Origin of the sequence: Ruminococcus sp. 5_1_39BFAA (assembly GCF_964240875.1) — a bacterium.
Classification (GTDB): Bacteria; Bacillota; Clostridia; order Lachnospirales; family Lachnospiraceae; genus Blautia_A.
This window is the reverse complement of the sequence record NZ_CAXSVO010000019.1, coordinates 1-57,671: the sequence shown is the minus strand read 5'-3', so window position 1 is coordinate 57,671 and position 57,671 is coordinate 1. Positions and strand designations below refer to the sequence as shown.

Genomic DNA, 57,671 nt, shown 5'->3' with positions numbered 1-57,671 from the left:
GATCAGATAAGCGGTTATTGGGATGATTCTGTGGGAAAACCCATGATCATGAAGCTGAATCCCGACATGATGCCCATTATGATCGCTGCGGTAGAGATTGACGGCATGGAAGCTACGGAGGTGACGGATTACGTAGGAAGCCACATTGAAGCGGAGATCGAGAGCGTGGCAGGTGTGGCAAGCGTGTCCACTACAGGAACGGTCACTGAGAGCATGGAAGTGCTGATCAGCGAAGAGAAAGTAAAGGAAACGAATAAAAAGGTTGCGGCGGCGCTTGATAAGCAGTTTGAGGAAAAAGAACAGGAGCTTGCCGATGCGGAGGAAGAACTTGCCGAGGGAAAGGAAAAGCTTGAGGACGGAAAGGAAGAACTGAAAAAGGGTAAAGAACAGCTTGAGCAGGGGAAAAGCCAGCTTGTCTCCGGTCTGGCCCAGGGGCAGGAGCAGATGAACGCCGCTGAGGAACAGATTCTGGCAGGTGAGGATGAGATAGACGAAAAGCTTGCCATGCTGGATGAAAAGCAGGAGGAGCTGAATGAAGGAAAACAGAAGCTCCAGGAAGGCAGAGAGCAGGCGGAGCAGGGGTTTGAACAGCTAAATACGGCACAGAGCGGCATTGAGCAGCTTCAGCAGGCAATGACCGGGCTGGACGATAAGGAAACTGAGCTCAACCAGCAGCTTTCCCAGGCATAGGAGCAGCTTTCTCAGGCCCAGGGAGCAGTAGCAGCCCTGGAGCAGCAGATAGCAGCCCTGGCAGCGCAGGAGGAAGGAGCGGACGGAGAGACAATCGCCCTGCTGGAAGAGCAGATAGCAGCCCTTATGGGACAAAAGACGGAGCTACAGGCGGGAGTTGACCAGTTGGACCAGGCGATTCCGGCTATCCAGAGCGGAATTTCCGAGATTACCAATGGAAAAGCTTCACTCCAGGAGCAGTTAAACCAGATCGTATCCGGTCTGGGAAAAGAAACACCGGAGGAAGCCATCAGTTACATAAATGAGCAGGCTACAACGATTTGGAATACTCTGGATGAGCTGGCGGACAGCGAAAAGCAGCTTGAGGAAGGGCAGAAACAGCTTGATGCGGGCCGTGAGCAGTTAAATGCCGCCAAAGAGCAGGTGGCATCCGGCAAGGCGCAGCTTTCCAGCGGAAAAATAGAACTGAATTCCAAACAGCTCCTGGCATCTATTGATATGAGCGTTGCACAGGCTAAATTAGACTCCAGCAGCACCCAGGTGGAACAGAATGAAGCAAAGCTTGATGAGGCGCAGGAACAGATCGATTCCGGCAAGGAACAACTGGCAGATGCAAAAACACAGGCAAAGGAAAGCGTTGATTTAAACAATCTGATCACGGTCGACCTGATCAAGGGTATTCTGGCAGGCGAGAACTTTTCCATGCCAGCCGGTTACATCCAGGAGGGCAGCGATGATTACCTGGTACGTGTAGGCGATAAGCTGTCTGACGGCAAAAACCTGGAGGATCTGGTACTTCTGGATCTGGGACTGGACGATCTTGAGCCTATCCGGGTTTCCGATGTGGCAGATGTGACGAGACAGGATGACAGCGATACTGTATATGCCCGTCTGAACGGTCAGCCGGGAGTAATGCTGACGGTGGAAAAGCAGACGGGCTACTCCACAGGAGATGTGACAGATCGTCTTTTGGAAAGGATTGCCGAAATTGAGGAGAACCAGGAGGGTGTACATTTTTCCGTTCTGATGGATCAGGGGGTATATATTGACCTGGTGGTGGATTCTGTTGTGCAGAATATGCTTTCCGGAGCGGTTCTGGCAGTTCTGATCCTGCTTTTATTCCTGAAAAATATCCGCTCGACGGTGATCATCGCATGCTCGATCCCTATCAGTGTGGTAACTGCTTTTGTACTGATGTATTTCAGCGGCATTACCCTGAATGTTATTTCGCTTTCAGGTCTGGCACTGGGAATCGGTATGCTGGTGGACAACTCCATTGTTGTGATTGAGAATATTGACCGCCTGCGTCAGCAGGGAATGAGCGCAAGGAGAGCAGCCGTTGAGGGAGCCAATCAGGTGGCGGGCGCCATTGCTGCATCGACCCTGACTACCGTGTGTGTCTTTGCACCTATTGTGTTTACAGAGGGTATCACCAGGCAGTTGTTTGTGGATATGGGACTGACGATTGCGTTTTCACTGCTTGCAAGTCTTGTGGTGGCACTGACACTGGTACCTATGATGTCCGCAGGGCTTCTGAAAAACAGCAAGCCGAAGGAAAGCAGGATTTTCGATAGGATCCGCGATGCTTATGCAAAACTTCTTGCAGGAGTGCTGCGTTTTAAGATACCGGTACTTCTTCTGGCTGTTGTGCTTCTGGTTGGAAGTGCTGTGATGGCTGTGCGGAAGGGAACTGCTTTCATGCCTGGAATGGAAAGTACACAGGCAACCATGACCATTACTGTGGAAAAGGGAACTCCTTTCGGAGATCTGACCCAGTGCGCGGATGAGGTGATCGCCAGCATTGAGGATATTGACGACATCGAAAGCATCGGAGCTATGGCTGGCGGCAGTTCTATTTCAAGTATGATGGGCGGTGGCAGCTCTGAGACAAATTCTGTAAGTGTTTACCTTCTGTTAAAGGAGGATAAGAAGCTGACCGGAGAGCAGCTTGAGAATGAGATCCTGAACAGGACGAAAGATTTTCCATGTGAGGTGGAAATAAGCACCCAATCCATGGATATGAGCGCTCTGGGCGGAAGCGGTATCCAGATACGGGTTAAGGGAAAAGAGCTGGACGACCTGGCAGCCATTGCCTCAGATGTGGCAGAGATCGTGGAAGAAACCGAAGGTACACAGAATGTATCGGACGGACTGGAGGATGCGGACAAGGAATTCCGTATTTCCGTCAATAAAGAGAAGGCAATGGAATACAAACTTACAGTGGCGCAGGTTTTCCAGGCTATACAGAAGAGACTTGCCGAGGCTTCTTCAGCCACGACGTTATCCACTGCAGACAAGGATCTGAGTGTGTATGTCCGTGACCAGCGCGATGAGGAGATGACGAGGGAGGACTTAAAGAAGCTTACCATTGAATATACCAATAACGAAGGGGAAACTGAGGAGGTAAGGCTTTCCAAAATTGCAGATTTTACGGAGGCAACAGGTCCCCAGTCTATCTCCAGGGATTCTCAGACCAGATATATGACCGTCAGTGCAGAAATCGCACCGGGATATAACATCGGACTGGTAAGCAATGAACTGGAAAAGAAGCTGGCAGACTATGAGCTGCCAAAGGGCTACAGCGTGGAAATGACAGGAGAGGATGAAACGATCAATGAAGCTATGGAGCAGCTTTATCTGATGCTGGTTCTGGCGCTTGCCTTTATGTACCTGATCATGGTGGCGCAGTTCCAGTCGCTTTTGTCGCCGTTTATCGTTATGTTTACCATTCCGCTGGCATTTACAGGAGGCTTTATGGGGCTGGTGATCGCGGATCAGGAAGTCAGCGTTATTGCAATGATCGGATTTATCATGCTGTCTGGTATTATTGTAAACAACGGCATTGTGCTGGTGGATTACACCAACCAGCTCAGAGCGGAGGGCATAGAAAAAAGAGCAGCGCTGGTTCAGGCGGGAAGAGACCGTCTGCGCCCCGTCATCATGACGGCCCTGACAACGATCCTGGGTCTGTCGACCATGGCCGCAGGAATGGGAATGGGCGGAGACATGGTACAGCCAATGGCGATCGTGGTGATCGGCGGACTGATCTATGGTACGATCCTTACATTATTTATCGTGCCGTGCATATATGACCTGTTAAACCGGAAAAAATACAAAAAGCTGGAGCTGGAACTGGAGGAAATTACAGATGGAAGCGGAGATCAATGAGAAGGTCCTGGCCATGTATCATGCCGTATGGAATCTGATGGATGAGGGGCATGATATCAATAAGCTGAAGGTATCGGATATTACCGAGCGGGCTGGAATCGGTAAAGGAACAGCATACGAATATTTCCGAAGCAAGGAGGAGATCCTGGAACAGGCAGTTCGCTATGATGCGACCCTTCAGTATAATGAGCTTGCCGAAAAGCTGGAGAAGCAGCAGACACTGAAGGGCTCTATGGAATGCGTTTTTTCCTGGCTGGAGGATAATATCGGACGGCGCCGTTTTATCCTGCAGTTTCTGGAGATGTCTGCAGAGATGCGGAAAAAAGACGGCGGGCGGAGGTTCTGCTGTGTGGAGGAACACATGAATCACGGATTTGAAGCATTTCGCCGTCTTATTGGGATCATGGTGGAAAAAGGGCGGCAGGAGGGAAGCATCTCTATGGAGACTTCAGAAAAGCACGCCCAGTTGACTCTGTTAAGCCAGTTTATGGCATTTTATGTGTACCTGTCTGCGGAAAAACCGACGGAAGAAGCCACAACCAGAATGACAAAAGACCTTTTATATGGTAATATTATAAAAAGTCTGTCCGGAGTGTAAAACCAGGACAGAGTGAAAGGAAGCCGAACATATGAGTAGAAAATATGAAGGATTTTTTGAATCAGAGGCAGATGGATTGAATATTTCCGTTATGGCTGTGATGCCTGACGAGAAGCCATACAGGGGAATTCTCCAGTTGGTCCATGGGATGAGCGAGCATAAGGAGCGATACCTGCCTTTTATGGAATATATGGCAGAGCAGGGATTTTTGTGTGTGATCCATGACCACCGGGGACATGGAAAAAGTGTGAGGAGCAAGGCTGATTTTGGCTATATGTATGGCGGCGGTGCTGAAGCTATGCTGAAGGATATTGAAACTGTAAACCGTGATGTGCGCAAAGAATTTCCTGAGCTTCCCCTGATCCTTTTCGGACACAGCATGGGCTCTCTGGCAGTGCGGGCTTTTACAAGAGATCACGATGACTGTATGGATATGCTGGTCGTGTGCGGATCTCCCAGCAATAACAAGGCCAGAGCTCTTGGAAATGCCATTGCCCATGTGGAGGGAGCTGTCTTTGGACCTGCTCACAAGAGCCGCCTGTTGGAAATCCTGTCTTTTGCGGGCAATGAGATGAAATTCAGAAAGGACGAAAAGTGTACCTCCTGGGTATGCTCAGATAAGGAGGCGGCAGATGCCTACAATGCTTCTGAGCTCTGCGGCTTTACCTTTACGGATGACGGATATCTGGCGTTGTTCGAGCTGATGAAGAGAGCTTATGACGTAAAGCACTGGAACTGCACCAAGCCGAAAATGCCTGTGCTGTTTGTCAGCGGAGCCGATGATCCCTGTCTGATCGATGTGCGGCATTTTGCAAAGACTGTCCAGGCTATGAGGCGGGCGGGCTATCTGGATGTAAAGGGAAAGCTTTATCCCGGAATGCGTCATGAAATTTTAAACGAAACGGATAAGAAAAAGGTTTACCGGGACATTGCATGGTACATCAAAAAGAAGGGATTTTAAACACGTTTGACGAAAAACGTATAGAAATGCCTGTTTCTGCACATACTGGAAGCAGTTTCCCTCTATACACTGAGGGCTGAAAAGGAGCAGGCTTATGAGGAAAAACGGATGGATGCTGCTGCTGGTTTTGCTCTGCGTGGCCTTTCTGGTAAGCTGCGGCAAAGGAAACCAGGAGCAGACAGACAAAGGAGAACTGGTAAGGACGGAGACGGAGGGAAATTTCCTTCCGTCTCTGTCTGTGTCACGGGATAGAGAATAGGGAAACTCGTATCAATAAATGTTGACCTGGATAAACAGGATTGGTATAATTTAACTATTGTCTTAATAGCAAATTCAGGAGGAACGAATGATGAGAGCCAGCGGTGTGTTATTACCGATTTCCAGCATCCCATCCAATTACGGAATCGGATGCTTTTCAAAAGAAGCTTATGTGTTTGTAGACCAGTTGGTAGAAGGAGGCCAGAAATACTGGCAGATTTTGCCCCTTGGACCGACAGGGTACGGAGATTCCCCGTATCAGTCTTTTTCCACCTTTGCGGGGAATCCTTATTTTATAGATTTGGAGGAGTTCATCCAGAAGGGGCTGCTCACCAGTGAGGAATGCGGACGCTGCGATTGGGGCGGAAGCGAGAGCTATGTGGATTACGAAAAAGTATATCAATCCAGATTTCCACTTCTGCGCAAAGCGTTTGAGCGTTTTGACAGTAAAAACGAGGAAGATTATGAGGAGTTTGTAAAGGAGCAGGGCTTCTGGCTGGAGGATTACTGCCTGTATATGGCAATCAAAAATGAACTGAAAAACATTGGATGGAATGAGTGGCCTGCAGAGCTGAAAGGACGTGATCCGGAGGCTATGGAGGATGCGCGGGAACGGCTGGATGAGGAAATACGTTTCTATCGTTTCCAGCAATACTGGTTTTACCGCCAGTGGGACCGTCTGAAAAAATATGCCAATGACAGAGGTGTGGAGATCATTGGTGATCTGCCTATTTATGTGGCGTTTGACGGTGCTGACGCCTGGGCGAATCCGGATCTGTTCCAGTTTGATGAGGAGAATACGCCTGTTGCAGTGGCTGGATGCCCGCCGGATGCTTTTTCCGCAACAGGGCAGCTTTGGGGAAATCCTCTTTATAATTGGGAATATCACAAAAAGACAGGCTATGTGTGGTGGATCCAGAGAATGACCCACTGTATGAAAATATATGATAAGGTGCGCATCGACCATTTCCGCGGCTTTGATGAGTACTGGGCAATTCCATATGGGGATGAAACAGCGGAAAACGGTGCATGGGAAAAGGGACCCGGACTGGAGCTGTTCCAGATCCTGGAAAGCAGGATTCCCAACCTGGATGTGATCGCGGAGGATCTGGGCTTTTTGACAGAAAGCGTGTTAAAGCTTTTGAAGGATTCCGGCTTTCCGGGAATGAAGGTACTGCAGTTCGCCTTTGACTGGAGCGAGAACAGCACCTATCTTACCCATAAATATGATAAAAACTGCGTGGTATACACAGGAACCCATGACAATGAAACATCAAGAGGCTGGTATGAAGGTCTGAATGGTCACGATGCCTGGTTTGTGAGACAGTATACAAACTGCGAAGGAAAAAACATATGTGACTGTGTATGGGATTTCATCCGTGCAGCCATGTCCAGTGTAGCAGATCTTGCAGTGATTCCGCTGCAGGACTACCTTTGCCTTGGAAACGAGGCCAGGATGAATACGCCTTCCACTCTGGGAGATAACTGGAAATGGAGGCTGGTAAAGAACCAGCTTAACAGCGAGACCCTGAGACGTATGAGGGATATGACGAAGCTTTACGGACGGATTCAGGAGCAATAAAATGAAAAGATTAATCAGATTTCTTCGAGGTTACGAAAAAGAATCCGTGCTGGCACCGCTTTTTAAGATGCTGGAGGCCACATTTGAGCTGATCGTTCCCCTTGTGGTGGCAAATATTGTGGATATCGGAATCAAAAACCAGGATGTACCATACATCTGGAGACAGTGTGTGATCATGGTATTGCTTGGAGTGATCGGACTTGTCTGTTCGCTCACAGCACAGTATTTTTCGGCAAAAGCAGCTATGGGATTCAGCACGGCTCTGAGAACGGCGATGTTTGCGCATATCAGCAAGCTGTCCTATCGGGAGCTGGACCGTCTTGGGACACCCACGCTGGTGACAAGGATTACAAGTGACATTAATCAGGCGCAGACAGGAGTCAATATGGTCCTCAGACTGTTTCTGCGTTCCCCGTTTATTGTAGCGGGAGCTGTGATCATGTCCTTTACCATCAATGTGAAAATCGGATTTATCTTTCTCATTGCGGTTCCGCTTATATCGGTTGTGATATACATGATCATGAAAAGCACCGTGCCGATTTACAAAAAAGCACAGGCTTCCCTGGACAGGATTTCCCTTATCACAAGGGAAAATCATGTGGGCGCCAGAGTGGTGCGGGCTTTCGGCAGGCAGCAGGAGGAAAACAGGGAGTTTGCAGCATCAAATGATGAGTATACCAGGATCCAGATTCAGGCGGGCAAGATTTCAGCCCTTTTGAATCCTGCCACCACGGTGATCATGAACTTTGCCATCATCGGGATCTTGTGGTATGGCGGTAAAGCTGTTTACAGCGGTGTGCTGACACAGGGCGAGGTGGTAGCCCTGGTAAATTACATGTCCCAGATCCTCATTGCGCTGATCGCTTTGGCAAACCTTATTGTGGCAGTCACCAAGGCCATGGCTTCGGCAGTGCGTCTAAACGAGGTGTTTGACACCCAGCCAAGCCTGACGGATGAGGGGACTCATGTACAGGAGGAAAAGGAGAACCGTCCAAGGGTAGAGTTTCAGGATGTGTCCTTTACCTATGCGGGAAGCCAGGAGCCTGCACTTTCACACATTTCCTTCCGGGCTGAGCCGGGAGAGACGATTGGCATTATCGGAGGTACGGGCTGCGGAAAATCCACATTGGTAAATCTGATACCAAGGTTCTACGATGTGAGCCAGGGAGAGGTGAGCATCAATGGAAATTCTGTAAAGGATTATCCGTTTGCACAGCTTCGAAAGAAGGTGGGAATGGTTCCGCAACATGCAGTTCTTTTTAAGGGGACCATTCGTGATAATATGAGATGGGGCAAGGAGGATGCCACGGATGAGGAAATCGACCGGGCGCTATCCATTGCACAGGCAAAGGAGTTTGTGGACAGCAGACCGGGAGGGCTTGCTGCCACGATCAGCCAGGGAGGGGCAAATCTTTCCGGAGGCCAGAGACAGAGGCTGACCATCGCCAGGGCTCTGGTAGGAATGCCGGAAATCCTGATCATGGATGACAGCGCATCGGCACTTGACTTTGCTACAGACGCGGCTTTGCGTCATGCCATCAGAGAACAGACAGAAGGAATGACTGTGTTTATTGTTTCACAGAGAGCGACCTCCATTAAACATGCAGACAGGATACTGGTGCTTGACGACGGAGAGCTGGCAGGAGTGGGAACCCATCAGGAGCTGATGGAATCCTGTCAGGTTTACCGGGAAATCTGCCTGTCTCAGTTATCAGAACAGGAGGTGAACCGCTGATGGGAAAAAATAAGGACACATTGAAACGGGTGCTGAAATATATCAGCCCCTATAAAGCAAAAATCGTACTGATGCTGCTCATGGCTGTGATTACGGTTGCCTTTACCCTTTACACCCCAATCCTCATCGGTAACGGTGTGGATAATATTGTGGGGCCGGGCAATGTAAATACAAAGGGGCTTTTGAAGGTGCTGGGGACTCTGGCAGTGGTAGTGCTGGGCACGGCGGTTTCCCAGTGGGTGATGAACCTGCTGACCAATCAGGTGACCTACCGTGTGGTACAGGATATCCGTGGACAGGCATTTGCACATTTGCAGGAAGTTCCGGTATCTTATATTGATTCCAACCAGCCGGGAGATATTCTCAGCCGGATCGTATCGGATGTGAGCCAGTTTTCTGACGGACTTTTGATGGGCTTTACCCAGTTGTTTACCGGAGTGCTTACCATTTTGGGAACCATTGGGTTTATGATGTCCATCAGTATAAAAATTTCGCTGATCGTAATTTGTCTGACTCCGGTTTCTCTGTTTGTGGCAAGCTTTATTGCCAGCAGGACCTTCCGGATGTTCCAGGAGCAGTCGGAAAAGAGAGCGGAAATGACTTCCCTTGTGGAAGAGCTTGTGGGAAACCAGAAGATTGTGCAGGCTTTTTCTTATGAGGAGAAGGCCATGGAGCGGTTCGGAGCTGTGAATGAGGAGCTTCGGACCTGCGGGATCAAAGCAATCTTTTTCTCATCCATTACAAATCCGTCTACCCGGTTTGTAAACGGGCTTGTATACACCAGTGTTGGAATTTTCGGTGCGTTCACCGTTATCCGGGGTGGAATGTCCGTAGGACAGCTTACCAGCTTTTTGAACTATGCAAACCAGTATACAAAGCCTTTTAACGAAATCTCCGGTGTAGTGACAGAGCTGGAAAATGCTCTTGCCTGCGCAAAGCGGTTGTTTGATTTTATTGATACGCCTGCTCAGGAGCCGGATGTGCCGGGAGCGTATGAGTTGGAAAAGGCGGACGGCAGCGTGCTGGTAGAGGATGTTTCATTCTCTTACCGGAAGGAAGTGCCGCTGCTTCAGAATATTACCATTGATGTAAAGCCGGGGCAGAGAATCGCTATCGTGGGACCGACAGGATGTGGAAAAACCACGATGATCAACCTGTTGATGCGCTTTTACGATGTGGATAAGGGACAGATCGCAGTGAGCGGTCATCCGATCCGGGAAATGACCAGAGACAGTCTCCGGAAAAATTTTGGTATGGTGCTGCAGGAAACATGGCTGAAGGCCGGAACGATCCGGGAGAATATTGCTTACGGTAAGCCGGATGCTTCTCTGGAGGAAATTGTGGAGGCTGCAAAGCACGCCCATGCACACAGCTTTATCAAGCGTATGCCCCAGGGATATGACACGGTGATCACGGAGGACGGGGGAAATATTTCCCAGGGACAGAAGCAGCTTCTCTGTATTGCCAGGGTGATGCTGATGAAGCCTGCAATGCTGATCCTGGACGAGGCTACCTCATCCATCGATACCCGTACAGAGGTGCGGGTCCAGAAGGCGTTTGCAGAGTTGATGGAGGGGCGCACAAGCTTTATCGTGGCACATCGTCTTTCCACCATCCAGGAGGCGGATCTGATTCTGGTCATGAAGGACGGCAATATCATTGAACAGGGAAAACACCAGGAGCTTTTGGCAAAGGGCGGCTTCTATGCGAAGCTGTATGAAAGCCAGTTTGCGGTGTCCTGAATCTGCAGCCCGGTGGAATTACAATTTAATTGTCCGCTGCTTGCGGCGGGATTTTGGACTTGCGTCAGGAGGAAAAAATGGAAGAACCAAGAAAAGAGGATATCACGGAAGAAGTGAAAGAGGAGCAAAAGGATCAGGAAACGCAGCCGGGAACCCTTCCGGTGAAGAGCTGTATACTGATGTGCTTTGCGGGAATTTATCTGGTTTACACCGGATACAGGCTTTGCAGCAATGTGCTGAACGGAGTGGACGGAGCCTCCTGGGGCTTTATGATCGCCGGGATCGCCTTTCTGATTGCCGGTATAGGAATGCTGATCGTAGGAGGCAAGGGCGTTATACGTGATGATAAAGAAAAAAAGGCCCTGGCAGCAGCACAGAAGGCAGAGCAGGAGGCTAATAAGAATAAGGCTCCTGCTGGCGGGGAAACTGCGGAAAAACAGGGGGCAGCCGGGAAAATGTCCATTGCGGACAGGGCGAACCTTGTGAAAAAGATTAATGAAGAAGAGGATGCAGAGTAAAAGCGTGTGAGAAACAAAAGGACCAGGCTTTTTATGGAGCGCGGTAAACGTCCATAAGAAGCCTGGCTCTTTATAAACTGTTACGTATGTCTTTTTCTGCGGCGTTTGCCGCTGGGATTATGTAGGGTGGACCAACAGAATGCCTGTACCAGCAGAATGCCCACCAAAGCTCCGATGCTGTCAATGCCCACATCCTTTATGGACGGTCCGCGGCCCGCTACAAAAGACTGGTGATATTCGTCAAAGCCCGCGAAGCCTACGCAGATGATACCGGCAAGAAGCATCAGCCAGATACCGCGCACACGGTACACGTAAAGGGGAAAAGAAATGGCAATGGCAAGAAGAAAATATTCTGTCATGTGTGCCGCTTTTCTCACGTAATATTCGATGGAGCTGGCAGCATAATCCAATTCGCTGTAGCTTTTGTTCTCATTTAACAGCTCATTCTTAGTCTCCACGATCTGATAACTGACTTTGTAGCTTAAGTCCCCGGACACCTCCCCTGTCTGGGCTGAAAATGAATAAATGACATACATCATCAGAATAGCAGGGAGAAAAGAAAGAGGTTTTAATAAAAAAATCACTAATTTCTTCATGGGTCTTAATATAGCACGTAGGTTTGGAATTGTAAAGAAAATCTTGCGATTGCGGGAAGGGGAGTGACCATGGTACAATGTACAGAACATAGACATAGAAAAAGGAGGTACACATGAGTTTAGCTGACAATATTTTTATAGATATGTGCAAAGATGTAATTGCAAACGGTACAAGTACGGAGGGGGAAAAGGTGCGTCCCGTCTGGGAGGACGGAACTCCGGCATACACCATTAAAAAATTCGGCGTGGTGAACCGCTACGACCTTCGTAAGGAATTTCCGGCGCTGACCTTAAGAAAAACAGCGCTGAAAAGTGCCATGGATGAGATTTTATGGATCTGGCAGAAAAAATCCAATAACATTCATGACCTTCACAGCCATATCTGGGACAGTTGGGCAGATGAGAACGGTTCTATCGGAAAAGCCTACGGCTACCAGATGAGCGTGAAGCACCAGTATAAAGAAGGCATGATGGACCAGATAGACCGGGTGCTGTATGATCTGAAAAATAATCCGTATAGCCGCCGCATCATGACAAACATTTATGTGCATCAGGATCTTCACGAGATGAATCTTTATCCCTGTGCGTACTCCATGACCTTTAATGTGACAAAGGAGCCGGGAAAAGAAAAGCTGACTTTGAATGCTGTGCTGAACCAGCGTTCCCAGGATATTCTTGCAGCAAATAACTGGAATGTATGTCAGTATTCTATTCTGCTCATGATGATCGCACAGGTGTGTGACATGGAGGCAGGAGAATTGCTTCATGTGATTTCTGACTGCCATATTTATGACCGTCATATTCCTGTGATCCAGGAGCTGATCGCCCGCACTCCATATCCGGCGCCTACAGTGAAGCTGAATCCGGAGATTAAGGATTTTTATGAGTTTACGACGGATGATCTGATCGTGGAAAATTATCAGACGTGGCCTCAGATCAAAAACATTCCCATTGCCGTATAAAAGGAGGAAGAGCAGATGAAAATTATCGTAGCAGCAGACAAAAACTGGGCCATTGGCAAGGATAATCAGCTTTTGGTAAGCATCCCGGCTGACATGAAGATGTTTCGTCAGGAAACAACCGGTAAGGTTGTAGTAATGGGGAGAAAGACACTGGAAAGCTTTCCGAACGGCCTGCCTTTAAAAAACAGGACAAACATCGTGCTGACCGCAAACAAGAGCTATGACGGCAAGGGTGCTGTGGTGGTGCACTCTATGGACGAGCTTCTGGAGGAAATCAAAAAATACCCCTCCGATGAGGTATACTGCATTGGCGGAGACAGCATTTATAAACAGCTCCTGCCCTACTGTGATGTGGCACAGGTGACAAAAATCGATTTCGCATATGCAGCAGACAGTTATTTCCCCAACCTGGACGAGCTTCCGGATTGGAAGATAGCCGCAGAAAGCGAGGAGCAGACATACTTCGATTTGGAATATAAGTTTGTGAGATATGAGAGAGTAAAATAGAGCTGGATGAGCAATGGAAAAATACGCGACAAGTCGTATCCTTGCAGCATTGGCAGCCTAAAAAAGCCTCCGGGAAAAGAAAGCATCCCGGAGGCTGATTTTTTCAGAATTTTTGGAATTATTCGATAACCTGAATCCATCCCTTCGGCGCTTCAATGCGTCCCATCTGGATTCCTGTGAGGGTGTCGTACAGCTTCTTGGTGATCGGTCCCATTTCGGTCATGCCGCTTGGAAGGCAGATCTCGTTTCCGTGGTCTACGATCTTTCCAACAGGAGAGATAACGGCAGCAGTACCGCAAAGGCCGCACTCTGCGAAATCCTTTACTTCATCCATGTAAATCTCTCGCTCCTCAGCTTCCAGTCCCAGGTATTCCTTTGCAACATAGATCAGGGAACGGCGGGTGATGGATGGGAGAATGCTGTCAGACTTCGGTGTTACAACCTTGCCGTCCTTTGTGACAAACAGGAAGTTAGCACCGCCGGTTTCCTCAACCTTGGTACGTGTTTTGGGGTCAAGGTACATATTCTCGTCAAAACCTTTTTCATGTGCATCCACAATAGCGTGCAGGCTCATCGCATAGTTCAGTCCGGCCTTGATGTGGCCTGTTCCGCATGGTGCGGCACGGTCAAAATCGCTGACACGGATGGTCAAAGGCTTTACGCCGCCCTTGAAGTATGGGCCGACCGGAGTGGTAAATACACGGAACTGATATTCATCAGCAGGTTTTACGCCGATAACCGGATTGGAGCCGAACATATAGGGACGTACATAAAGGGTTGCACCGGAGCCGTATGGAGGAACATAGGCCGCATTTGCTTTTACAGTTTCCACAACTGCTTCGATGAAACGCTCTTTTGGAAATACCGGCATTTCCAGTCTCTTTGCTGAATTTTCCATACGCTCTGCATTTAAGTCGGGACGGAAGGTTACAATATGTCCGTCCTCTGTGGTGTAAGCTTTCATTCCTTCAAAAACGGTCTGGGCATACTGAAGTACGCCGGCACACTCGCTGATGGTAACGGTATCGTCTGTGATCAGTCCGCCTTCATCCCATGCGCCGTCCTTGAAATTGGATACGTAGCGATAGTCTGTTTTTACATAACCGAAGCCCAGGTTGCCCCAGTCGATGTTCTTTTTTTCCATAATAATCCTCCATTCCCGTAAATTCTCAACGAAAATTTATATTCTTTTTATTTTTTCCATTGTAAAACTTTTATTTGTGAAGTTCAATGGGAAAATATATTTTTTTTCGGAATCGCACCTTCTCTTGTTTTTTGCTATGGATTTGTTATAATGAAAAAGTATAAAAAATTAACTGACAAAACCAGGGACTTGGAGGAAAAATGGGATATCAGGAATGGGATGACCTGGGAGATAAGATACAGGACATTATTGACAGCGCCATAAATGAAGGAAACTATCGAAAGCTGAGCCAGAATATCAACCAGACAGTAAACAAGGCGATCAACACAGGCAGCGATGCGCTGCGGGATGCACTTGACAGTGCGTTTAACACAAAGAGCGGCGCTGAGAACCCGGAGCACAATGCACGGGCATACGAAACACATAAAAATCACGGATACCAGCAGCCGCCTTTTGGAAAAAGACAGAAAATTGTTCCGGAACCGAAAAAGGAGACTGCACTCAGCCTCTACGGAAAGACAGGCGGAGAGCGTGTAAAAGGTATTCTTATGACAACCTTTGGCGGCATTTTGACCGGAGGAATGGGAATCGGATTTCTCATTATGGCAATTGCCTCCACGGTTGCCGGACTGACAGGGACAGGGCCGATCCTTGCAGCAGGACTTTGCGTTACAGGAGCAGCTACTGCAGCGGGAGCAGTTCTGTTAGGAAAGGGCTGCGGCAGCCTTGTACGTCTGGGACGTTTTCAGCGGTATATCAAGACATTGGGCCAGCACACCTACTGTAATTTTGAACAGCTATCCAGAGCAGTTGGAAAACCCGTAAAATATGTAAAAAAAGACATCAAGGCCATGATTTCCAGGGGATGGTTCCTGGAGGGGCATGTGGACAAGCAGGAAACCTGCCTGATCACCAGCAACGAAACATATCGCCAGTATGTGGCAACTCAGGAGCAGCTTGAGCAGAAAGCGGAGGCTGAGGCAAAGGCGCAGCAGCAGGAAAAGCTGCCGAAGGATGTGCAGGAGGTATTGGATAAGGGAAATGAATATCTGGTTAAGATCCGCCGGAGTAACGATGCCATTCCGGGTGAGGAGATTTCCAGAAAGATTTCTCATATGGAGCTGATCGTCCAGAAGATTTTTGAACGGGCAAAGGAACATCCGGAGATCATACCGGATCTGAACCATTTCATGGACTATTATCTGCCTATGACGGTGAAGCTTCTGGACGCTTACGAGGACATGGACAGCCAACCGGTAGCAGGAGAAAATATTCGGAATTCGAAAAAAGAAATCGAAGGAACGATCGACACCCTGAATATTGCCTTTGAAAAGATCCTGGATTCTATCTTTCAGGATACTGCATGGGACGTATCCAGCGACATTTCCGTGTTGCATACGGTTCTTGCCCAGGAGGGACTGGCAGAGGATGATTTTGCAAAGATGAAGCGTGAGGCTGCTGAAAAAGCGGTACAATGATCACAGAAAAACATACAAAAAGGAGAACAGGCATGGGAGAAGAATTTAAGGATTTCGGGGGAGCACCTACATTGACACTGGAGCCGGATTTCGGGGCAACCAAGGAGGAACTTGCGGTCCCGGAGCCGGAGGCTGAGGCTGTGAAAAAGGAGATGGAGCAGACGGTATTGTCTCCTGAGGAACAGCAGATGGTAAACGATTTTGCGGAGAAAATTGATATTGAAAATATCAATCAGATTTTGCAGTATGGCGCGGGAACACAGAAAAAGATGGCTGATTTTTCTGATGCTGCCCTGGAAAATGTAAAGACACAGGATCTTGGAGAGGTGGGCGAGCTGATCACCCAGGTGGTGGGCGAGCTTCGCGATTTTGATGCCACAGAGGAAGAAAAAGGTCTGTTCGGATTTTTCAAAAAGCAGGGAAATAAAATCGAAACTCTTAAGAACCGCTACGCAAAGGCTGAGGTAAATGTACAGAAGATCACAGGCTCTCTTCAGGAGCACCAGCGCCGTCTTTTAAAGGATTCAGCCATTTTGGAAAAAATGTATAGCCAGAATCTGACTTATTACAAAGAGCTGACCATGTACATCCTGGCTGGCAAAAAGAAGCTGACCCAGGTTCGGGAGGGAAAGCTTAAGGAGCTGGAAAACAAGGCTGCCCTGAGCGGACTTCCGGAGGATGCGCAGGAGGCAAAGGATCTGGACAGCAAGTGCAACCGTTTTGAGAAAAAGCTGCATGACCTGGAGCTTACCAGGATGATCTCCCTGCAGACAGCGCCTCAGATCCGTCTGGTGCAGAATAACGATACCTCTATGGTGGAAAAGATCCAGACCACCATCGTAAATACCATTCCCCTGTGGAAGAGCCAGATGGTGCTTGCGCTGGGAATCGCCCATTCCACAGAGGCAGCCAATGCCCAGAGACAGGTGACAGACCTTACAAACGAGCTTCTGAAAAAGAATGCAGAGGCGCTTCATATGGCATCTGTGGAAACGGCAAAGGAATCAGAGCGCGGCATTGTGGACATTGAAACCTTAAAGAAAACAAATGCAGACCTGATCCAGACTCTGGATGATGTGATGAAGATCCAGAAGGAAGGCAGGGTAAAACGCCAGCAGGCAGAGCAGGAAATGCGCCGCATGGAAGCGGATCTGAAAAATAAATTACTGGAAATTCAGCATTAAAAACCTCAAAGAACGTCCGGTGAGGGCGTTCTTTCTCTCTTTATGTTAGAGGAATATGGTTGCTGGCGCAACCGCGCTTCGGCGCGAGTGTGTGAGTTTGGAGGAAAAAGCATGTACAGAGAACATACAAAAGTCGTTCAGATAGGAAACCGTAAAATAGGGGGAGGAAACCCTGTTTTGATCCAGTCTATGACCAATACAAAGACAGAGGACGTGGAGGCTACTGTGGAGCAGATTCTGGCTCTGGAGGCAGCGGGCTGCGAGATCATCCGCTGTGCTGTTCCAACCATGGAGGCAGCAAAAGCCCTGGGGGAAATCAAAAAACAGATTCATATTCCACTTGTTGCAGACATTCATTTTGATTACCGTCTTGCCATTGCCGCAATGGAAAACGGCGCTGACAAGATCCGTATCAACCCGGGCAATATCGGCAGCACAGAGCGGATAAAGGCAGTCGTAGATGTTGCGAAGGAGCGGAATATACCCATCCGTGTGGGCGTAAACAGCGGCTCTCTGGAAAAAGAGCTGGTGGAGAAATATCACGGAGTAACAGCAGAAGGTCTTGTGGAGAGCGCATTGGATAAGGTGCGCATCATTGAGGAGCTTGGCTATGACAATCTTGTGATCAGCATTAAATCTTCAGATGTATTGATGTGCGCAAAGGCTCATGAGCTGATTGCGGAGAAGACAGATTATCCCCTTCATGTGGGAATTACGGAAGCAGGAACACTTTATTCCGGAAATATCAAATCTGCCATTGGACTGGGAATCATTCTCTATCAGGGTATCGGGGACACCATCCGGGTATCTCTGACAGGAGCACCCCTGGAGGAAGTGAAATCCGCCAAACGGATCCTGAAGACTTTGGGCCTGAGAAAAGGCGGGGTTGAGGTGGTATCCTGCCCTACCTGCGGGCGTACCCAGATCGATCTGATCGGTCTTGCAAACAAGGTGGAAACTATGGTGCAGGATATTCCGCTGGATATTAAAGTGGCAGTGATGGGCTGTGTGGTAAACGGTCCCGGAGAGGCAAAGGAGGCGGATATCGGGATCGCCGGAGGAGTAGGCGTGGGTCTTCTGATCAAGGGCGGCGAGATCATAAAGAAGGTACCGGAGGATCAGCTTCTGGATACTCTGCGGGAAGAACTTGTAAACTGGAAAAAGTAACGGAAAAGAAGAATGGAAAAAGAATTTTTTGATGTATTTCCGAACTTAAAACTGAAGCAGGAGCTGAAGGAGCTTCTGGAGGATGTGATCGTCACTAAGGTTTCCTGCAATGCGGCAAAGACCCGCATCCGGGTTTATATCAGAAGTGACCGCTGGATCCATAAAAAGCATATTTTTGATCTGGAGGATCAGATCGAGCGCCAGTGCTTTCCGGGGCTGACGCTGAATGTGACGGTGATCGAGCGTTTTTTCCTGTCCAAACAGTATACACCTGCCAATTTTCTGGATACCTACCGTTCCAGTATGGAGCTTGAGCTTAAGAATTATAATATGCTTGAGCACAATCTTTTTAAGCGTGCTGAGATTGTATTTCCACAGGATAACACTCTTCACATGACACTGCCGGATTCTGTTATTGCAAGAGAAAAAAGCGAGATCCTGGTGGAATATCTTCAAAAGATTTTTTGTGAGCGGTGCGGCATGAACCTGAAGGTTGAACTGGAATATGTGGAGACAGAGGAGAGCAAATACCGCAAAAATGCAGCAATCCAGATCCGTCAGGAAGTGGAAAATGTTTTAAAACATGCAAAGATTTCCGGAAAAGAAGAGGGCGCGCAGGAAAGCTCCGCGGGCGGAGCAGCGGAAGAGAAAAAGACGAAAAAAGCAGGTGCATCTCCGGAAAAATCCGAGAAAAAACAGGAATTATCCAGGGAGAAAAAGACCTTCGAAAAAAAAGGAAAATGGGGCGACCGCGGCGGCTTCCGAAAGGATCCGAATCCGGATGTGGTATATGGGCGCGATTTCGACGGAGAGGTTACCGCACTGGAAGCCATTACCGGAGAAGTGGGAGAAGTCATTGTGCGGGGCCAGGTTATGGAGGTGGAAGCAAGGGAGATCCGAAACGAAAAGACCATTCTGATCTTTCCCATCACGGATTTTACAGATTCCATAACCATTAAGCTGTTTCTGCGTAATGAACAGGTTCCGGAGATTACGGAGGCTGTAAAAAAAGGAGCCTTCTTAAAGCTTAAGGGTGTCACCACCATAGACCGTTTTGACAGTGAGCTGACCATTGGTTCAATCAACGGGATCAAAAAGATCGGCGATTTCCGGAACCCGAGAACAGATACCAGCCCCCAGAAGAGGGTGGAGCTTCACTGCCATACAAAGATGAGCGATATGGACGGTGTCACCGATGCAAAGGCTCTGGTAAAACGGGCCTATGAGTGGGGGCATAAGGCGATTGCCATTACAGACCACGGTGTGGTGCAGTCCTTCCCGGAAGCAAATCACTGCTTTGACGCATGGGGCGGCTGCGTGCCGAAGGATTCGGATTTTAAGGTGCTTTATGGCATGGAAGCCTATATTGTGGACGACCTGAAGGGGATGGTCACAAACGCAAAGGGGCAGCGGCTGGACGGCAGATTTGTGGTTTTTGACATTGAAACCACAGGCTTCTCTCCGCTGACGTGCAAAATTATCGAAATTGGAGCTGTTCTTGTGGAAAACGGGCAGATTACGGACCGTTTTTCTACCTTTGTAAACCCGGAGGTACCCATTCCTTTCCGAATTGAGCAGCTTACCAGCATCAATGATTCCATGGTCATGGATGCGCCTACCATTGAAAAGGTACTGCCCGAATTTTTGGAATTCTGTCAGGGAGCTACCATGGTGGCACACAATGCGGATTTTGATATGAGCTTTATTATTGAAAACTGCAACCGCCTGGGAATTCCCAATGATTTTACATATGCGGATACGGTGGGTATGGCGAGATTCCTTCTCCCTGCCCTGAACCGCTTCAAGCTGGATACAGTGGCAAAGGCTGTGGGGGTATCCCTGGATCATCACCACAGAGCTGTGGACGATGCGGAATGCACGGCGCGGATTTTTGAAAAATTCGTAGAAATGCTGGCAGAGAGAGAAATCTTTGATGTAAATGAACTGAACGAAAAAGGGGCGGTGTCAGCAGACACCATCCGAAAGCTCCCCACGTACCATGCGGTGATCTTTATGCGCAATGAGACCGGCAGAATCAATCTTTACAAGCTGGTAAGCCAGTCCCATTTAAAATATTACAACAGACGTCCCCGTGTACCAAAAAGCGTTTTTGAAGCCCATCGGGAGGGCCTGATCATCGGAAGCGCATGTGAGGCAGGAGAGCTTTACCAGGCGCTTTTGCGCAATGCGCCGGATACAGAGATTGCAAGGCTTGTAAAATTTTATGACTATCTTGAGATCCAGCCTCTAGGAAATAACCGGTTCATGATCGCTGATGAAAAAAATGATATGGTGAATTCTGATGAGGATCTCATAGACCTGAACAAAAAGATCGTGAAGCTTGGGGAGCAGTTTAAAAAGCCTGTAGTGGCTACCTGTGACGTTCATTTTATGGACCCGCAGGATGAGGTTTACCGCCGTATCATCATGGCAGGAAACGGATTTTCCGATGCAGATAACCAGGCACCCCTGTTTCTGCGTACCACAGAGGAAATGCTGGAGGAGTTTTCTTATCTGGGAAGCGAAAAGGCAGAGGAAGTGGTGATCACAAACACCAATAAAATTGCTGATATGATCGAAAAGCTTTCCCCTATACACCCGGATAAATTCCCGCCGATCATTGAAAATTCGGACCAGAATTTAAAGGATATCTGTTTTAACAAGGCACATGAAATGTATGGCGACCCGCTGCCCGGAATCGTTGAGGAACGTCTGAATAAGGAACTGAATTCCATTATTTCCAACGGTTATGCGGTGATGTATATTATTGCCCAGAAACTGGTGTGGAAGTCAAATGATGACGGGTATCTGGTAGGCTCTCGTGGTTCCGTAGGCTCCTCGCTGGCGGCTACTATGGCGGGAATTACGGAGGTAAATCCCCTTCCGCCCCATTATCTCTGCCCTAATCCGGAGTGTAAATACAGCGATTTTGATTCCCCGGAGATTAAGGAATTTGCGGGAATGGCAGGCTGTGATATGCCGGACAAGATCTGCCCGAAATGCGGGACCAGAATGAATAAAGAGGGCTTTGATATCCCATTTGAAACCTTCCTGGGCTTTAAGGGAGACAAGGAGCCGGATATTGACCTGAATTTTTCTGGTGAATACCAGGCAAATGCCCACAAATATACGGAGGTCATCTTTGGAAAGGGACAGACCTTCAAGGCGGGAACCATTGGTACCCTGGCAGAAAAGACAGCTTTTGGTTATGTTAAGAAGTATTTTGAAGAGAGAGACCAGCACAAACGGTACTGCGAGATCAACCGGATCGTGCAGGGATGCACAGGAGTAAGGCGTACAACAGGCCAGCATCCGGGAGGTATCATTGTGCTTCCAAAAGGGGAGGAGATCGAGAAATTCACGCCTGTCCAGCACCCTGCAAATGATGTAAACAGTGATATTGTTACCACACATTTTGACTATCACTCTATTGACGGAAACCTGTTAAAGCTTGATATTCTGGGACACGATGATCCGACCATGATCCGTATGCTGGAGGATCTGACCGATATCAGCGCCAGAACCGTTCCGCTGGATGATAAATCGGTTATGTCGCTGTTTGCCAGTACAGAGGCGCTGAAGATCAAGCCGGAGGATATCGGCGGATGTAAGCTGGGCTGTCTGGGAATTCCGGAGTTCGGTACGGATTTTGCTATGCAGATGCTTATTGATACAAAGCCAAAATACTTTTCGGACCTGGTCCGTATCGCAGGTCTTTCCCATGGTACAGACGTGTGGCTTGGCAATGCCCAGACGCTGATCGAGGAGGGAAAAGCCACCATTTCCACTGCGATCTGTACCCGTGATGATATTATGATCTACTTGATCGGAAAGGGAGTGGAGAGCGGTCTTTCTTTTACGATCATGGAGAGTGTGCGTAAAGGAAAAGGTCTGAGAGACGAGTGGATCACGGTCATGAAGGAGCATGGAGTACCGGATTGGTATATCTGGTCCTGCAAAAAGATCAAGTACATGTTCCCTAAAGCACACGCGGCAGCTTATGTTATGATGGCGTACAGGATTGCGTGGTATAAGGTATTTCAGCCCCTGGCTTATTACGCCGCTTATTTCAGTATCCGCGCAACTGCATTTTCCTATGAGCTGATGTGTATGGGACGTGACCGCCTGGAATATTATATGGCAGAAATACGCAAAAAAGGGGACCAGGCATCCAAAAAAGAGCAGGATACTTTAAAGGATATGCGTGTTGTGCAGGAGATGTATGCCAGGGGATTTGATTTTCTTCCCATCGATTTGTATACAGCTAAAGCGCATCGGTTCCAGATTATAGGAGAGAAGTTGATGCCTGCCCTGGACACGATAGAGGGTCTGGGCGATAAGGCGGCTGATGCCGTTGTGGAGGCTGCAAAAGATGGAAAATTCCTGTCCAAGGATGATTTCCGTGACAGGACAAAGGTAAGTAAAACCGTTATTGATCTGATGGATGATCTGGGAATGTTTGGAGACATTCCGCAGTCAAATCAGATGTCGCTTTTTGATTTTACAAAGAATGCAATGTAGCGGATCAGAAGCGAGTTTTGAAAAAAAGAGGGATGTAGCAAGGAGGTATTTATGAGAAAAGAGGAACTGCGGTATCTGCAGCGGCTGGCAGAGCTGTACCCGACCATTGGGAAGGCGTCTACGGAGATCATCAATCTCCAGTCTATTTTGAATCTGCCGAAAGGAACCGAACATTTTCTGTCCGATGTACATGGGGAATACGAGGCTTTTTCCCATGTGCTGCGAAACGGCTCCGGCGCGGTGCGCAAAAAGATAGACGACGTATTTGGGCACACTCTGAGCAATAATGACAAGCGCTCTCTTGCCACGCTGATCTACTATCCGAAGGAAAAAATCGAATACGTAAAGCGGCAGGAGGACGATATGGAAAACTGGTACAAGATCACTTTGTACCGTCTGATCGAAGTCTGCAAAACAACGGCCTCCAAATATACCCGTTCCAAGGTTCGGAAAGCCCTTCCTGCGGACTATGCTTATGTGATCGAGGAACTGATCACGGAGAAAGCAGAGGTTCTGGACAAGGAAGCTTACTATGACGCAATTGTAAATACCATTATTGAGATCGGAAGGGCGGAGAATTTTATCATAGCGCTGGCGGAGCTGATCCAGCGTCTTGTAGTGGACCATCTGCATATTCTGGGGGATATTTTTGACAGAGGTCCGGGTCCTCATTTTATCATGGACAGGTTGATGGAGTATCACTCTCTGGACATTCAGTGGGGAAATCACGATGTAGTCTGGATGGGAGCAGCAGCAGGCCAGCTTGCCTGTATTGCCACGGTTATCCGCAACAGCATCCGGTATGATAATCTGGATATTCTGGAGGACGGCTACGGTATCAATATGATGCCGCTGGCAGCCTTTGCACTGGAAACCTACCGGGATGACCCGTGCAATGTATTTGAGATCAAAGGAAATTCTTCTAATTATAATGCGCTGGAAAAGGAACTGAGCCGGAAGATGCACAAGGCCATTTCCATTATCCAGTTCAAGCTGGAAGAGCAGCTTGTAAAGAAAAACAAAGATTTCCTCATGGAGGACAGGATTCTCCTGGAGCGGATCGACCCGGAAAAGGGAACCATTACCATGCCGGACGGAAACACGTATCCGCTGCTTGACACGAGCTTCCCTACCGTGGACTGGAATGCGCCATCTGAGCTGACAGAGGGAGAAAAGGATGTGATGGAACGCCTTTCACTGGCATTTAGGAACTGCGAAAAGCTGCAGAACCATGTGCGTTTGCTTTTGGACAAGGGCGGTCTTTATAAAGTATATAATGGAAACCTTCTGTTCCACGGAAGCATTCCGTTAAATGAAGACGGAACCTTTAAGGAGGTGACCGTGCACGGGGAAACCTACAAGGGCAAGGCATTGTATGATGTGCTGGAGGCCCATGTACGCCGTGCGTTTTTTGCCCTGGATGAAGAAGAAATGCAAAAAAGCAGGGATATTTTATGGTATATCTGGGCCGGACCAAATTCACCTTTGTTCGGCAAGGACAAGATGAGTACCTTTGAGCGGTATTTCATTGCGGACAAAGCCACACATAAAGAGAAAAAGAACGCATACTATCGTCTTCTTGAGAATGAAGAGGTGGTAAACCGTATGCTGGAGGAATTCGGTCTTGATCCGGAGGAGGGGCATATCATAAACGGTCATGTTCCGGTGCATCAGAGCGAGGGAGAAAATCCGGTCAAATGTGATGGCAAGGTCATTGTCATTGACGGCGGTTTTTCCAAAGCATACAGAAAGGTAACAGGAATTGCAGGCTATACGCTGATTTACAATTCCTATGGCCTGGTGCTTACGGCACACGAACCCTTCACCTCCACAGAGGTGGCAGTCTCTGAGGAGCGGGACATTGTATCCAACCGTGTGGCAGTGCGTTATACGTCCAAGAGATGTCTTGTGGGCGATACAGATAACGGAAAAGCACTGAAAGAAAGGATCGGAGAGCTGACACAGCTTTTGGATGCTTACCGCCAGGGCGTTATTAAGGAGAAAAAATAGCTTTACTTCTTTTGGCAGTTTTTATATAATGAAGCGTGTGATGTATAAATAACCTTACTAATAATATAAGAGGAGACGAAAAAAATGGGTGGAATTTTTGGAGTAGCTTCAAAATCCAGTTGTGTGATGGACCTTTTTTTTGGAATTGATTACCATTCCCATCTGGGAACACGCAGAGGCGGCATGGCCTTATATGATGAGAAAAAAGGCTTTGACCGTTCGATTCATAATATTGAAAACTCACCTTTCAGAACGAAGTTTGACAGAGATGTAGTGGAGCTGGAAGGCAATTTAGGTATCGGCTGTATTTCAGACAGTGAGCCGCAGCCATTGCTGGTGCGTTCCCATCTGGGAAATTTTGCCATCACAACGGTTGGAAAGATCAATAATATGGATGCGCTGATCGAGAACTGTTTCAAAAACGGCAGGACACATTTTCTGGAAATGAGCGGAGGAAACGTGAATCCCACAGAGATGGTGGCATCCCTGATCAATCAGAAGGAAACAATGGTTGAGGGAATCCGTTACGCCCAGGAATTGATAGATGGCTCCATGACCATGCTGATCCTTACACCAAAAGGAATTTATGCTGCCAGGGATCGTCTTGGACGTACTCCGCTGGTGATCGGTAAAAAAGACGGAGCCTGCTGTGCTTCCTTCGAGAGCCATGCCTATATTAATCTGGGCTATGAGGATCTGAAGGAGCTGGGACCTGGTGAGATTGACTTTATTACACCGGAAGGCGTCGAGGTTCTGCAGAAACCGGGAGATAAGATGCGTATTTGTTCCTTCCTGTGGGTATACTATGGATATCCTACCTCAACCTATGAGGGTGTGAATGTGGAGGAAATGCGGTACAAATGCGGAGATATCCTTGCCCAGAGAGATATGGGAGAGGTACGTCCGGATATTGTGGCTGGTGTGCCGGATTCCGGTATTGCCCACGCCATCGGATACGCAAATTGTTCCGGTGTGCCGTTTGCCCGTCCGTTTATTAAATATACCCCAACATGGCCGCGTTCCTTTATGCCGACACAGCAGAGCCAGAGAAACCTGATCGCCAGAATGAAGCTGATCCCGGTTCATAAACTGATCAAGGGAAACAGCCTCCTGATGATAGACGACTCTATTGTAAGGGGAACCCAGCTTCGGGAAACTACAGAATTCCTTTACAACAACGGGGCAAAAGAGGTGCACATACGTCCGGCGTGTCCGCCGCTGCTTTACGGATGCAAGTACCTGAACTTCTCCCGCTCCAAATCCGAGATGGATCTGATCACCAGAAGGATTATTGCAAAGCGGGAAGGGGAGAACGTAAACGATAAGATCCTTCAGGATTATGCAAATCCGGATTCCACCAATTATAAGGAGATGCTGGAGGAAATCCGCAAGGAATTGAATTTTACAACCTTAAAATACCACCGCCTTGATGACTTGAAAAAATCCATTGATATTGAGCCATGCAAGCTATGCACCTATTGCTGGAACGGACAGGAATGAAGAATAGCTGCGAGCGCCGTGTGGCGAGCAGCGGTTCCCGTAGTTTTTATGAAGCGAGGGACGAACGGAAAAAATGAGAAAAAATAAAGATATACTGAAAGTAATACTGATCACGCTGATTGCCATTTTCCTGATGATGGGAGTGGCTGCATTGCTTCTTGCAAACCATAAAAGAAGTATCCGGAAGGAACAGCAGAAAGCGGCGGCGCTAGAGGCTTTGGAAAGCATTCCAAAGGCAACCCCGACTCCGGCTGCGACTCCAACCCCTACCCCGGAGCCAACGGCAACTCCGACTCCCACACCAGTCATTACCCGTGCCCCGGCTTTTAATCCGGATGATTACTGGAATGTCTGGTACAGCACGGACGGTCTTGCCGCTGTAAACATTTATAATATCAGCACAAAATCCGTTTCCTTCAGCTTCAGCCAGGCAAGCGATGCCCAGGGAACCCATGTTTCGGAGGCGGATGTTACCGCCGAGGTTGCGGGAAATGCGGCAAAGTTTTCTTTTACGGATTCCTGGGGAAACCGCGTCAGTGGCAGTATGACCTTTGACCAGGGCAGACTCTATCTGAAGCTGTCCACTACCGAGAATGCAGGTGGCGGGGTGACACCTTCCGTGAACTGTATCATGACCAGAACAAAGGCTGTGACAGCGACGGCTACGCCTGTGCCCACAGTGACGCCTGCCGGAAATACCGCAGGGGCGGCCCAGAATGGGGATTATTATTTTGCAGACAGCGACAGCCGTTATCTGACAGACGAGGAGCTGTCTCAGTATTCCTCCTCTGACCTGGAGCTGGCAAAAAATGAGATTTACGCTCGCCATGGACGGAAGTTTGTCACACAGCGGATCGCAGATTATTTTAACAGCAAATCCTGGTATAACGGCACCGTGGATGCGGAAACTTTTGACTCCCAGCAGGATTCGGTTTTTAACGAGTACGAGGTAGCCAATATCCAGAAAATTGCTGCGATGGAACAAAAAAAGAGAAACGAAGGAAATTAAAAAATAAAGGGACCTGACCATTATCCGGTCAGGTCCTTTTACAGCTTTTATCAGATTCATTCTATTTTAAAAGCTTCTTATTATCTGTTCTTCCTACAAGATAGTCAATACTGGTGTCATAGTAGTTCGCCAGGCGGATAAGCATTTCAATGGGGATATTGCGGGAGCCTGTCTCATAGTGAGAATAAGACCTCTGGCTGATGTGCAGAATTTCACTGATCTGTTTCTGAGACATATCTGCATCATTTCTTAAGTCCTGAAGACGCTGGAATTTCATGGGTACTCACCTCTTTTTTCTATTTTTTATGCAAGAAGTATAAAACAGAACGAATTGCACTATTGCAAAATGGAGCATAATGGGCTATAATAAACTCTAACTATCATAAAATGTCTTATCTCAAGTGTGTAATCTGTCTTTTGATTTCCCAATGAACTGTAAATAGAATATAAGACGGACGTTTCCTGCTGCGGGAGCGGGAAAAGGTCTGCAGAAAGGAACAATATTGTTTGCAAGTGTACTATCTGCAACGATCCTGGGAATGGAAGTATGCCCAATCCATGTAGAGGCAGACGTAAGCGATGGTCTGCCTTCTTTTACTATGGTAGGGTTTCCGTCAGCCCAGGTGAAGGAAGCACAGGACAGGGTGAGGACTGCCCTGCGGAATAATGGTATCATGCTGCCGCCGAAGCGCGTCACAGTAAATTTTACTCCTGCTGATATCAGAAAAGAAGGAGCCGGTTTTGATATGCCGGTAGCAGCCGCTGTGCTGTCTGCCGCAGGTGTGATCCGTTCCGGGCTTTTGGACGGTGTGATGATCGTTGGAGAAATCGGGCTGAACGGGGAAATCCATGCTGTGCCCGGTATCCTTCCAAGGGTCATTTGTGCCAGAGAGCTGGGGTGCCGTTTTTGCATCATTCCCTATGAAAATCTGGAAGAGGGAAGGCTTGTATCCGATATGAAGGTGATCGGCGTGCGCACCTTACCCGAAATGATCGACTGTCTGGAGAAACCGGAAAAATATCTGAAAAGGACCTGGCAGGCCGAAGCGTCCCGAAGCATGAAAAGGCAGGGGGAAAATGTGGATTTTATAGATATCCGGGGACAGGAGAGCGCCCGCCGGGCTGCGGAGATCGCAGTGAGCGGCTTTCATAATATTTTGTTTATCGGCCCTCCGGGAACCGGAAAAACCATGCTTGCCAGGAGAATCCCCACGATCATGCCAAGGCTGACATTTGAGGAAAGTCTGGAACTGACGAAGATCTACAGCATTGCCGGACTTTTGAGCCCGGAAAATCCGCTTATTGAAACAAGACCCTTCCGATGCCCGCATCATACCAGCTCACCTCAGTCGCTGGCAGGAGGAGGGCGCATCCCAGGGCCAGGTGAGGTGACGCTTGCCCACCGTGGTGTGCTGTTCCTGGATGAAATGCCGGAGTTTTCCCGGCGAAGTCTGGAAATCCTGCGGCAGCCTCTGGAGGATAGAAGACTGCAGTTATCCCGAACAGGCGGAACCTTTTGCTTTCCGGCAGGCTTTATGCTGGTGGCTGCTATGAATCCTTGTCCCTGCGGCTATTATCCGGATATGGACAGGTGCCGCTGTACGTCAGGGGAGGTGGCGCATTATCTTGGAAAAATCAGCCAGCCTCTTCTGGACAGAATTGATCTGTGTGCCGAGGTATCTGCAGTCACCTTTTCTCAGATAAACAGCTCAAAAAAGGGGGAAAGCTCTGCCGTGATCCGGGAACGGGTAGAAAAGACGAGAGAATTCCAGCGTCTGCGCTATGAGGGCGAAAAAGTGACATTTAACAGTGAGCTGTCGGGAGAGCAGATTGAAAAATACTGTGTGATGACAGGGGATGCCAGCCGCCTGTTCCGCCGTGCTTTTGAAAAAATGAATTTCAGCGCCAGGGCTTATCACCGGATCCTGAAGGTAGCACGAACCATAGCGGATATGGAAGGAGAGGAGAAAATCCAAACAGCACACATGGGGGAAGCATTAAGCTACCGTGCTTTTGACAAAAAATATTGGAATTAGAAATTCAAATGACATAAAAAACAGGATCAGGAGGTATTTTATATTGGAAGGAACACTGAAAGACAGAATCTGCTGCATCGGAAAGGCTGACCCGGATTATCCTGAAAAAATGAAAAATCTGCCAAACATGCCGGATAAGCTTTATTATCTGGGACAGTTACCGGATTTTACAAAACCGTCCATTGCTGTGGTGGGTGCCAGAATGTGCAGCGCCTATGGACGGACACAGGCATTTCACTATGCCCGGACTCTGAGCGGCGCTGGGGTGCAGGTGATCAGCGGTATGGCGCAGGGCATTGACGCAGAGGGGCATAAAGGCGCCATAGAGGGAGGGACTCCGACCTTTGCAGTGCTGGGAAATGGAGTGGATATCTGTTATCCGGCTTTCAATCGAAAGCTGTACAGCTCCATACTGGAGCATGGAGGAGGTATTCTGAGTGAATTGCCGCCGGGAACGCAGCCGCGGCCATGGTATTTTCCGGCGAGAAACAGGATCATCAGTGCCATTTCCGATGTGGTACTGGTGGTGGAGGCAAAAGAGCGAAGCGGCTCCCTGATTACGGCCGGGACCGCTTTGGACCAGGGAAGAGGCGTCTATGCAGTGCCGGGAGCGGTGAACAGCGCTCTTAGCAAAGGGTGCCACAGGCTGATCTACGATGGGGCAGGAATTGCTTACAGCCCGGAAGTCCTGCTGGCTGAGTGGGGGATTTCGGGACTGGAGAAGGGAAAATCTGATGAAAAAAGAAAGTTGGTACTTGCTAAAGATTTGGATTTGGTGTATAGTTGTCTCGATTTACGACCAAAAAATCCGGATGACATTATCATAAAAACAGGACTTTTGCCCGGACGGGTAAGCAGCATCCTTACGGAATTGGAGCTTATGGGACTTATCCGCGAGGTGGGAAGACACTATTATGTGCGTCGGGATTAGGACATGGATATTTTCCATGCTCCGGGACGTAGGGGGAAGCAGAAACAAAGATGTTACGGTTCACTGCGTGATCAGTAACATAAAGATTCATTATGACTAGGAGAGGTAGCATGGCGAAATATCTGGTGATTGTAGAGTCACCTGCAAAAGTAAAGACAATAAAAAAATTTCTTGGTTCAAATTATGACGTGGAAGCATCCAACGGTCATGTGAGGGATTTTCCCAAAAGCCAGTTTGGTATTGACGTGGAGAATGATTTTGAACCCAAATATATTACCATCAGGGGAAAAGGAGAGCTTCTTGCCAAGCTTCGCAAAGCGGCGAAGAAGGCAGATAAGATTTATCTGGCAACGGACCCTGACCGGGAAGGTGAGGCGATCTCCTGGCATTTGACCCAGGCGCTCAAGGAAGCGCCGGAAAAAATGTACCGCATTACCTTCAATGAGATCACAAAGACGGCAGTGAAGGATTCCCTGAAGCATGCCAGAGAGTTGAATATGAACCTGGTGGACGCTCAGCAGGCGCGGCGTATGCTGGACCGTATGGTTGGTTATTCCATCAGCCCGCTGCTCTGGGCTAAGGTGAAAAGAGGCTTAAGTGCGGGACGTGTTCAGTCGGTAGCCCTCCGCATCATCTGTGACAGGGAGGAGGAGATCAATTCCTTTATCCCGGAAGAATACTGGAGTCTGGACGGAACATTTCTTGCAGAAGGGGAAAAGAAAGCCCTGGAAGCAAAGTTTTACGGAACAGACAAAAAAATAGCCATTCATAACAAGAAGGAAATGGACGAGATCCTGGAGAAGCTGAAAGACTGTCAGTTTGAAGTGACAGAAGTAAAAAAAGGCGAGCGCATCAAAAATGCGCCGCTGCCCTTTACTACCAGTACCTTACAGCAGGAAGCCTCCAAGACGCTGAATTTTTCCACGCAGAAAACCATGCGTCTGGCGCAGCAGCTTTACGAGGGTATTGATATAAAAGGAAACGGCACGGTGGGTGTGATCACCTATCTGCGTACCGATTCAACCAGAATTTCAGAGGAAGCTGACGGGGCAGCACGAGCTTATATTGCAGCCCAGTACGGAGAGCAGTATGTGTCAACAACAGAAAAATCTGTGAAAAAGGGTCAGAAGATACAGGATGCCCACGAGGCGATCCGTCCCACGGATATCAGCCGGACTCCTGCTCTGCTGAAGGATTCTCTGTCCAGGGATCAGTTCCGCCTTTACCAGTTGATCTGGAAGCGTTTTGCAGCCAGCCGTATGGCAGCGGCACGCTACGAAACAACCTCCGTAAAGATAGGGGCAGGGGAATACGTATTTACTGTGGCTGCCTCTAAAGTGGCATTTGACGGTTTTATGTCCGTGTATACCCAGGATGAGGACAATAAAAAAAGCAATGTATTAAGTCAGAGCCTGGAAAAGGGCATGAAGCTTACTTTAAAGGAATTAAAGCCAGAGCAGCATTTTACCCAACCGCCAGCTCATTATACAGAGGCTTCCCTGGTAAAGACCATGGAGGAACTGGGAATCGGAAGACCGAGTACCTATGCGCCTACCATTACAACCATTATCAGCCGCCGCTATGTTGCAAAGGAACAGAAAAATCTGTATGTGACAGAGCTTGGCGAGGTGGTGAACCACATCATGAAGCAGGCTTTTCCAAGCATTGTGGATGTAAACTTTACAGCTACCATGGAAGGCCTTCTGGACTGTGTGGAAGGAGGTACCGTTCAGTGGAAGACCGTTGTGCGCAACTTCTACCCGGATCTGAAGACAGATGTGGACGCAGCTCAGAGGGAGCTGGAAAAGGTGGAGATCCAGGACGAGGTGACAGATGTTATCTGTGACAATTGCGGACGGAACATGGTGATCAAATATGGTCCTCACGGAAGGTTCCTGGCATGCCCGGGCTTCCCCGATTGCAGGAACACCAAGCCCTATTATGAAAAAATCGGCGTGGCATGTCCGAAGTGCGGCAAGGAGATCGTACTGAAAAAGACGAAAAAAGGACGGAAATATTATGGATGCGAGGATAATCCGGAATGCGATTTCATGTCCTGGCAGAAGCCGTCCGAAAAGAAATGCCCCGTCTGTGGCAGCTATATGGTAGAAAAAGGCAGCAAGCTGGCATGCAGCCAGGAAACCTGCGGATACGTGGAGCAGAGAAAGGGATAAACCGCAGCGTTTCCCGTGTACTTGCGGAGCGGGGAACAAGTGTTGGATGAGTCATAAAGAAGCGTATATGACAGAAAAGCGGGAAAGGCAGAAATAATCTGTAATTTCCCGTTTTTGTCGTTTAAAGTGTGTTTTCAGCTAATAAACCTGAAAGAAAAATATTTTCAGAAAAGCAAAGCAAATTTGAAAAATAGTAAAAATGTCTTGTAAATATGAGGAAAAACGTGTAGTATGATAGTATCATGCAGTTTTATATTTTTAACAAAGGCGAAAGGAGGAAAAGATGAGCGTTCAGTTGTTAGATAAAACAAGAAAAATCAATAAGCTTCTGCACAATTCAAACTCCAGCAAGGTTGTATTCAATGATATCTGCCAGGTCCTGATGGAAACCCTAAGTTCTAATATTCTTGTTCTCAGCAAAAAAGGTAAGGTTCTGGGTGTGAGCATGTGCCCGGGAGTAGAAGAGATCACAGAGCTTATGGAGGACAAGGTCGGCGGTTATGTAGATGCTTTATTGAATGAGAGATTCCTGGGTGTTTTGTCTACGAAGGAAAACGTAAACCTTCAGACACTGGGCTTTGAACATGTGTCAAGCAGTTATCAGGGAATCATCAATCCCATTGACATTGCGGGTGAGAGACTGGGAACTGTTTTCATGTACCGCAAGGACAGAGCCTACGACATTGAAGACATTATTGTCAGCGAATATGGCACTACTGTAGTGGGGTTGGAAATGATGCGTGCCGTACATGAAGAAAATGCTGAGGAAGACAGAAAGAAACAGGTGGTAAAATCAGCATTTAATACCCTGTCCTTCTCAGAGCTGGAGGCGATCATTCATATTTTTGAGGAACTGGACGGTGATGAGGGCATTCTGGTGGCAAGCAAAATTGCTGACCGTGTGGGGATTACCAGGTCTGTTATTGTAAATGCTTTAAGAAAATTCGAGAGTGCCGGCGTCATAGAATCACGTTCTTCCGGTATGAAGGGAACGTATATTAAAGTTTTGAATGAAGTGATATTTGATGAATTGGATGAAATTAAGGTACAAAGAAATAAAAAGGCTTAAAGGCGCAAAGGAAAAACTGTTTTCTGCAGTTCAGGCAGGAGGCAGTTTTTTTCTGCGTTTTGATATGGAAGATTGTTTTTAATATGTAAAAAGATTGTGAAAAATGAGAAAGTGAGAAAAACAAAGAAAAAATGAGTATAAAAGAAATAAAAAGAGAATATAATTTAAAATGCGATTCTGAAAGGGGTTGCGGAAAATGAAGGAATTGAATAATATAATGAACAGTGATTAGCACTCAATTTAAATGAGTGCTAGTAAGAAAAAGAAGGTTTTCAAAAATAAAGGAGGACATAGATCATGACATTAGTACCATTAGGTGACAGAGTTGTATTAAAACAGTTAGAAGCAGAAGAGACAACAAAATCCGGAATCGTTCTTCCTGGACAGGCACAGGAAAAGCCCCAGCAGGCAGAGGTTATCGCTGTAGGACCTGGCGGAGTTGTAGATGGCAAGGAAGTAAAGATGGAAGTTGCAGTAGGTGATAAGGTTATCTACTCTAAATACGCAGGAACAGAAGTTAAGCTTGAGAGCGAAGAATATATCATCGTAAAGCAGAGCGATATTTTAGCTGTTGTTAAGTAGAGCACTTAGCGGAAGCAAGCTGACTTCCTTATAGACATTAAAAAAATTTCAGGAGGAAAAAATCATGGCAAAAGAAATCAAATATGGCGCAGAAGCCAGAACCGCATTAGAAGCGGGTGTAAATAAATTAGCAGATACCGTAAGAGTGACCCTTGGACCGAAAGGAAGAAACGTAGTTCTTGACAAACAGTTCGGCGCACCGCTCATCACAAACGATGGTGTTACCATTGCAAAAGAGATCGAGCTGGAGGACGCATTTGAGAACATGGGCGCACAGCTCATCAAAGAAGTTGCATCCAAGACAAATGATGTAGCTGGTGACGGAACCACAACCGCTACCGTACTTGCTCAGGCAATGGTTCATGAAGGAATGAGAAACCTGGCAGCAGGCGCAAATCCTATCATCATGAGAAAAGGTATGAAAAAAGCTACAGATGCAGCAGTAGAGTCTATCAAGAGCATGAGCCAGAAGGTAAACGGAAAATCTCAGATCGCAAACGTAGCAGCTATTTCTGCAAGTGATGAGGAAGTAGGTAAGCTGGTAGCAGACGCTATGGAAAAGGTTTCCAAGGATGGCGTTATCACTGTTGAGGAGTCCAAGACCATGCAGACCGAGCTTGATCTGGTAGAAGGTATGCAGTTTGACCGTGGATACATTTCCGCATACATGGCAACTGATATGGAAAAAATGGAAGCAAATCTGGAAGATCCATACATCCTGATCACAGACAAGAAGATCAGCAACATCCAGGAAGTCCTTCCGTTACTGGAGCAGATCGTACAGGCAGGCGCAAAGCTTCTCATCATCGCTGAGGATGTAGAGGGCGAAGCTCTGACAACCCTGATTGTAAACAAATTAAGAGGAACATTCCAGGTAGTAGCTGTAAAGGCACCAGGCTATGGCGACAGAAGAAAAGAAATGCTTCAGGACATCGCAATCCTTACAGGCGGACAGGTTATCTCCGATGAGGTTGGACTTGATCTGAAAGATGCAACCATGGCTCAGTTAGGCCGTGCAAAATCCGTCAAGGTTGCAAAAGAGAATACCGTGATCGTAGACGGAATGGGTGACAAAGATGCAATCGCAAACCGCGTAGCACAGATCCGTTCCCAGATTGAGGAGACAAAATCCGATTTCGATAGAGAAAAACTTCAGGAGAGACTGGCTAAGCTGGCAGGCGGTGTAGCAGTTATCCGTGTAGGCGCTGCAACCGAGACTGAGATGAAAGAAGCAAAACTTCGTATGGAGGATGCACTGGCAGCTACAAGAGCAGCTGTTGAGGAAGGTATCATCGCAGGCGGCGGTTCCGCTTATGTACACGCTACCAAGAAAGTGGCAGAGCTTGCTGCTACTCTTGAGGGAGATGAGAAGACTGGCGCAAACATTATCCTGAAGGCTCTGGAAGCTCCGCTGTTCCGTATCGCTGCAAATGCAGGACTGGAAGGCTCCGTTATCATCAACAAAGTAAAAGAGTCCGAGCCAGGCGTAGGCTTTGACGCTGTAAATGAGGAGTATGTTGATATGGTAAGCGCAGGAATCCTTGACCCGGCAAAGGTTACAAGAAGCGCACTTCAGAACGCAACAAGCGTAGCATCCACCTTACTGACCACTGAGTCCGTAGTTGCAAACATCAAAGAAGATGCACCGGCAATGCCGGCTGGCGGACAGGGCATGGGAATGATGTAATTTATAAAAAGTTTTTGAAATTAAGAGGACCGGCGTCATAGACGCTGGTCCTTTTTTGTGCTATACTCATTCATATAGTTTCAAACTTATACGTAAGGCTAAAAGGAGAGGATATTGATATGAGCGATTTGTATTCTGAGTTACTTGTAAAAAAAGAGAGAACCGCAAAGGACATGCTGGTGAAATACGGTCTGATCGTGCTGACAGCTCTGGTTGCTGCAGCAGGTCTGCTGATCACACCGATTCTTCTGATTGGAGCCATTGCACTTGGCATAGCATGTTACTTCATCATTCCAGGTACAGATCTTGAATTTGAGTACCTGTTTGTAAACGGGGAGCTGGACATTGACAAGATCATGGCAAAGACAAAGAGAAAAAAAGTAAAAAACGTGAAGCTGCAGGAAGCAGATCTGATGGCACCGGTGAATTCTCACAGAATGGATTATTATAACAGTAACCAGAAGCTGAAGGTATTGGATTTTTCATCAGGAAATCCGGAACACAAGCGCTATGCTATTATTGTCAAAGACGGCGCGGATCTCTGCAAGGTTATCATAGAGCCGGATGAGGCTTTGGCAAATTCCATGAGAAATTGCGCTCCCAGCAAGGTATTTTTGGATTAAATTCATGGATTGACACGTATCTGATTTTTTGTTACACTAGGGGACAAACCAAATTGAAAATCAATAACATTTAAACAAGGGAGGAAATGCAATGGGTACTATCATTGGTGAAGGCATTACTTTCGACGACGTCCTGTTAGTTCCGGCGTATTCAAAAGTAATTCCAAATCAGGTTGATGTCACAACCTACCTGACCAAAAAAGTTAAACTGAACATTCCTATGATGAGCGCAGGAATGGATACCGTTACTGAGCACAGAATGGCGATCGCCATGGCGAGACAGGGCGGTATTGGTATTATCCACAAAAACATGTCTATCGAAGCCCAGGCAGACGAAGTCGACAAAGTAAAACGTTCCGAGAATGGTGTTATCACCGATCCCTTTTTCTTATCTCCAGAACACACATTAAAAGATGCAAATGATCTTATGGCAAAATTCCGTATTTCCGGTGTCCCCATCACAGAAGATGGCAAGCTGGTAGGAATCATTACAAACCGTGATCTTAAATTCGAAACAGATTTTACCAAAAAGATCAAAGAATGTATGACTTCTGAAGGACTGATCACCGCAAAAGAGGGAATCACTCTGGAAGAAGCAAAGAAGATTCTTGCAAAATCCCGTAAAGAAAAATTACCCATTGTAGATGATGATTTTAACTTAAAAGGCTTGATCACCATTAAGGACATTGAAAAGCAGATCAAGTATCCTCTGGCTGCAAAGGACGAACAGGGACGTCTGCTCTGCGGCGCAGCAGTAGGCATTACGGCAAACGTGCTTGCCCGTGTGGAGGCCCTGGTAAATGCAAATGTGGATGTAGTGGTAATTGATTCCGCTCACGGTCATTCAGAAAATATCTTAAAAGCTGTGCGTGAGATTAAGGCAGCTTACCCGGATCTGCAGGTTATTGCAGGAAACGTTGCAACAGGTGCAGCTACCAAGGCATTGATCGATGCAGGTGTAGATGCTGTAAAGGTAGGTATCGGACCTGGATCCATCTGTACCACCCGTGTGGTTGCAGGTATCGGTGTACCGCAGGTTACCGCTGTTATGGACTGCTATGAAGTCGCAAAGCGTTACAATATCCCGATCATTGCCGATGGCGGTATCAAATACTCCGGAGATATCACAAAGGCGATCGCAGCAGGCGCAAATGTCTGCATGATGGGAAGCATCTTTGCAGGCTGTGATGAAAGCCCGGGAACCTTTGAACTGTATCAGGGAAGAAAATATAAGGTTTACCGCGGAATGGGATCTATCGCTGCTATGGAAAACGGCAGCAAGGACCGTTACTTCCAGGAAAATGCAAAGAAGCTTGTTCCGGAAGGCGTGGAAGGCCGTGTAGCATACAAGGGACATGTAGAGGACACTGTATTCCAGCTTATGGGCGGTCTTCGTTCCGGTATGGGCTACTGCGGAGCAGAAAATATTGAGATGCTGAAGACAACCGGCAAATTCATCAAGATTTCTGCTGCATCTTTAAAAGAATCTCATCCACATGACATTCACATTACAAAAGAGGCTCCAAACTACAGCCTTGATGACAAATAATAATGACAAAAAAAACTCCCAGGCCGTCTTCTTATCCAAGGCGGCCTGATTCCGATAAAAGACAAAGCAAAAAAGGCAGAGTACGTCAGAGAAACCGCCGTGTGTTGATTGCATGTATCCTTTTTGCGCTTTTTTTCGTTTTGGCAGGTACGTTTGCGCTGCGAATGGCGGAGAACAGACGGCAAGCGGATATTATAGAAACGGTACAGCAGAACAGCGGGAGCGGGCCGGAAGAATGGATGGCACAGGGAGCACCGTACATTGACGTGCAGCTTCTGACTCCAAATGAATATTCCAGACCGCAGCTAAGTATTTCTAATGTCAGCTACATTGCGATCCACTATACTGCGAATCCCGGAGCCTCTGCGCAGAATAACCGGGATTACTTTGAAAATCTGGCGCAGACCCATGAAACAAAGGTAAGCAGTCATTTCGTGGTTGGATTGGAGGGTGAGGTGATCCAGTGCATTCCCACATCGGAGCTGTCCTATGCTACCAACGAAAGGAATGTGGATACTCTGTCCATTGAATGCTGTCATCCTGATGAGAGCGGGGCTTTTAATGACGCTACATATGAATCTGTGGTAAAGCTTGCTGCATGGCTTTGTCTCAGGTTTGGTCTGACTCAGGACAATGTGATCCGGCACTACGATGTGACGGGAAAGGAATGTCCAAAATATTATGTGGATCATCCGGAAGCGTGGGAGCAGATGAAGGCAGATATTGCAGCACAGATAGAAATGGATAAAAGCTTATAATTTAGCTGTAAATGGGAATAAATATATTTTGTATCTTGAAAATTGCAGAGAAGTATTGTACTATAATAGAGGTGCTGCATGACTGGCGGAAAGTAGGGATACCTACAGGGAGTGCAGTAATACAATTGTGCCGACCGCCTGGGCAGCCTGGAAGAAGGGCTTCCCAGGCGTTTTTTATTTCAAAGGAAAGCATTTCAGTTTGCTCTGCGTGAAAACTTGCTGAACTTTCCTTTGAAACAAAAACGCAGCTTACGCTGCGGGAATGCGCACTGCGCGCAAGAGGAAAATGGTTGCTGACGCAACCGCGCTCCGGCGCAAGTGTGCGCCAAGGCGCACACTTTTTTACTACACCTCATTTTATGAAAAGGAGAGCAGATTATGGAAATGTTATCACTGGAAAAAGAGCTGAAAGAGAATTCTTACCCGGGAAGAGGAATCATCATCGGGCGTTCCGCTGATGGAACGAAGGCGGTAACAGCTTATTTCATCATGGGCAGAAGCGTAAACAGCAGAAACCGCGTATTTGTGGAAGACGGAGAAGGTATCCGCACTCAGGCGTTTGATCCCTCCAAGCTTGTGGACCCAAGCCTGATCATTTACGCTCCGGTACGTGTACTTGGAAATAAGACGATCGTTACAAATGGTGACCAGACCGATACGATCTATGAAGGAATGGATCATCAGCTTACCTTTGAGCAGTCCCTGAGATGCCGCGAATTCGAGCCTGACGGACCAAATTATACGCCGCGTATTTCCGGTATTCTTCATTTGGAAAACGGCGGTTACAATTACGCAATGTCCATTTTAAAGAGCAACAACGGTGATCCATCCTCCTGTAACCGTTACACCTTTGCATATGAGAATGCAAAGGCAGGAGAAGGGCATTTTATCCATACTTACAAGTGCGACGGAGATCCGCTTCCAAGCTTTGAAGGAGAGCCAAAGCTGGTAGCGATTCCTGATGATATGGATGCTTTTACAGAAATGCTGTGGGAAAGCCTTAACGAGGATAACAAGGTTTCTCTGTTCGTGAGATATATTGACATTGCAACCGGAAAGTACGAGACAAAAATTGTAAATAAAAACAAATAAAGGAGGAATTTTCAATGAAGGAATTAGAATTAAAATATGGCTGCAACCCGAATCAGAAACCATCCAAAATCTATATGGCGGACGGTTCTGAGCTTCCCATCAAGGTGATCTCCGGCAGACCGGGATATATTAATTTTCTGGATGCTTTCAATGGCTGGCAGCTTGTTCGGGATCTGAAAAAAGCAACGGGCCTTCCCGCTGCAACCTCCTTTAAGCATGTTTCCCCGGCAGGTGCTGCCATCGGTCTTCCTCTTGATGAGACACTGGCAAAAATCTACTGGGTAGATGATATGGACTGGAAAAATTTTTCACCGCTTGCCTGCGCATATGCCAGAGCACGCGGTGCGGATCGTATGTCCTCTTTCGGTGATTTCATTTCTTTGTCGGATGTGTGCGACAAGGACACAGCGCTTCTTATTAAGAGAGAGGTTTCTGACGGTGTTATTGCTCCAGGTTACACAGAGGAAGCTCTGGAAATCCTGAACCAGAAGAAAAAAGGAAATTATAATGTGATCGAGATCGATCCGGATTATGTGCCTGCAGCGCTGGAGCACAAGCAGGTTTACGGCATCACCTTTGAGCAGGGAAGACAGGAGCTTGCCATTGATGATGAGCTGATCTCCAATATTGTGACTGAGAATAAAGAGCTTTCCGAGGAAGCAAAACGTGATTTGAAGGTTTCTCTTATTGTACTGAAATATACCCAGTCCAATTCTGTATGCTATGTAAAAGGCGGACAGGCGATCGGCGTTGGAGCAGGACAGCAGTCCCGTGTGCATTGTACCAGACTGGCAGGACAGAAGGCTGATAATTGGTTTTTGCGCCAGAGTCCGAAGGTTCTTAATCTGCCTTTTAAAGAGGGGATTTCACGTGCAGAACGTGACAATGCTATTGACGTGTATATCGGCGAGGAGTATATGGATGTGATTGGAGAAGGAAACTGGCAGAAGAGCTTTACCCGTCAGCCAGAGATCTTCAGCCGGGAGGAAAAGAGAGCATGGCTGGATCAGATGACAGATGTGACTCTTGGCTCCGATGCGTTCTTCCCATTCAGCGATAATATTGAACGTGCTTACAAGAGCGGCGTAAAATATATTGCGGAACCGGGCGGTTCTGTAAGGGATGAGGATGTGATCGCTACCTGCAATAAATATAATATGGTAATGGCATTTACAGGGATCCGTTTGTTCCATCACTAAAGAATTTAAATGCTCACGGGATCAGTGTCGGCTGCGGCGTTGGTTCCGTGAAATTTTTATGTCAAAAGACAGACAAAAAAAGACTCTGAGTTTTCTCAGAGTCCTAAGAGCGATAGACGGGGCTCGAACCCGCGGTCTCGACCTTGGCAAGGTCGCGCGTTACCAACTACGCCACTATCGCATTTTTGTTGTGAGGTGTTTACCTCAGCGACAAGATATATAATACATGAAAACCTATGGTTTGTCAAATACTTTTTTTAAAAAATTTGAAAATTGGAAAAAAATATAAATCTTAAAACTTTATGAAACCTTTCAGGCAAATTGCAAATAAAAACACTCTGTGCTATCATAAGTAAAAGTAGGGGAAGTAAATCAGGCTGCATATGAGGCAGCAGGAGGAGAATGACTGATGAGAAAAAAGACATTTATGATAGTAGCCATATGTGCGTCTCTACTGATTCCGGCAGAAATCCCAGCAAACGTAATGAATTATGAGGAGACGATCACGTCATACAATCAGGAAAACAAAGCACCACAGAGCTTTCAGCTTGATGACGGGGCCGGCGGCACAGTCACTGCAGTGGCCCAAAATGATACGCTGTATGTGATAGCAAAAAGCGCCATCATCCGTTCCAAGCCCGGAGACGGAGGCGAAGACCTGGGGGAGGCCCTTTTCGGCACCACGGTTCAGCGTGTGGCTGTGTGCGACAATAGCTGGAGCAAAGTGACAGTGCAAAAAGAAGATGGAGCGGAGATAAACGGATATGTTCCCAATGATCATCTCAGTGACCAAGCGGTCGTGGAGACAGTTTCAGACACCGTAACAGCAGTTCAGGACTGCGATATCCTGGATTTTCCGGGAAGAAAGGACGGTGAGGTGGTTGGTGAGGTACTGGAGGATGACGAAGTGGTGCGGACAGGCTCTATAGACGGTATTTGGAGCCGGATCGTTTATGAGGATACTTCCGGTTCCGATCAGGAGGGATATATTCCAACCAATGTTCTGGAGGGCTACAACGAAGGTTCACAGATGGCGCAGGCAGATACTTCTACCAGTGATGGAACCGTAGAGGCCGGAAGCATTCACAAAAGCTCCGGGGAAGGCATTTTTGCAGATGCTGTGGATGGAGTAACCTCCACAAACGATGGAGCGGCAGCGGTAGCAGGCGTTGTTGAAGGAACTCCGATTTCTGTTTCTTCGGACGCGGCATTAAGGCCCCTGGGCATGTTCCGGATCACTCATTACTGTCCATGCAGTATATGCTGCGGCCCCTGGGCAAACGGCATCACCTCCACAGGCGTCATTGCAGTAACAAACCGGACCATAGCGGTGGACCCAAATCAGATTCCGTATGGTTCCAAGGTTGTGATTAACGGACAGATTTATGTAGCCGAGGACTGCGGAGGTGCGATCAAGGAAAACTGTATCGATGTCTATGTCGGCAGTCATGAGGAAGGCGAAAGCAAGGGTGTGTTCTATACAGAGGTATATCTTCTGGAAGAATGACAGTTCATCGGCAATATTCTTGGAAATTAGACTAGTCAAGCATGTTTTTATAGTGTATAATAGTTTGGCAGACATTGTGATGAGACAGAAAAAGCATTTATAAATGGTTTTCCCGAAGGATGATGAGCCTGCGGGTATCAGGAGAATAAAAAGATAAAGGTGAAAACAGAGCTATGGTAAAAGTAAAAATCAACAACTGGAAATTGGAGCATTCCATGGACGAAGCCTACAAAGCACTTCGTACCAATATCCAATTCTGCGGTGCAGACAAAAAAGTAATTGCATTTACAAGCTGTACCCCCAATGAAGGAAAGAGTAATGTTACCTTCCATCTGGCAGCATCTCTGGCAGAGAGCGGAAAATCCGTACTTTTGATCGATGCGGACCTTCGTAAATCTGTGTTGATGGGACGAGTTGAGGTGGAAGAGGAGATTATTGGTCTGACTCATTATCTCTCCAAACAGGCAAAGCTTTCTGACGTTATCTGTGCTACGAACATTCCTAAATTCCATATTATTTTTTCAGGAGTAGTATCGCCAAATCCTGCAGAGCTGCTGGGCAGCCGCCTTTTTAAAGAAATGATCCGGCTTGTACGGGATGTGTATGATTATATTATTATCGACACCCCGCCTCTTGGTCGTGTAATCGACAGTGCTGTCATCGCGGACTCCTGTGACGGAACCGTGATCGTGATCGAATCCGGAAGCATCAGTTATCATTTCGTGCAGGAAGTGAAGGCACAGTTGGAAAAATCAAACTGTCCGATCATAGGTGTTGTCCTGAATAAAGTGGACAGTAAAGAATACGGACGCTATGGTAAGTACGGAAAATATGGAAAATACGGCAAATACGGCAAGTATGGAGAGTACTGATACTCCACCGGAATTTACTTGAACATGAAGATTGAACATAATATAGAAACGGGCTGAGTATAGAATGAAAGGTATTTATGATATCCATTGTCATATTGTTCCGGGAGTTGATGACGGCTCCAAGAATCTGGAAATGTCCCGCTGGATGCTCCAGAAGGAATATGACGAAGGAGTGCGGCATATCATTGCCACACCGCATTTTCGGTACGACATGTTTGAGCCGCCGCTGAATGTGGTAAAGAAACAGTTTTTGAGAGTAAGGGCGATAGCTGAGGAGATCGGCATTGAGATGTACCTTGGCTGCGAGCTTCACGCGAGCATGGATATGGCAGGCTGCTTAAAGAGCGGAGAGCGCCTTACCATGGCAGGTTCCCGGTATGTTTTGACAGAGTTCAGCACCATAGATGAAAAATCTTATATCAGAGACAGGTGTCAGGAACTGATACGCCGGGGCTATTATCCCATCATCGCGCATGTAGAGCGTTATCGTGCGGTAAAGGGAGATTTAGATTTTGTAGACGAGCTTAGAAATATGGGGGCATACATTCAGGTAAATACAGACAGCATCACCGGAAAGGACGGCTTTACAGCAAAGCATTTTTGCAAAAAGCTGATCAAGGAGGATTTGCTGGATTTTGTAGGCACGGACGGACATGACAAATCCAAACGTGTTCCGGAAATCGGCAGGTGCTGTGACCAGATAGAAAAAATGATGGGTTCCCGTTACGCAAAGAAAATTTTTATAGACAATCCAAAGAAAATTACAGGGTGATGGAGAGAAAGAATGGAAAATCAGGTTATAAACAATAGCGAGGAAATTGAAATTGATTTAGGGGAAATATTTCACCTTATCCTTAGTAAGCTTGGCATCATTATCCTTTCGGGAATTATTCTGGGTGTGGTTTCCATTATCGGGACGATGCTCCTGATTACCCCGCAGTATGAGTCCACCACTAAGATCGTGGTGCTGACCAAGCAGGACAGCAATACATTGACGAGCCAGGATATGCAGACCAGTGCACAGCTGACCAAGGACTATGCGGTTCTGATCACAAGCCGTACGGTACTGGAGGGAGCGATCGCACAGCTTAATCTGAATATGAGCTACGAACAGCTTTTGAAAAAGCTTTCCGTGGAAACAGCTACTGATACACGAATCGTTTCTATTGTTGTAAAAGATGAGGATCCATATACAGCAAGCCAGATTGCGAATGCAGTCCGCGATATGGCGGCAGAACATATCCAGGCTGTTATGGATATCCAGGCTGTTAATGTGGTAGACAGTGCAAATATACCAAGTGAGAAAGCAAGCCCGAGCTTTTCCAAGAATGGAATTATCGGTGGGCTTCTGGGCGTGATCATTGCCATGGCAGTTGTGATCATCGTTTATCTCACAAATGATACCATTAAGACAGAGGAAGATGTGGAGCGTTACCTGGCATTAAGCGTTTTGGGAAATATACCGCTTATGGCAGAAGAGACAAAATCAAAAAGACAAAAATCAAGGAAGCGCCGAAAATAAAAATGGCTGAGCCATAGAGTAAAGTTATTTACAAACTATTTAAGAAAAAGCAAGGGAGTAAGCTTGAGATGCGTAAATGGTTGGTAGTGTTCATGGCGGTAATTGCGGCAGGTCTTGTAGGTGCGATGGTGTGGCTATATACCATGGCTGACAGCAAGGGACCGGAAATCGTTGTGGAAAGCGGTAAAAATAATATATACAGCCAGGATATGACGACAGAAGAACTTTTAGAAGACGTAAAGGCGGTAGATGAAAAAGACGGAGATGTTTCCGATACCTTGAAGGTTGAGAATATTTATCCCAATAGTAACGGGGATAAGGTCACTGTTGTTTATGTGGCAAAAGACAGCAGCAACAATGTTACTAAGTTTACTTACTATATGACAACAGATGGGAAGAAGGATTCCGGAGAATCTGAGTCTGAAGGAGAAGAAAAGCAGAAAAAAGCAGATACTTCTGAGGAAAGAGATGAATCAGAAGATCTCGATATGCCGGAAGAAAGCGATGGAGAGACTGAAGACGAAGAGCAGGAGGAGTCAGAGGAGAATCTGACAGAAGAGGAAAAGGCTCAGAAGCGGGAAGAAGAAAAAATTTCCAAGCTGAATCCTCAGGATCCACGCTTTTATCTTACAACCTATTATCTGAAGATCGCAAAGGGCACATCCATTGACAGGCTGAGTTATGTGAAGGATATTGAGGATGATACGGATGCTACCAATGAGCTTTACCGTAAGATTCAGATTACTGGCAATGTAGACGTAAACACACCGGGAACCTATGAACTTACATATTATGTAGTGGACTCTGCGGGAAATTCTTCTAACGGAGCAGTGTTGACGGTTGTGGTTGAATAAACCGGAGGAAAAGAAAGATGTTTGACACTCACAGAAAAATTCTGAATTGGGCGGCAGCAGTATTTTTGGTCGGAGCAGTATGCTTCGGCCATTTCTCCATTGGGGAGGTTCAGGCTGCTGAAGCCAGCTCTGAGACAGAGGAGCAACAGAAGGCGGACACGGAAATCATGGAGGATGAGGATATTATCAATATCCTTCTGATCGGCCAGGACAGACGGGAAGGCGAAGACAGGCAGCGTTCGGATACCATGATTCTTGCCACAATGAACAAAAAGGATAAATGTATCAGCCTTACCTCTTTTATGAGGGACTTATATGTGCAGATACCCGGTTACCAGGATAATCGCATTAATGCCGCTTATTCTTTTGGCGGAATGGAATTGTTGGATGAAACCATAGAAACAAATTTCGGAATTCATATTGACGGAAATGTGGAGGTGGATTTCGAGGTTTTTCAGACACTGGTAGATAAAGTGGGAGGAATTGATCTGGAGCTGACGCAGGCGGAGGCAGATTACATCTGCGGACGTGATCAGAGCGTGTTATATCCTCAGCCATTTAACAGTGAATGGGATCTGCAGGAAGGAGTCAATCACTTAAATGGAGAGCAGGCGCTGATCCATGCCAGAAACCGCTCCATAGGAAATTCAGATTACCGCCGTACGGAACGTCAGAGGGATGTGGTCATGGCGGCATTCGACAAACTGAAGGATGCAGGAATCATCACGCTGGGAAGTCTGATAAAGGATGTCCTTCCTATGGTGACGACTGATATTTCATTGGATGAAATGCTGGGGTATGCGATCGATGTTCTGGGAATCGGGGCTGATGATCTGCAGTCTTACCGTATTCCTATAGATGGGGCCTATAGTTCCGCAAAAATCCGCGGAATGCAGGTTCTGGTTCCGGATTTGGGAAAAAACCGGGAATATCTTCGGGAAATTTTGTATGGGACAGTGGAGAATGACCATCAGGAAGAGAATGAATCATGATTCAGAGTATTGACACTTCGGTTTTACTGTTTATTCAGGAGTACATCCGAAATGAAGCATTTCACGGCTTCTGGAGGGGCATAACCTTTTTGGGAGAGGTGGGCTGGTTCTGGGTGGCGCTGGCACTGGTGCTGATGATTCCCAGGCAGACAAGACGGGTTGGCTTTACCGCTCTTTTGGCTGTGGGAATCGGGGCGCTTATGACAAATGTTTGTCTGAAAAATCTTTTTGCCAGGCCAAGACCATACGATGCCTGTGCAGCTATTATACCGCTGGTGGAGAAATTGTCGGACTATTCCTTTCCGTCAGGGCATACCTGTGCATCTTTTGCCAGCGCCTTTATTTATTGGCGGATGCTGCCGAAAAAGTTCGGAATAGCGGCGATGATATTAGCTGTATTGATTACTTTTTCCAGATTGTATCTGGGGGTGCATTATCCTACAGATGTGCTGGGAGGATTTTTCGTGGGACTGGCGGCAAGCATTCTGGCGTTTGCCCTTGTGAACCGGTATTGGAAAACAAAAGAAAAGATATGAGAAAAAGGGTTACTGTTCACTCCGTTCACAGCAACACGCTCCGCGGGATATCCCGAGTGAACAGTAACGAAAAAGGTACTGGAAAATCATAGTAGGTTTCCAGTACCTTTTTTATTAGCACGAATGTGTGTCTGGATGTAACTTCCTATTGAAAACGAACGAATGTTCTGATATAATGTGTGAAACAAGGAGGAACAAACGTTTGGAAAAACTGATATTTCATGTGGATGTAAACAGCGCCTTCTTGTCGTGGGAGGCGGCATACAGACTTTATCACCTGGGCGGGACGCTGGATCTTCGTACTATTCCATCTGCTATCAGCGGCAATATTGCTATGCGTCATGGAATTATTCTGGCAAAAAGCCTGCCAGCGAAGAAGTACGGGATTTATACAGGGATGAGTGTGGTGGAAGCGCTGGAAAGATGTCCGGAGCTTATGACAGCACCGCCTAATTATTCGCTTTATGAGAAATGTTCCCACGCATTTTTGGATATACTAAGGGAATATACACCGGATGTAGAGATTTATTCTATTGACGAGGCATTTATGGATATGACAGAAACCGTCCATCTATTCGGCACTCCCAGGGAGACAGCCTGTGCCATAAAGGACCGCATACGGGAGGAGCTGGGTTTTACAGTGAATATCGGAATTTCTGTGAATAAGCTTCTGGCAAAGATGGCAGGAGAGCTAAAAAAACCGGATTTGGTCCACACCATATTTCCAGGGGAAATTGCGGAAAAAATGTGGCCATTGCCAGTGGAAGAGCTGTTTTTTGCCGGCAGAGCTACCACGAAGAAGCTTCATGCCATGGGAATCTACACGATAGGAGAGCTGGCGAAGGCTGACAGGGAACTTCTGAGATGCCATTTGAAACAGCAGGGGGAAACTGTCTGGAACTTTGCAAATGGGATTGATTTTTCCGAAGTAATAGCGGAAGCTCCGCCGCAGAAAGGATATGGCAATTCGACCACCACACCTTTTGACGTTGAGGACGCTGGCACAGCAAGATTGGTTCTTTTAGCACTGGCGGAAACTGTGGCATCCAGACTTCGTGAGAATCAGGCGGAGGCAGAGATTATTTCCGTGGGAGTCAAAAGCTCTGCGCTAAAATATGCGAGCCATCAGATGATACTGACAAATCCTACTAATATTACGTGGGAGATTTATCAGTATGCCTGTGAACTTTTGGATCAGCTTTGGGATAAAGAGACACCGATCCGTCAAATGGGTATCCATACCAGCAGACTGAGCCAGGAAACAGGAAATCGCCAGTTGGATCTGTTTGATAACACGGACTATATAAAATTGGAAAAGCTGGACAGAACCATAGATACCATTCGCAGACGATATGGAATTGATGCAGTGAAAAGGGCTGTTTTTATCAGTGATACAGCACGGGGGCATCCGGGAGCCAGGGCACTGGATCATATGGAGGGAGGAATTTCCAGGGAGAAGCGGGTAGTAGATTATTCGAGACTGGTGATTCAGTAAGTTTGTTTAGTTGATGTGACAGGAATGGAGGTGCTAAGTATGGGAATGGGTATCGGGATTAACTCTCAGAAGCCTGATGAGGGACAGGTAAGGGGCAGACAGAGCAGCGTGGCATGTTATGTCTGGTTTACCAGCCGGGGAGAGGTCATGCCCAAAATGATAAAATTTTGCGATGAAGATGGCGAAATTCATACAATTTCCCATGTGCATGTAATTTCCAGCGAGCAGAAAAATTATTGCGGCATTCCCACATTGGAGTTTTGTTGCAACGCTGAGATTTCAGCAGTGAGATATGAATTTCTGCTTTTATACTACACAGAACGGCAGGAGTGGAAGCTTGTGTGGAGAGCATGAAAGTACGGAGTAAAAGGCTATTTTTACGCGGATTTTACAGATGTGAGATTGTGAGGGGGCTTTTTTCATGCTATAATGTAGCTATTTAGTGATGTAAGCTGGAAGAGCAGCATGGACTGCGGCGGTACGGCACAAGCGAAAGTGATAGTCGGGTGAAAATATGGATAATAAAGAAAATACAAAATCAGAAATAATTGAAAAAATCAGAAAGGATATGCGGAAAGACCAGTATCTTTTACAATGTCAGTATGCGATCAGCATTGTGGAGGCAAAGGCGAAGATCATTGATGAGCAGCTATCCTTGAAGTACCAGAGGGAAAGCGTGAGAAGCATTACAGGAAGGATAAAATCGCCGGAGAGCATTTACGCCAAACTGATGCGGAAGGAGCTGGATACGGATTTAAAAACCGCACAGAAAACTCTGAATGACCTGATCGGAGTGCGTATCGTTTGTCTTTTTCTGGATGATGTGTACGAGATTGCAGATATTCTGAAAAAACAGAAGGATATCCAGGTAATTAAGGAAAAAGACTATATTTCAAAGCCAAAGAAAAACGGTTATATGAGCCTGCATCTGATTGTGGATATTCCTATTTATTATGATGAAAATTCCCAGACAAAGAGAGTGGAAATCCAGATTCGCACGATTGCCATGGATTTCTGGTCTGTGCTTGAATACCAGCTTATGTATAAAAAGAACGTGTCCGGTGCCGAAAAAGCCAGCAAAGAGCTGAAAAATTATTCAGAAGAGATTGCAGCGCTGGATCAGAAGATGATGAAGCTGAGGAATCGGATCGACGAAATTTAGCCAGCAATTGAGGAGCGGGAGAGGTTATGGAAGAAAAGAAAATTGCAGGATGCACCAGTGCTAAAAAGTGCGGCGGCTGCCAGTATCAGGGTGTTGCTTACCAGGAACAGCTAAAAAAGAAACAGAGACAAGTCCAGGGACTTTTAAATAAATTCGGCAAGGTCAACCCTGTTATAGGGATGGAGAATCCCTATTATTACCGCAATAAAGTACATGCAGTATTTGACCGGGACAGAAAGGGAAATATTATTTCCGGTATTTACGAGGCGAATTCCCATAGGGTGGTTCCTATTGAGAAATGCCTGATAGAAGATGAAAAAAGTCAGGAGATCATCCGAACGATTCGGGGAATGCTGAGGTCCTTCAAGATTAAGACATACGATGAGGACAGTGGATACGGGCTTTTGCGTCATGTGTTGGTGAGAAGAGGATTTGAAAGCGGAGAAGTGATGGTGGTTCTGGTAACAGCTTCTCCGATTTTTCCGTCAAAAAATAATTTTGTCAAGGCGCTTCGAAAGGCGCACCCGGAAATTACCACAGTTGTGCTTAATATCAATGATAAGAAAACCAGCATGGTACTGGGAGAACGGGAAATCGTGCTTTATGGCAAGGGCTTCATCCGCGATACCCTTTGCGGCTGTACCTTCCGGATATCTCCCAAGTCTTTCTATCAGGTGAACCCAATCCAGACAGAGGTCCTCTATGGAAAAGCAGTCGAATATGCAGGGCTTACTGGAAAAGAACGTGTGATTGACGCCTACTGCGGCATCGGTACGATCGGCCTGATCGCCGCTGCCCATGCAAAAGAGGTTATTGGAGTGGAGCTGAATAAAGATGCTGTCCGTGACGCAAAGATTAACGCAAGAGAAAATAAAATTTCCAATGTCCGGTTCCTCCAGGGAGACGCCGGGGAATTTATGACAGCACTGGCTTCTGCAGGTGAAAAAACAGACGTAGTATTCATGGACCCGCCTCGCGCCGGAAGTGATGAAAAATTTTTGTCCTCCCTTCTGAAACTAAATCCGCAAAAAGTAGTCTACATTTCCTGCAATCCCGAAACCCTGGCACGGGATCTGGCATTCCTTACCAAAAAGGATTACATAGTCAAAAGAATACAGCCGGTTGATATGTTTTGTTTCACAAATCATGTGGAGACTGTGGTGGGACTACAAAGGAAAGATACCTAGAAGTCCTTGAATTTACGCACTTTGTAGAGTTTTTCAGTTTCAACAAAATCGGTGAAAATCACAAGGAAAAGATACTTGTGAAGAGAGTAACCGTAGTTGTTGCCTTAGACCTCGGTACAGGGAACACAAAAAATCCTGAATATGAAAGTGAATAGTGGACTATCAGATAGTTGATAGATTATAGGGATACTTGAAGTAAAAGTGTCCCTATTTTTTATATAGGGCATTCCATAGTGGAGTGCCTTTTTCAATACAAATAACAGGAGGAAAGAAACGTGAAAAACAGTACAGCGTTAGGTGCAAACAGCGGGAAATCTACTCGCACAATAACTTTTAAGAACGAAGCACACAAGAAATTTTACATGGAATATCTGCCGAAGTGCAGATATCAGGATGTGTATCACAAGGCATTGGTATATTGTCTCGGATTAAATTCAGACACAAGAGATCATGTGGACAGAATTTATGATTTTAAAGAAGGATATGTTAAGCCGGAATGTCTGTATGAAGGCTGGCAGACCAGCGGCAGTATGAAAGTGGTCCGGATGGCGTATAACCTTTACTGCAATGGAACGCCCAGTGTTTTGGATATCGAAGATGCAGAAAGAAAACTGGAAGAATGCAGTTGTTATACCGTGGAAGAACTTTTTTGCTGCGGCTATGCAAGATATTTTTGGGAGGCAATTAAAATCCGTTATCCGGAATACTGCTTCTATCAGGATTGGGAGGATATGTATGCTGAAAATTAGGCTTCAAGGAACAACAAATGATATTAAATGGTTCAAAAAAATCCTTGAAAGGGATAAACGAATTAACGTGTTGGATGTTTCCGAGCCGTATGCCAATAAAGGGACAAAAAAGTATTTTCGTGTGTATGCAGAAGTAGAAAAGAACAGACAGTGAGTCAGGAGGATAAAGTTATGTGCAGAGTGATAGCGGTGTCTAACCAGAAAGGTGGAGTCGGAAAGACCACCACAAGCATCAATTTAGGTGTTGGACTGGCCAGAATGGGACAGAGAGTGTTGTTGGTTGACTCTGATCCGCAGGGGCATCTTACCCTCGGGTTGGGGTTCCCGAAAAATATCCGGGTGACATTGAAGAACATGATGGAAAACATCATCATGGGGATAGAGTTTGACCCGAAAGAAGCAGTTTTACATCATAAAGAAGGCGTGGACGTGGTTCCGTCCAATAAACTGCTTACAGGTATGGACATGTCTTTGATTACAGTGGATGACCGGGAAAAGGTTCTGAAAGAATATCTGGAAATGATGACAGACGATTACGATTTTATCATTATCGACTGTATGCCATCTTTGGGTATGCTGACGATCAATGCCATGAGTGCTGCCAACAGTGTACTGATACCAGTTCAGCCACAGTATTATGCTGCGGATGGATTGACGGAACTGCTGAAAGTAGTGAAAGGAACAAAAAAGCGTTTTAATCCGGAAATTGAGGTGGAAGGTATCCTGTTTACGATGGATAGCGCTCGGTATAACAATTCCAAACGTAATAAGAAAGCCGTCAAAGCGGCGTATGGAAAGGAAATGAGGGTATTTGAAAACTCCATCCCCCGTTCAGAAGCGATAGCGGAGATTGCCTCGGAAGGGATCAGTATTTTTGAGTATGACAGCCGGAGCAAAGGTGCAAAAAGCTATGAAATGCTGGCGCAGGAGGTGTTGAACCGTGCGTAGACCACAGAAGGATATTCAGTTAACCACTTATGACGATCTGCTTGGCATCAGTGAAATAGATGATACTGACATGGACAAAGTAATTGAAGTCCCGTTGGCGGAATTGTTCCCATTTAAAAACCATCCATTTCATGTCCTGGATGATGAGAAGATGGATGAAACTGTAGAGAGTATCCGGAGTTACGGTGTACTTAATCCGGCACTGGTAAGACCAAGAGCCGAGGGCGGTTACGAACTGGTTGCTGGCCATAGACGAAAAAGAGCCTGTGAGCTGGCTGGCAGAGATACCATGCCGGTGATTGTCCGGAACTATTCAGATGATGAAGCCGTGGTGATCATGGTAGATTCCAACATCCAGAGAGATAACATACTGCCAAGTGAAAAAGCCTTTGCTTATAAGATGAAACTGGAGGCTTTGAAACATCAGGGAGTGAAATCTGAAACCGGGAGCGATGCCGAGACAGCCGATCTGGTAGGAAAGGAAGCCGGGGACAGCGGAAGAAAGGTACAGAGGTATATCAGGCTGACGGAACTTCTTCCGGAATTGCTGGAATTGGTAGACAGAGGAAAGATTAAAGTTTCTCCAGCGGTCTCTCTTTCTTATCTTTCAAAAGAAGAACAGGAATGGGTACTGCAGTGCGTTGTCGGGAGAGCAGCATCTGTAAGCGGAACAATGGCAGATCAACTGAAAAAGCACAGTGAAGAGGGAAAACTGACGGAGCTTGCTGTGGAACTGATCTTGTGCGAAGAAAAGAAAGAAACGGGAAAAGTAACGCTGCCGGGTAAAGTGAAGCAGTATTTTCCGAAAGATTACAGTAACCAACAGATAGAACAGGTCATTTTTGAATTGCTTGAGAACTGGAAAAACAGCCAGTAAGAAATGGGAAGGAGGGAAAGCAAAATGGCAAAACACGATGTTGAATTTGATTATTTCCATGGTTATGAGTCGGAGCAGTTTGCTTTTTACCGTATTCCCAAAGTATTGTTCACAGATGACTATTTCAAGGATCTGTCCAGCGATGCAAAAGTGCTTTATGGTCTGATGCTGGACAGAATGTCCTTGTCCATCAAAAACAACTGGATTGACGAGGAGGACAGGGTGTATATCATCTTTACTCTGGAGCAGGTCATGCAGTACATGAATTGTGGAAGAGATAAAGGAATGAAAACACTTGCTGAACTGGATACCAAAAAAGGAATTGGATTGATTGAACGTGTGAAGCAGGGATTTGGCAAACCGGATGTTATTTATGTAAAAAGTTTCCTGATAAAAGAAAACGCAGCATCGGAGCAGGAAGCAGAAGATACAAAGTCACTTGAAAGCAGTAAACAGATGGACCAGGTCGGAAATAACGACCTATCATGGTCGGAAAAACCGACTTCTCGTGGTCGGAAAAACCGACTTCTCGAGGTCGATAAAACCGACTTCTTGAGGTCGGAAAAACCGACTTATCGTAGTCGGGAAAGCCGACTTGCCGAGGTCGGCAAATCAGACTCTAATTATACTAATATTAACAAGAATAATAAGAGTAATACTGATCTTATCAATCCATCAGTGGAAGTGCAGGGCAACAGGACAGAAGATAGGATGGATGCGATGGATGTCATACAGGCATACACCGATATTGTGAAAACCAATATTGATTATGACATTTTAATCCAGGGATGCAGGACTGGTGACCGCGAGTACATAGACGAGATCGTAGAGCTTCTGGTTGAGACTATTAGCATTGACCGGGAGACCGTTATGATCAGCGGGGCTGAATATCCGTATCAGTTTGTAAAAAATAAGCTTCTGAAGGTAAATTATTCCCATGTCCAGTATGTGCTTGAATGCCTGCATGATACGACAACAAAGGTCCGGAATGTAAAAGCGTATTTGTTGACCTGCCTGTTCAATGCCCCAAGCACGATTGGAAATTACTACAGGGCAGAAGTCAACCATGATATGTATGGAGGAGGTTGGAGCAATGGTTAAGGAAATTTGGAAAAAAGTAATATGGCCGGTGATGGCAGTCCTTTTTCTGGCAATGGTTTTCCGGCCACTGTGTATGGCAGAGGGCTGCATTGATTACTGGAAACTGCTGTTCCTGATGGGAATACCGTTTGGGGTACAGAAGATGTTTGTCTGGTTGATACCAAGCGGTTACGGCATTGGTGAAACAGTTGGGATATTTGCATTGAATCTGCTGGTCGGTGGTGCTATCGGTAGTTTCATACTGGTATGGCGTTTGCTGGAAGCGGTTTTTACACTGGCAAAGGGACTTGTTTCGGGAGTTACACGAATGACTGGTGTGTGTCGATAATTGAATGAAACGGAGGTCTGAGATGGACAGAAAATTGATGGAGCAGATGTTTTATGAAGGTGTCATGCCAAGAGAGCAGTGCTGTCCCCGAAAGAAAGAATACCATGATACCATGAAATTATGCAATACCTTGGAAGTGGAGCTTGCCAGCCGTCTATCCCCGGAACTGGCACAGATGTTTCAGGATTACAAAGACTATTCAGCACAGCTTACTGCCATGGAAAACGGGGAGCATTTTATGCAGGGAATGGCAATGGGGATACGCCTGACAGCGGAGGCATTTACACTGGAAGATAATAAAACAGAATAACCCATGAAGGAGAAGCAGCCGGTTTATTGATCTGGTTGCTTTTTCTCTGCCTATGAGGACATGGAGCAAGGAGAATGAAGATGGAGATTGTGTTGTTAGGTGTGATTATTGTCACATTCTTGTTTTTTGTATTTCTGGTATGCTGTTTTGTTCTGTCAGCAAAAGAACTGGAAGAGGAAATAGGGAATCTTGGATATGAAGAAAAAGAGAGGAATTGAGCAGATGGATGTAGCAGAAAAAATTAGATATTTTCGTCAACAAAAAGGGTTGTCGCAGGAACAGCTTGGGAAAAGAGCAGGCATTCACGAAAACACCATCCGGAAGTATGAACTGGGTATAAGAAAACCAAAGCTTGACCAGTTAAAGAAGATAGCCGGTGGGCTTGGGGTCAGTGTAATAGAATTTATAGATATTGAGATTGAGAATGAAGCGGATCTGATTGCAGTGTTGAAAAAAATTAGTCCGTTTTTTAAATGGGAAAACATCGGAAGAATATTGGAACAGGGGGAACAGAGATGATTGTAGTTTATTTTCTGGCAGCGCAGGTAGTTATGGCATTGTTTTTTTATCCATTGTTGGTTGTCGGTAAAAGGGCAGATGAAGAAATGGGGATTTTATTTGAACGTAGATTTCAGGAGAATGAGAAGAAAGAATTGGAGGATAAGATGGAGTCACAGAGAGATGTATTAAGAACGATTGAGAAAGAGATCAGCAAGGGAAGCGCACCGGTACATTTTGAAGGAATGGAATTTGGAAAAGACAGTTACCATCTGGTTGACAGTCAGGCAAAAATGAACCAGCTTCTTGATTATTTTTTCCGTGTTGGGGAGTATGGAGGTATTGCTGGTAAGCTATTGAAAAGCAATGTTTATATGGATGCTGCAGGGAAACAGCCGACTTTCCGGACAGCAAAATCAGAGTTTGACAGAAAGCGGATGGAAATGGCGGCAAAGCAGTGGATTAAGAAAAAACAGCCATCTTTTGACGGGGATGTGTATGTAGAAAATGTGAAGTGTGTCCTGAGTCTGACAGAGGAAGAAAAGGAAAAGAGAAAATGCAGGGTAAATGGAGAAGAAACTGCGGTGCTGATCTTTAGCAGGAAGCATCTGACATCATTGTATTTGCAGTGTTTGATGTACCGGAAGGAATTGGCATTGCAAAAAGGTAGTCTGGAAGATGTGTCGGAGATCTGTAACCGGATTTATCGGTTGGAAGATGTGGATGTAATGTTTCAGTGTATGATGATGGATATGGCAAGGTGGGAAGAGGATAAATTGTACATTCAGTTTTCAACGGTGTTTCTTTTGTAATGATTATTATACAATTAACTCCATGCTTTTATACATTGTAAAAATAGTGTATACTGTTTATATTAGCGATAGGGGCTAATTGGGTGTTTGTAGTACTAAAAATATAGGAAATGAAAAACGAAGGTGTGATGAGTTGCTTAATATTTTATTTTGGAATCTAAAAAGAAACGCAATAGAAGATTATATTATTGATTGTATAGTTGAAAACAATGTTGATATTGCTGTTTTCTCAGAATTTAACGGAATAAATTTTATTAACATAGAAAAGAATTTAGGGAAGATGTATGGTCGTATTTTGGCAGCACAAGACGATAGAAAAGTGACGTTGATAGCAAAAAACACCTTTTCTGTTACGATTTTACAGCAACAAAATAGGTATAGTATATACAATGTAAAAACAGCGGTGAAAGACTATCTTTTGGCAGCGGTTCATCTGGAAGACAGGAGAAATTATAAATCTGCGGAAAGGATAGATACAATAAAAAGATTGGTAGCAGATATTGAGCAAACGGAAGAATTGCTAAAATGCAACAATACAATAGTCATTGGTGATCTCAATGCCAATCCATATGATGAAGAATTATTAAGTAAATATGCATTTAATGCGGTTTTATTTAAAACAATTATAGATAAGAGTGAGCTAACAAATCCTAATAGTTCAAAGCGAAAGCGATTTTATAATCCTATTTTACATTATATATCAGAAGATACAGAGATGTATGGTAGCTTTTATCATGAAAAAGATTATATGACCTCATATTGGCATTGCTTGGATCAAGTGTTGGTTAGAAAAAGTTTGGTAAACAGTGTAAATTGTTAGCGATTTCATGAGCTGTCGCTGATGTGATTTCATCGCTTGTCAACAGGTTGCTCAGTTTTCTGTCTTTATTT

54 protein-coding genes, 1 tRNA gene and 1 riboswitch (1 of these 56 running past the window's edge) are annotated in these 57,671 nt (G+C 46.5%); of the genes, 51 read left to right on the top strand and 4 right to left on the bottom strand.

What is annotated here, in order from left to right; genetic code table 11:
• The 9 genes from ACESZH_RS16935 to ACESZH_RS16895 all read left to right on the top strand — a co-directional run.
• Positions 1–690 carry the 3' portion of an efflux RND transporter permease subunit gene (locus ACESZH_RS16935; RefSeq protein WP_373217858.1) on the top strand. Its footprint begins 333 nt before the window's first position, so 690 of the gene's 1,023 nt are visible here — the last part of the coding sequence; its start codon lies beyond the left edge, outside the window; the stop codon is at positions 688–690.
• Between the two features lie 126 nt (positions 691–816).
• Positions 817–3,858, top strand: a complete 3,042-nt coding sequence (locus ACESZH_RS16930; RefSeq protein WP_373217857.1) for an efflux RND transporter permease subunit — start codon at positions 817–819, stop codon at positions 3,856–3,858.
• Positions 3,839–4,456 (top strand): TetR/AcrR family transcriptional regulator, encoded by a 618-nt coding sequence (locus ACESZH_RS16925; RefSeq protein WP_373217855.1) that lies wholly within the window; start codon positions 3,839–3,841, stop codon positions 4,454–4,456. The genes ACESZH_RS16930 and ACESZH_RS16925 overlap by 20 nt, the downstream gene beginning before the upstream one ends.
• Before the next feature lie 31 nt (positions 4,457–4,487).
• A complete protein-coding gene (locus ACESZH_RS16920; RefSeq protein WP_373217854.1) occupies positions 4,488–5,417 on the top strand; it encodes an alpha/beta fold hydrolase in 930 nt (309 codons plus the stop codon).
• Positions 5,418–5,511: 94 nt separating this feature from the next.
• Positions 5,512–5,676 (top strand): hypothetical protein, encoded by a 165-nt coding sequence (locus ACESZH_RS16915; protein ID WP_373217852.1) that lies wholly within the window; start codon positions 5,512–5,514, stop codon positions 5,674–5,676.
• Positions 5,677–5,763: 87 nt separating this feature from the next.
• The gene (gene malQ, locus ACESZH_RS16910) at positions 5,764–7,257 is read left to right on the top strand and encodes a 4-alpha-glucanotransferase (RefSeq protein WP_373217850.1); all 1,494 of its coding nucleotides are present in this window, start codon (positions 5,764–5,766) and stop codon (positions 7,255–7,257) included.
• A gap of 1 nt (position 7,258) precedes the next feature.
• Positions 7,259–8,992, top strand: coding sequence for an ABC transporter ATP-binding protein (locus tag ACESZH_RS16905; RefSeq protein WP_373217849.1), 1,734 nt, complete (start codon positions 7,259–7,261; stop codon positions 8,990–8,992).
• Positions 8,992–10,734, top strand: a complete 1,743-nt coding sequence (locus ACESZH_RS16900; RefSeq protein WP_373217847.1) for an ABC transporter ATP-binding protein — start codon at positions 8,992–8,994, stop codon at positions 10,732–10,734. The genes ACESZH_RS16905 and ACESZH_RS16900 overlap by 1 nt, the downstream gene beginning before the upstream one ends.
• Positions 10,735–10,811: 77 nt before the next feature.
• Complete coding sequence (locus tag ACESZH_RS16895; RefSeq protein WP_373217846.1) at positions 10,812–11,252, top strand: hypothetical protein; 441 nt, start codon at positions 10,812–10,814, stop codon at positions 11,250–11,252.
• An 80-nt stretch (positions 11,253–11,332) separates the two neighbouring features.
• Here ACESZH_RS16895 and ACESZH_RS16890 read toward each other — a convergent pair whose 3' ends face one another.
• Complete coding sequence (locus ACESZH_RS16890) at positions 11,333–11,836, bottom strand: VanZ family protein (protein ID WP_373217844.1); 504 nt, start codon at positions 11,834–11,836, stop codon at positions 11,333–11,335.
• A 125-nt stretch (positions 11,837–11,961) separates the two neighbouring features.
• Here ACESZH_RS16890 and thyA point away from each other — a divergent pair, with 125 nt between their 5' ends.
• Both thyA and ACESZH_RS16880 read left to right on the top strand, forming a co-directional pair.
• Complete coding sequence (gene thyA / locus ACESZH_RS16885) at positions 11,962–12,810, top strand: thymidylate synthase (protein WP_373217841.1); 849 nt, start codon at positions 11,962–11,964, stop codon at positions 12,808–12,810.
• A 15-nt stretch (positions 12,811–12,825) separates the two neighbouring features.
• A complete protein-coding gene (locus ACESZH_RS16880; RefSeq protein ID WP_373217840.1) occupies positions 12,826–13,317 on the top strand; it encodes a dihydrofolate reductase in 492 nt (163 codons plus the stop codon).
• Between the two features lie 118 nt (positions 13,318–13,435).
• Here ACESZH_RS16880 and ACESZH_RS16875 read toward each other — a convergent pair whose 3' ends face one another.
• The gene (locus tag ACESZH_RS16875) at positions 13,436–14,461 is read right to left on the bottom strand and encodes a branched-chain amino acid aminotransferase (RefSeq protein WP_373217839.1); all 1,026 of its coding nucleotides are present in this window, start codon (positions 14,459–14,461) and stop codon (positions 13,436–13,438) included.
• Between the two features lie 200 nt (positions 14,462–14,661).
• Here ACESZH_RS16875 and ACESZH_RS16870 point away from each other — a divergent pair, with 200 nt between their 5' ends.
• The 7 genes from ACESZH_RS16870 (at position 14,662) to ACESZH_RS16840 (ending at position 27,330) form a co-directional block, all read left to right on the top strand.
• Entirely contained in the window at positions 14,662–15,939 is a 1,278-nt protein-coding gene (locus tag ACESZH_RS16870; protein WP_373217838.1) for a 5-bromo-4-chloroindolyl phosphate hydrolysis family protein, read from the top strand.
• A gap of 32 nt (positions 15,940–15,971) precedes the next feature.
• Entirely contained in the window at positions 15,972–17,123 is a 1,152-nt protein-coding gene (locus ACESZH_RS16865) for a toxic anion resistance protein (RefSeq protein WP_373217837.1), read from the top strand.
• Positions 17,124–17,234: 111 nt separating this feature from the next.
• On the top strand, positions 17,235–18,290 hold the full coding sequence (gene ispG, locus ACESZH_RS16860; protein WP_373217835.1) for a flavodoxin-dependent (E)-4-hydroxy-3-methylbut-2-enyl-diphosphate synthase: 1,056 nt from the start codon (positions 17,235–17,237) through the stop codon (positions 18,288–18,290).
• A gap of 12 nt (positions 18,291–18,302) precedes the next feature.
• The gene (locus ACESZH_RS16855; protein WP_373217834.1) at positions 18,303–22,811 is read left to right on the top strand and encodes a PolC-type DNA polymerase III; all 4,509 of its coding nucleotides are present in this window, start codon (positions 18,303–18,305) and stop codon (positions 22,809–22,811) included.
• Between the two features lie 51 nt (positions 22,812–22,862).
• Positions 22,863–24,821 (top strand): fructose-1,6-bisphosphatase, encoded by a 1,959-nt coding sequence (locus ACESZH_RS16850; protein WP_373217833.1) that lies wholly within the window; start codon positions 22,863–22,865, stop codon positions 24,819–24,821.
• Between the two features lie 84 nt (positions 24,822–24,905).
• Positions 24,906–26,321: an amidophosphoribosyltransferase gene (locus ACESZH_RS16845; protein WP_373217832.1), complete on the top strand. Its 1,416-nt coding sequence runs from the start codon at positions 24,906–24,908 to the stop codon at positions 26,319–26,321.
• Between the two features lie 73 nt (positions 26,322–26,394).
• The gene (locus ACESZH_RS16840) at positions 26,395–27,330 is read left to right on the top strand and encodes a YARHG domain-containing protein (protein ID WP_373217830.1); all 936 of its coding nucleotides are present in this window, start codon (positions 26,395–26,397) and stop codon (positions 27,328–27,330) included.
• Between the two features lie 61 nt (positions 27,331–27,391).
• On the opposite strand, the gene ACESZH_RS16835 is transcribed toward ACESZH_RS16840, so the two are convergent.
• A complete protein-coding gene (locus ACESZH_RS16835) occupies positions 27,392–27,607 on the bottom strand; it encodes a helix-turn-helix domain-containing protein (protein ID WP_373217828.1) in 216 nt (71 codons plus the stop codon).
• A gap of 226 nt (positions 27,608–27,833) precedes the next feature.
• Here ACESZH_RS16835 and ACESZH_RS16830 point away from each other — a divergent pair, with 226 nt between their 5' ends.
• The 11 genes from ACESZH_RS16830 to ACESZH_RS16780 all read left to right on the top strand — a co-directional run bounded on the left by ACESZH_RS16830 (position 27,834) and on the right by ACESZH_RS16780 (position 41,030).
• Complete coding sequence (locus ACESZH_RS16830; RefSeq protein ID WP_373217827.1) at positions 27,834–29,366, top strand: YifB family Mg chelatase-like AAA ATPase; 1,533 nt, start codon at positions 27,834–27,836, stop codon at positions 29,364–29,366.
• 43 nt (positions 29,367–29,409) lie between these two features.
• The gene (dprA, locus tag ACESZH_RS16825; RefSeq protein ID WP_373217826.1) at positions 29,410–30,297 is read left to right on the top strand and encodes a DNA-processing protein DprA; all 888 of its coding nucleotides are present in this window, start codon (positions 29,410–29,412) and stop codon (positions 30,295–30,297) included.
• Between the two features lie 110 nt (positions 30,298–30,407).
• Positions 30,408–32,471, top strand: a complete 2,064-nt coding sequence (topA, locus tag ACESZH_RS16820) for a type I DNA topoisomerase (RefSeq protein WP_373217825.1) — start codon at positions 30,408–30,410, stop codon at positions 32,469–32,471.
• 283 nt (positions 32,472–32,754) lie between these two features.
• Positions 32,755–33,540, top strand: coding sequence for a GTP-sensing pleiotropic transcriptional regulator CodY (codY, locus tag ACESZH_RS16815; RefSeq protein ID WP_373217823.1), 786 nt, complete (start codon positions 32,755–32,757; stop codon positions 33,538–33,540).
• 297 nt (positions 33,541–33,837) lie between these two features.
• Positions 33,838–34,122: a co-chaperone GroES gene (groES, locus tag ACESZH_RS16810; RefSeq protein WP_373217822.1), complete on the top strand. Its 285-nt coding sequence runs from the start codon at positions 33,838–33,840 to the stop codon at positions 34,120–34,122.
• A 64-nt stretch (positions 34,123–34,186) separates the two neighbouring features.
• Complete coding sequence (gene groL / locus ACESZH_RS16805; RefSeq protein WP_373217821.1) at positions 34,187–35,809, top strand: chaperonin GroEL; 1,623 nt, start codon at positions 34,187–34,189, stop codon at positions 35,807–35,809.
• Positions 35,810–35,928: 119 nt separating this feature from the next.
• Positions 35,929–36,432, top strand: a complete 504-nt coding sequence (locus ACESZH_RS16800; protein WP_373217820.1) for a DUF6106 family protein — start codon at positions 35,929–35,931, stop codon at positions 36,430–36,432.
• A gap of 91 nt (positions 36,433–36,523) precedes the next feature.
• A complete protein-coding gene (gene guaB / locus ACESZH_RS16795) occupies positions 36,524–37,981 on the top strand; it encodes an IMP dehydrogenase (protein ID WP_373217819.1) in 1,458 nt (485 codons plus the stop codon).
• A gap of 2 nt (positions 37,982–37,983) precedes the next feature.
• A complete protein-coding gene (locus tag ACESZH_RS16790; RefSeq protein ID WP_373217817.1) occupies positions 37,984–38,739 on the top strand; it encodes an N-acetylmuramoyl-L-alanine amidase family protein in 756 nt (251 codons plus the stop codon).
• Between the two features lie 68 nt (positions 38,740–38,807).
• Positions 38,808–38,890: riboswitch (ZMP/ZTP riboswitch) on the top strand.
• Positions 38,891–39,117: 227 nt separating this feature from the next.
• On the top strand, positions 39,118–39,831 hold the full coding sequence (locus ACESZH_RS16785; RefSeq protein WP_373217815.1) for an IMP cyclohydrolase: 714 nt from the start codon (positions 39,118–39,120) through the stop codon (positions 39,829–39,831).
• Between the two features lie 14 nt (positions 39,832–39,845).
• On the top strand, positions 39,846–41,030 hold the full coding sequence (locus ACESZH_RS16780; protein ID WP_373217813.1) for a phosphoribosylaminoimidazolecarboxamide formyltransferase: 1,185 nt from the start codon (positions 39,846–39,848) through the stop codon (positions 41,028–41,030).
• A 108-nt stretch (positions 41,031–41,138) separates the two neighbouring features.
• Here the strand turns inward: ACESZH_RS16780 and ACESZH_RS16775 are convergent.
• A tRNA-Gly gene (locus ACESZH_RS16775) sits at positions 41,139–41,211 on the bottom strand.
• Between the two features lie 228 nt (positions 41,212–41,439).
• Here ACESZH_RS16775 and ACESZH_RS16770 point away from each other — a divergent pair.
• From ACESZH_RS16770 to ACESZH_RS16665, 22 genes are all read left to right on the top strand, one after another.
• Positions 41,440–42,537, top strand: a complete 1,098-nt coding sequence (locus tag ACESZH_RS16770) for a 3D domain-containing protein (RefSeq protein ID WP_373217812.1) — start codon at positions 41,440–41,442, stop codon at positions 42,535–42,537.
• A 173-nt stretch (positions 42,538–42,710) separates the two neighbouring features.
• Positions 42,711–43,409 (top strand): polysaccharide biosynthesis tyrosine autokinase, encoded by a 699-nt coding sequence (locus tag ACESZH_RS16765; protein WP_373217810.1) that lies wholly within the window; start codon positions 42,711–42,713, stop codon positions 43,407–43,409.
• Positions 43,410–43,473: 64 nt separating this feature from the next.
• Positions 43,474–44,181 (top strand): CpsB/CapC family capsule biosynthesis tyrosine phosphatase, encoded by a 708-nt coding sequence (locus ACESZH_RS16760; RefSeq protein WP_373217809.1) that lies wholly within the window; start codon positions 43,474–43,476, stop codon positions 44,179–44,181.
• Positions 44,182–44,193: 12 nt separating this feature from the next.
• Positions 44,194–44,931, top strand: a complete 738-nt coding sequence (locus ACESZH_RS16755; protein ID WP_373217808.1) for a YveK family protein — start codon at positions 44,194–44,196, stop codon at positions 44,929–44,931.
• Positions 44,932–44,999: 68 nt separating this feature from the next.
• Positions 45,000–45,785, top strand: a complete 786-nt coding sequence (locus ACESZH_RS16750; protein WP_373217807.1) for an immunoglobulin-like domain-containing protein — start codon at positions 45,000–45,002, stop codon at positions 45,783–45,785.
• Positions 45,786–45,802: 17 nt separating this feature from the next.
• Positions 45,803–46,777: an LCP family protein gene (locus tag ACESZH_RS16745; RefSeq protein WP_373217805.1), complete on the top strand. Its 975-nt coding sequence runs from the start codon at positions 45,803–45,805 to the stop codon at positions 46,775–46,777.
• Positions 46,774–47,313, top strand: coding sequence for a phosphatase PAP2 family protein (locus ACESZH_RS16740; RefSeq protein ID WP_373217803.1), 540 nt, complete (start codon positions 46,774–46,776; stop codon positions 47,311–47,313). The genes ACESZH_RS16745 and ACESZH_RS16740 overlap by 4 nt, the downstream gene beginning before the upstream one ends.
• Positions 47,314–47,515: 202 nt before the next feature.
• Positions 47,516–48,808 (top strand): DNA polymerase IV, encoded by a 1,293-nt coding sequence (locus ACESZH_RS16735; protein ID WP_373217801.1) that lies wholly within the window; start codon positions 47,516–47,518, stop codon positions 48,806–48,808.
• Positions 48,809–48,847: 39 nt separating this feature from the next.
• A complete protein-coding gene (locus tag ACESZH_RS16730; RefSeq protein WP_373217800.1) occupies positions 48,848–49,162 on the top strand; it encodes a hypothetical protein in 315 nt (104 codons plus the stop codon).
• 160 nt (positions 49,163–49,322) lie between these two features.
• Positions 49,323–49,970 (top strand): GTP pyrophosphokinase family protein, encoded by a 648-nt coding sequence (locus ACESZH_RS16725; RefSeq protein ID WP_373217799.1) that lies wholly within the window; start codon positions 49,323–49,325, stop codon positions 49,968–49,970.
• Positions 49,971–49,996: 26 nt separating this feature from the next.
• Positions 49,997–51,157, top strand: a complete 1,161-nt coding sequence (gene rlmD / locus ACESZH_RS16720) for a 23S rRNA (uracil(1939)-C(5))-methyltransferase RlmD (protein WP_373217798.1) — start codon at positions 49,997–49,999, stop codon at positions 51,155–51,157.
• Positions 51,158–51,432: 275 nt separating this feature from the next.
• Positions 51,433–51,906: a DUF6075 family protein gene (locus tag ACESZH_RS16715; protein ID WP_373217797.1), complete on the top strand. Its 474-nt coding sequence runs from the start codon at positions 51,433–51,435 to the stop codon at positions 51,904–51,906.
• On the top strand, positions 51,893–52,060 hold the full coding sequence (locus tag ACESZH_RS16710; protein WP_196801905.1) for a hypothetical protein: 168 nt from the start codon (positions 51,893–51,895) through the stop codon (positions 52,058–52,060). Before ACESZH_RS16715 ends, ACESZH_RS16710 begins: the two co-directional genes overlap by 14 nt.
• A 17-nt stretch (positions 52,061–52,077) precedes the next feature.
• On the top strand, positions 52,078–52,854 hold the full coding sequence (locus ACESZH_RS16705) for a ParA family protein (RefSeq protein WP_373217796.1): 777 nt from the start codon (positions 52,078–52,080) through the stop codon (positions 52,852–52,854).
• Positions 52,847–53,731 carry a ParB/RepB/Spo0J family partition protein gene (locus tag ACESZH_RS16700; protein WP_373217795.1) on the top strand — a complete coding sequence of 295 codons (885 nt, stop codon included), beginning with the start codon at positions 52,847–52,849 and terminating at the stop codon, positions 53,729–53,731. The genes ACESZH_RS16705 and ACESZH_RS16700 overlap by 8 nt, the downstream gene beginning before the upstream one ends.
• Before the next feature lie 24 nt (positions 53,732–53,755).
• Entirely contained in the window at positions 53,756–54,832 is a 1,077-nt protein-coding gene (locus ACESZH_RS16695) for a DUF6017 domain-containing protein (RefSeq protein ID WP_373217794.1), read from the top strand.
• Complete coding sequence (locus ACESZH_RS16690) at positions 54,825–55,160, top strand: DUF6050 family protein (RefSeq protein ID WP_373217793.1); 336 nt, start codon at positions 54,825–54,827, stop codon at positions 55,158–55,160. Before ACESZH_RS16695 ends, ACESZH_RS16690 begins: the two co-directional genes overlap by 8 nt.
• Positions 55,161–55,182: 22 nt before the next feature.
• Positions 55,183–55,470: a DUF6809 family protein gene (locus ACESZH_RS16685; protein WP_373217791.1), complete on the top strand. Its 288-nt coding sequence runs from the start codon at positions 55,183–55,185 to the stop codon at positions 55,468–55,470.
• An 80-nt stretch (positions 55,471–55,550) separates the two neighbouring features.
• A complete protein-coding gene (locus tag ACESZH_RS16680; RefSeq protein WP_279199101.1) occupies positions 55,551–55,688 on the top strand; it encodes a hypothetical protein in 138 nt (45 codons plus the stop codon).
• Entirely contained in the window at positions 55,666–55,989 is a 324-nt protein-coding gene (locus tag ACESZH_RS16675) for a helix-turn-helix domain-containing protein (protein WP_373217790.1), read from the top strand. The genes ACESZH_RS16680 and ACESZH_RS16675 overlap by 23 nt, the downstream gene beginning before the upstream one ends.
• Positions 55,986–56,780: a hypothetical protein gene (locus ACESZH_RS16670; protein WP_373217789.1), complete on the top strand. Its 795-nt coding sequence runs from the start codon at positions 55,986–55,988 to the stop codon at positions 56,778–56,780. The genes ACESZH_RS16675 and ACESZH_RS16670 overlap by 4 nt, the downstream gene beginning before the upstream one ends.
• Positions 56,781–56,859: 79 nt before the next feature.
• Positions 56,860–57,600 (top strand): hypothetical protein, encoded by a 741-nt coding sequence (locus ACESZH_RS16665; RefSeq protein WP_373217787.1) that lies wholly within the window; start codon positions 56,860–56,862, stop codon positions 57,598–57,600.
• The last annotated feature ends 71 nt before the right edge of the window (positions 57,601–57,671 follow it).

Excerpts from the sequence above, each read along its gene's own strand:
- ACESZH_RS16930 (WP_373217857.1), top strand. The coding sequence starts at position 817 with ATGGGACAAAAGACGGAGCTACAGGCGGGAGTTGACCAGTTGGACCAG.
- ACESZH_RS16925 (WP_373217855.1), top strand. The coding sequence starts at position 3,839 with ATGGAAGCGGAGATCAATGAGAAGGTCCTGGCCATGTATCATGCCGTA.
- ACESZH_RS16920 (WP_373217854.1), top strand. The coding sequence starts at position 4,488 with ATGAGTAGAAAATATGAAGGATTTTTTGAATCAGAGGCAGATGGATTG.
- ACESZH_RS16915 (WP_373217852.1), top strand. The coding sequence starts at position 5,512 with ATGAGGAAAAACGGATGGATGCTGCTGCTGGTTTTGCTCTGCGTGGCC.
- malQ (WP_373217850.1), top strand. The coding sequence starts at position 5,764 with ATGATGAGAGCCAGCGGTGTGTTATTACCGATTTCCAGCATCCCATCC.
- ACESZH_RS16905 (WP_373217849.1), top strand. The coding sequence starts at position 7,259 with ATGAAAAGATTAATCAGATTTCTTCGAGGTTACGAAAAAGAATCCGTG.
- ACESZH_RS16900 (WP_373217847.1), top strand. The coding sequence starts at position 8,992 with ATGGGAAAAAATAAGGACACATTGAAACGGGTGCTGAAATATATCAGC.
- ACESZH_RS16895 (WP_373217846.1), top strand. The coding sequence starts at position 10,812 with ATGGAAGAACCAAGAAAAGAGGATATCACGGAAGAAGTGAAAGAGGAG.
- thyA (WP_373217841.1), top strand. The coding sequence starts at position 11,962 with ATGAGTTTAGCTGACAATATTTTTATAGATATGTGCAAAGATGTAATT.
- ACESZH_RS16880 (WP_373217840.1), top strand. The coding sequence starts at position 12,826 with ATGAAAATTATCGTAGCAGCAGACAAAAACTGGGCCATTGGCAAGGAT.
- ACESZH_RS16875 (WP_373217839.1), bottom strand. The coding sequence starts at position 14,461 with ATGGAAAAAAAGAACATCGACTGGGGCAACCTGGGCTTCGGTTATGTA.
- ACESZH_RS16870 (WP_373217838.1), top strand. The coding sequence starts at position 14,662 with ATGGGATATCAGGAATGGGATGACCTGGGAGATAAGATACAGGACATT.
- ACESZH_RS16865 (WP_373217837.1), top strand. The coding sequence starts at position 15,972 with ATGGGAGAAGAATTTAAGGATTTCGGGGGAGCACCTACATTGACACTG.
- ispG (WP_373217835.1), top strand. The coding sequence starts at position 17,235 with ATGTACAGAGAACATACAAAAGTCGTTCAGATAGGAAACCGTAAAATA.
- ACESZH_RS16855 (WP_373217834.1), top strand. The coding sequence starts at position 18,303 with ATGGAAAAAGAATTTTTTGATGTATTTCCGAACTTAAAACTGAAGCAG.
- ACESZH_RS16850 (WP_373217833.1), top strand. The coding sequence starts at position 22,863 with ATGAGAAAAGAGGAACTGCGGTATCTGCAGCGGCTGGCAGAGCTGTAC.
- ACESZH_RS16845 (WP_373217832.1), top strand. The coding sequence starts at position 24,906 with ATGGGTGGAATTTTTGGAGTAGCTTCAAAATCCAGTTGTGTGATGGAC.
- ACESZH_RS16840 (WP_373217830.1), top strand. The coding sequence starts at position 26,395 with ATGAGAAAAAATAAAGATATACTGAAAGTAATACTGATCACGCTGATT.
- ACESZH_RS16835 (WP_373217828.1), bottom strand. The coding sequence starts at position 27,607 with ATGAAATTCCAGCGTCTTCAGGACTTAAGAAATGATGCAGATATGTCT.
- topA (WP_373217825.1), top strand. The coding sequence starts at position 30,408 with ATGGCGAAATATCTGGTGATTGTAGAGTCACCTGCAAAAGTAAAGACA.
- codY (WP_373217823.1), top strand. The coding sequence starts at position 32,755 with ATGAGCGTTCAGTTGTTAGATAAAACAAGAAAAATCAATAAGCTTCTG.
- groES (WP_373217822.1), top strand. The coding sequence starts at position 33,838 with ATGACATTAGTACCATTAGGTGACAGAGTTGTATTAAAACAGTTAGAA.
- groL (WP_373217821.1), top strand. The coding sequence starts at position 34,187 with ATGGCAAAAGAAATCAAATATGGCGCAGAAGCCAGAACCGCATTAGAA.
- ACESZH_RS16800 (WP_373217820.1), top strand. The coding sequence starts at position 35,929 with ATGAGCGATTTGTATTCTGAGTTACTTGTAAAAAAAGAGAGAACCGCA.
- guaB (WP_373217819.1), top strand. The coding sequence starts at position 36,524 with ATGGGTACTATCATTGGTGAAGGCATTACTTTCGACGACGTCCTGTTA.
- ACESZH_RS16790 (WP_373217817.1), top strand. The coding sequence starts at position 37,984 with ATGACAAAAAAAACTCCCAGGCCGTCTTCTTATCCAAGGCGGCCTGAT.
- ACESZH_RS16785 (WP_373217815.1), top strand. The coding sequence starts at position 39,118 with ATGGAAATGTTATCACTGGAAAAAGAGCTGAAAGAGAATTCTTACCCG.
- ACESZH_RS16780 (WP_373217813.1), top strand. The coding sequence starts at position 39,846 with ATGAAGGAATTAGAATTAAAATATGGCTGCAACCCGAATCAGAAACCA.
- ACESZH_RS16770 (WP_373217812.1), top strand. The coding sequence starts at position 41,440 with ATGAGAAAAAAGACATTTATGATAGTAGCCATATGTGCGTCTCTACTG.
- ACESZH_RS16765 (WP_373217810.1), top strand. The coding sequence starts at position 42,711 with ATGGTAAAAGTAAAAATCAACAACTGGAAATTGGAGCATTCCATGGAC.
- ACESZH_RS16760 (WP_373217809.1), top strand. The coding sequence starts at position 43,474 with ATGAAAGGTATTTATGATATCCATTGTCATATTGTTCCGGGAGTTGAT.
- ACESZH_RS16755 (WP_373217808.1), top strand. The coding sequence starts at position 44,194 with ATGGAAAATCAGGTTATAAACAATAGCGAGGAAATTGAAATTGATTTA.
- ACESZH_RS16750 (WP_373217807.1), top strand. The coding sequence starts at position 45,000 with ATGCGTAAATGGTTGGTAGTGTTCATGGCGGTAATTGCGGCAGGTCTT.
- ACESZH_RS16745 (WP_373217805.1), top strand. The coding sequence starts at position 45,803 with ATGTTTGACACTCACAGAAAAATTCTGAATTGGGCGGCAGCAGTATTT.
- ACESZH_RS16740 (WP_373217803.1), top strand. The coding sequence starts at position 46,774 with ATGATTCAGAGTATTGACACTTCGGTTTTACTGTTTATTCAGGAGTAC.
- ACESZH_RS16730 (WP_373217800.1), top strand. The coding sequence starts at position 48,848 with ATGGGAATGGGTATCGGGATTAACTCTCAGAAGCCTGATGAGGGACAG.
- ACESZH_RS16725 (WP_373217799.1), top strand. The coding sequence starts at position 49,323 with ATGGATAATAAAGAAAATACAAAATCAGAAATAATTGAAAAAATCAGA.
- rlmD (WP_373217798.1), top strand. The coding sequence starts at position 49,997 with ATGGAAGAAAAGAAAATTGCAGGATGCACCAGTGCTAAAAAGTGCGGC.
- ACESZH_RS16710 (WP_196801905.1), top strand. The coding sequence starts at position 51,893 with ATGCTGAAAATTAGGCTTCAAGGAACAACAAATGATATTAAATGGTTC.
- ACESZH_RS16705 (WP_373217796.1), top strand. The coding sequence starts at position 52,078 with ATGTGCAGAGTGATAGCGGTGTCTAACCAGAAAGGTGGAGTCGGAAAG.
- ACESZH_RS16695 (WP_373217794.1), top strand. The coding sequence starts at position 53,756 with ATGGCAAAACACGATGTTGAATTTGATTATTTCCATGGTTATGAGTCG.
- ACESZH_RS16690 (WP_373217793.1), top strand. The coding sequence starts at position 54,825 with ATGGTTAAGGAAATTTGGAAAAAAGTAATATGGCCGGTGATGGCAGTC.
- ACESZH_RS16685 (WP_373217791.1), top strand. The coding sequence starts at position 55,183 with ATGGACAGAAAATTGATGGAGCAGATGTTTTATGAAGGTGTCATGCCA.
- ACESZH_RS16680 (WP_279199101.1), top strand. The coding sequence starts at position 55,551 with ATGGAGATTGTGTTGTTAGGTGTGATTATTGTCACATTCTTGTTTTTT.
- ACESZH_RS16675 (WP_373217790.1), top strand. The coding sequence starts at position 55,666 with ATGAAGAAAAAGAGAGGAATTGAGCAGATGGATGTAGCAGAAAAAATT.
- ACESZH_RS16670 (WP_373217789.1), top strand. The coding sequence starts at position 55,986 with ATGATTGTAGTTTATTTTCTGGCAGCGCAGGTAGTTATGGCATTGTTT.